The organism is Acinetobacter sp. YH12151 (assembly GCF_013418355.1).
GTDB classification, from domain to species: domain Bacteria; phylum Pseudomonadota; class Gammaproteobacteria; order Pseudomonadales; family Moraxellaceae; genus Acinetobacter; species Acinetobacter pseudolwoffii.
In genome coordinates this window covers 1-41336 of sequence record NZ_VPCG01000023.1, presented here as the reverse complement: position 1 = coordinate 41336, position 41336 = coordinate 1, and the positions used below count along the sequence as shown (strand labels likewise).

General features: G+C 38.0%; 35 protein-coding genes and 6 pseudogenes. 22 read left to right on the top strand and 19 right to left on the bottom strand.

Going from position 1 to position 41336, the window contains the following annotated elements; genetic code table 11:
• Nucleotides 1-130 precede the first annotated feature (130 nt).
• The 4 genes and pseudogenes from FTU82_RS16210 to FTU82_RS09935 all read left to right on the top strand — a co-directional run.
• Nucleotides 131-883 (top strand): annotated as a pseudogene (locus tag FTU82_RS16210) (IS3 family transposase); the annotation flags it as partial.
• Nucleotides 884-1797: 914 nt separating this feature from the next.
• The gene (locus FTU82_RS09945; protein WP_100355859.1) at nucleotides 1798-3687 is read left to right on the top strand and encodes a DEAD/DEAH box helicase family protein; all 1890 of its coding nucleotides are present in this window, start codon (nucleotides 1798-1800) and stop codon (nucleotides 3685-3687) included.
• Nucleotides 3688-4552: 865 nt separating this feature from the next.
• Nucleotides 4553-5167: an AAA family ATPase gene (locus FTU82_RS09940; protein WP_100355858.1), complete on the top strand. Its 615-nt coding sequence runs from the start codon at nucleotides 4553-4555 to the stop codon at nucleotides 5165-5167.
• The gene (locus FTU82_RS09935; RefSeq protein WP_100355857.1) at nucleotides 5167-5604 is read left to right on the top strand and encodes a hypothetical protein; all 438 of its coding nucleotides are present in this window, start codon (nucleotides 5167-5169) and stop codon (nucleotides 5602-5604) included. Before FTU82_RS09940 ends, FTU82_RS09935 begins: the two co-directional genes overlap by 1 nt.
• Before the next feature lie 711 nt (nucleotides 5605-6315).
• Here the strand turns inward: FTU82_RS09935 and FTU82_RS09930 are convergent.
• From FTU82_RS09930 to FTU82_RS09910, 5 genes are all read right to left on the bottom strand, one after another.
• A complete protein-coding gene (locus FTU82_RS09930) occupies nucleotides 6316-7581 on the bottom strand; it encodes a type II toxin-antitoxin system HipA family toxin (RefSeq protein WP_180101303.1) in 1266 nt (421 codons plus the stop codon).
• The gene (locus FTU82_RS09925) at nucleotides 7581-7886 is read right to left on the bottom strand and encodes a helix-turn-helix domain-containing protein (protein ID WP_000366814.1); all 306 of its coding nucleotides are present in this window, start codon (nucleotides 7884-7886) and stop codon (nucleotides 7581-7583) included. Before FTU82_RS09925 ends, FTU82_RS09930 begins: the two co-directional genes overlap by 1 nt.
• A gap of 920 nt (nucleotides 7887-8806) precedes the next feature.
• A complete protein-coding gene (locus FTU82_RS09920; RefSeq protein ID WP_004726728.1) occupies nucleotides 8807-9064 on the bottom strand; it encodes a hypothetical protein in 258 nt (85 codons plus the stop codon).
• Between the two features lie 349 nt (nucleotides 9065-9413).
• Complete coding sequence (locus FTU82_RS09915; protein ID WP_004658347.1) at nucleotides 9414-10010, bottom strand: putative adenosine monophosphate-protein transferase Fic; 597 nt, start codon at nucleotides 10008-10010, stop codon at nucleotides 9414-9416.
• Nucleotides 10011-10022: 12 nt separating this feature from the next.
• Complete coding sequence (locus FTU82_RS09910) at nucleotides 10023-10190, bottom strand: YhfG family protein (protein WP_002125865.1); 168 nt, start codon at nucleotides 10188-10190, stop codon at nucleotides 10023-10025.
• A gap of 274 nt (nucleotides 10191-10464) precedes the next feature.
• Between FTU82_RS09910 and FTU82_RS09905 the strand changes: the two genes are divergently transcribed.
• Genes FTU82_RS09905 through FTU82_RS16415 form a run of 4 tightly spaced genes read left to right on the top strand, consistent with a single transcriptional unit; the run spans nucleotide 10465 to nucleotide 16654 of the window.
• Nucleotides 10465-10929, top strand: a complete 465-nt coding sequence (locus FTU82_RS09905) for a hypothetical protein (protein WP_000911011.1) — start codon at nucleotides 10465-10467, stop codon at nucleotides 10927-10929.
• Nucleotides 10930-10941: 12 nt separating this feature from the next.
• The gene (locus FTU82_RS09900; RefSeq protein ID WP_002058482.1) at nucleotides 10942-13281 is read left to right on the top strand and encodes a hypothetical protein; all 2340 of its coding nucleotides are present in this window, start codon (nucleotides 10942-10944) and stop codon (nucleotides 13279-13281) included.
• Nucleotides 13282-13285: 4 nt separating this feature from the next.
• Nucleotides 13286-16486 (top strand): site-specific integrase, encoded by a 3201-nt coding sequence (locus FTU82_RS09895; protein ID WP_180101302.1) that lies wholly within the window; start codon nucleotides 13286-13288, stop codon nucleotides 16484-16486.
• A 60-nt stretch (nucleotides 16487-16546) separates the two neighbouring features.
• Nucleotides 16547-16654, top strand: coding sequence for a hypothetical protein (locus tag FTU82_RS16415; protein WP_372551473.1), 108 nt, complete (start codon nucleotides 16547-16549; stop codon nucleotides 16652-16654).
• Nucleotides 16655-16798: 144 nt separating this feature from the next.
• Here FTU82_RS16415 and FTU82_RS09890 read toward each other — a convergent pair whose 3' ends face one another.
• The 4 genes from FTU82_RS09890 to FTU82_RS09875 form a co-directional block, all read right to left on the bottom strand.
• Nucleotides 16799-17017 carry a hypothetical protein gene (locus FTU82_RS09890; RefSeq protein WP_000550047.1) on the bottom strand — a complete coding sequence of 73 codons (219 nt, stop codon included), beginning with the start codon at nucleotides 17015-17017 and terminating at the stop codon, nucleotides 16799-16801.
• A gap of 4 nt (nucleotides 17018-17021) precedes the next feature.
• A complete protein-coding gene (locus FTU82_RS09885; protein WP_001190354.1) occupies nucleotides 17022-18317 on the bottom strand; it encodes a Y-family DNA polymerase in 1296 nt (431 codons plus the stop codon).
• Nucleotides 18318-18331: 14 nt separating this feature from the next.
• Complete coding sequence (locus FTU82_RS09880) at nucleotides 18332-18958, bottom strand: LexA family transcriptional regulator (RefSeq protein ID WP_000038641.1); 627 nt, start codon at nucleotides 18956-18958, stop codon at nucleotides 18332-18334.
• Between the two features lie 111 nt (nucleotides 18959-19069).
• Complete coding sequence (locus FTU82_RS09875) at nucleotides 19070-19711, bottom strand: SOS response-associated peptidase (protein ID WP_005245165.1); 642 nt, start codon at nucleotides 19709-19711, stop codon at nucleotides 19070-19072.
• Between the two features lie 238 nt (nucleotides 19712-19949).
• Here FTU82_RS09875 and FTU82_RS09870 point away from each other — a divergent pair, with 238 nt between their 5' ends.
• From FTU82_RS09870 to FTU82_RS09850, 5 genes and pseudogenes are all read left to right on the top strand, one after another.
• Nucleotides 19950-20378 carry a transposase gene (locus FTU82_RS09870; protein ID WP_000364662.1) on the top strand — a complete coding sequence of 143 codons (429 nt, stop codon included), beginning with the start codon at nucleotides 19950-19952 and terminating at the stop codon, nucleotides 20376-20378.
• Complete coding sequence (gene tnpB / locus FTU82_RS09865) at nucleotides 20375-20710, top strand: IS66 family insertion sequence element accessory protein TnpB (protein WP_000618090.1); 336 nt, start codon at nucleotides 20375-20377, stop codon at nucleotides 20708-20710. The genes FTU82_RS09870 and tnpB overlap by 4 nt, the downstream gene beginning before the upstream one ends.
• A 74-nt stretch (nucleotides 20711-20784) precedes the next feature.
• On the top strand, nucleotides 20785-22431 hold the full coding sequence (locus FTU82_RS09860) for an IS66-like element ISAba17 family transposase (protein WP_159516813.1): 1647 nt from the start codon (nucleotides 20785-20787) through the stop codon (nucleotides 22429-22431).
• A gap of 96 nt (nucleotides 22432-22527) precedes the next feature.
• On the top strand, nucleotides 22528-24534 hold the full coding sequence (locus tag FTU82_RS09855; protein WP_100355854.1) for a triacylglycerol lipase: 2007 nt from the start codon (nucleotides 22528-22530) through the stop codon (nucleotides 24532-24534).
• Between the two features lie 252 nt (nucleotides 24535-24786).
• Nucleotides 24787-25137, top strand: a pseudogene (locus tag FTU82_RS09850) (DNA mismatch repair protein MutS); the annotation flags it as partial.
• A 96-nt stretch (nucleotides 25138-25233) separates the two neighbouring features.
• Here FTU82_RS09850 and FTU82_RS09845 read toward each other — a convergent pair.
• Both FTU82_RS09845 and FTU82_RS09840 read right to left on the bottom strand, forming a co-directional pair.
• Nucleotides 25234-26340, bottom strand: a complete 1107-nt coding sequence (locus FTU82_RS09845) for an ImmA/IrrE family metallo-endopeptidase (protein ID WP_002046586.1) — start codon at nucleotides 26338-26340, stop codon at nucleotides 25234-25236.
• Between the two features lie 12 nt (nucleotides 26341-26352).
• Nucleotides 26353-27063, bottom strand: coding sequence for a hypothetical protein (locus FTU82_RS09840; protein ID WP_001052588.1), 711 nt, complete (start codon nucleotides 27061-27063; stop codon nucleotides 26353-26355).
• An 858-nt stretch (nucleotides 27064-27921) separates the two neighbouring features.
• On the opposite strand from FTU82_RS09840, the gene FTU82_RS09830 reads away from it, so the two are divergent.
• Nucleotides 27922-28635: a phosphoribosyltransferase gene (locus FTU82_RS09830; RefSeq protein ID WP_001986287.1), complete on the top strand. Its 714-nt coding sequence runs from the start codon at nucleotides 27922-27924 to the stop codon at nucleotides 28633-28635.
• Between the two features lie 393 nt (nucleotides 28636-29028).
• A complete protein-coding gene (locus FTU82_RS09825) occupies nucleotides 29029-30228 on the top strand; it encodes an integrase arm-type DNA-binding domain-containing protein (protein WP_005245164.1) in 1200 nt (399 codons plus the stop codon).
• 41 nt (nucleotides 30229-30269) lie between these two features.
• Here FTU82_RS09825 and FTU82_RS09820 read toward each other — a convergent pair whose 3' ends face one another.
• Nucleotides 30270-30683, bottom strand: a complete 414-nt coding sequence (locus FTU82_RS09820; protein ID WP_179989169.1) for a Cd(II)/Pb(II)-responsive transcriptional regulator — start codon at nucleotides 30681-30683, stop codon at nucleotides 30270-30272.
• Between the two features lie 79 nt (nucleotides 30684-30762).
• Here FTU82_RS09820 and FTU82_RS09815 point away from each other — a divergent pair, with 79 nt between their 5' ends.
• The gene (locus FTU82_RS09815) at nucleotides 30763-31494 is read left to right on the top strand and encodes a transglutaminase family protein (RefSeq protein ID WP_005245162.1); all 732 of its coding nucleotides are present in this window, start codon (nucleotides 30763-30765) and stop codon (nucleotides 31492-31494) included.
• Nucleotides 31481-32368 (top strand): cation diffusion facilitator family transporter, encoded by an 888-nt coding sequence (locus tag FTU82_RS09810; protein ID WP_127800877.1) that lies wholly within the window; start codon nucleotides 31481-31483, stop codon nucleotides 32366-32368. The genes FTU82_RS09815 and FTU82_RS09810 overlap by 14 nt, the downstream gene beginning before the upstream one ends.
• 84 nt (nucleotides 32369-32452) lie before the next feature.
• Here FTU82_RS09810 and FTU82_RS09805 read toward each other — a convergent pair.
• Nucleotides 32453-32677: pseudogene (locus FTU82_RS09805) on the bottom strand (efflux RND transporter permease subunit); the annotation flags it as partial.
• Here FTU82_RS09805 and FTU82_RS09800 point away from each other — a divergent pair.
• Nucleotides 32677-32820 (top strand): annotated as a pseudogene (locus FTU82_RS09800) (antitoxin HicB); the annotation flags it as partial. The pseudogenes FTU82_RS09805 and FTU82_RS09800 overlap by 1 nt on opposite strands.
• A 252-nt stretch (nucleotides 32821-33072) precedes the next feature.
• On the opposite strand, the gene FTU82_RS09795 reads toward FTU82_RS09800, so the two are convergent.
• Entirely contained in the window at nucleotides 33073-33324 is a 252-nt protein-coding gene (locus FTU82_RS09795; RefSeq protein WP_004658363.1) for a hypothetical protein, read from the bottom strand.
• A gap of 194 nt (nucleotides 33325-33518) precedes the next feature.
• On the opposite strand from FTU82_RS09795, the gene FTU82_RS09790 reads away from it, so the two are divergent.
• Nucleotides 33519-33740 (top strand): helix-turn-helix transcriptional regulator, encoded by a 222-nt coding sequence (locus tag FTU82_RS09790; RefSeq protein WP_004658364.1) that lies wholly within the window; start codon nucleotides 33519-33521, stop codon nucleotides 33738-33740.
• Between the two features lie 172 nt (nucleotides 33741-33912).
• Here the strand turns inward: FTU82_RS09790 and FTU82_RS09785 are convergent.
• A protein-coding gene (locus FTU82_RS09785; protein ID WP_099046175.1) for an IS3-like element ISAba14 family transposase occupies nucleotides 33913-35057 on the bottom strand; the annotation gives its coding sequence in 2 pieces (ribosomal slippage) (nucleotides 33913-34793 and nucleotides 34793-35057; 1146 coding nt in all).
• 277 nt (nucleotides 35058-35334) lie between these two features.
• Between FTU82_RS09785 and FTU82_RS09780 the strand changes: the two genes are divergently transcribed.
• The gene (locus tag FTU82_RS09780) at nucleotides 35335-36123 is read left to right on the top strand and encodes an aminoglycoside adenylyltransferase domain-containing protein (RefSeq protein ID WP_038350081.1); all 789 of its coding nucleotides are present in this window, start codon (nucleotides 35335-35337) and stop codon (nucleotides 36121-36123) included.
• Between the two features lie 126 nt (nucleotides 36124-36249).
• On the opposite strand, the gene FTU82_RS09775 is transcribed toward FTU82_RS09780, so the two are convergent.
• The 3 genes and pseudogenes from FTU82_RS09775 to FTU82_RS09765 form a co-directional block, all read right to left on the bottom strand.
• Entirely contained in the window at nucleotides 36250-36708 is a 459-nt protein-coding gene (locus tag FTU82_RS09775) for a DUF523 domain-containing protein (RefSeq protein ID WP_077170035.1), read from the bottom strand.
• Between the two features lie 234 nt (nucleotides 36709-36942).
• A protein-coding gene (locus tag FTU82_RS09770) for an IS3 family transposase (RefSeq protein WP_180006168.1) occupies nucleotides 36943-38108 on the bottom strand; the annotation gives its coding sequence in 2 pieces (ribosomal slippage) (nucleotides 36943-37850 and nucleotides 37850-38108; 1167 coding nt in all).
• 64 nt (nucleotides 38109-38172) lie between these two features.
• Nucleotides 38173-39234: pseudogene (locus FTU82_RS09765) on the bottom strand (DUF4158 domain-containing protein); the annotation flags it as partial.
• A 161-nt stretch (nucleotides 39235-39395) separates the two neighbouring features.
• Here FTU82_RS09765 and FTU82_RS09760 point away from each other — a divergent pair.
• Nucleotides 39396-39953 (top strand): recombinase family protein, encoded by a 558-nt coding sequence (locus FTU82_RS09760; RefSeq protein ID WP_001217881.1) that lies wholly within the window; start codon nucleotides 39396-39398, stop codon nucleotides 39951-39953.
• A gap of 182 nt (nucleotides 39954-40135) precedes the next feature.
• A complete protein-coding gene (locus FTU82_RS09755; RefSeq protein ID WP_000027057.1) occupies nucleotides 40136-40996 on the top strand; it encodes a broad-spectrum class A beta-lactamase TEM-1 in 861 nt (286 codons plus the stop codon).
• Nucleotides 40997-41184: 188 nt separating this feature from the next.
• On the opposite strand, the pseudogene FTU82_RS09750 reads toward FTU82_RS09755, so the two are convergent.
• Nucleotides 41185-41336: pseudogene (locus tag FTU82_RS09750) on the bottom strand (IS4 family transposase); the annotation flags it as partial.

Sequence of the window (41336 nt, the reverse complement as noted above, 5' to 3'; positions counted from 1 at the left end):
ATAAAGGCATGCAATCAAATTGGCTCACGGCTTTTGGTTGTTGAGCTTTTTGAGTAGGTGATTGCTTATATTTTATCGTTTGTTTTTGCTGTTTTAATAGCTGTATCAATAGCCGTATTGGAAGGGACATATTAAAAAAGGCCGCGGTGTACTTCGCAAGCCAGTCCAAATGAGGTACGCCTTTATTCAGGACAATCAGCAAATATAGCCGATCCGTTGTTTATGTTCAACTCTGGATGTTCATCACAGTGATTATTACGCATGGTTAAAGGTTAAAGCAACCAACCAGTAAAACTGCCAAGAAACGGCAACAACTCTTTGGGTAATTCTGGCTAGAATCTGGCTATCGCAAGATTCACTGTGATTTGAAAGATGTTGGTGAGAGTTACGGGATCAATCAGGTCTATCGGTTGATGAAAGCTAATTGTCTTAAATCATAGCGGGGTTATCGTAAACCTAGATCTCATGCTGGTAATACCGCTGTCGTTGCTGCAAACACTTTAGACCGACAATTTATCCAATTCATCCCAACCAACTGTGGGTGACTGAAATCACTTATATCCGTACGCATGAAGGCTGGTTATATCTTGCGGTGGTGATTGATTTATTTTCGCGTCTTGTGGTTGGCTGGTCGATGAAATCCAGAATCACCACAGACCTGCTTTTAAATGCATTATTGATGGCTTTGTGGCGAAGAAACCCAAAGAACAAAGTCCTGATTCATTCTGACCAAGGCAGTCAATACACCAGCCATGGGTGGCAGACATTTCTCAAGCATCATAATCTTGAAAGCAGTATGAGTCGGCGTGGAAACTGCCATTATAATGCTGTTACCGAGAGTTTCTTTCAGTTGTTAAAGCGAGAGAGGATCAAGATGGATATATGTGTCTAGAATTTTGGTGGCTATTCAGTCCAATAGAATAAAGACATGTTTTTAAACTGTTACCTCTATTTCTACAAAATTAATAAATGATTTTTTATGTTCCTTAGAACATGAATATAAATGAGAAAGGGTAGAGTTTTATAGATGGTTAATGAGTTCTAAGGCTCGTCAGAGCTTTAGAAGGAATGTTAATTAATTTTTATAATTCTTCTTTTAAGATAAAAATTTTTAACTAATTGATTACTATTATATTTATATCTAACTCAAGACAAGCTTTTGTCTTAGGACTATGTTTTACTATTTTAAAAGAACTCTTTGAATTTATAACTGTTGATAACTGCCTAAGCTCTTACACAATTTATTGTATAATATAAAGGGCTGTGGGAAAAAAAGTGTAAAGTATTTCTTGTAAACAATTGTTTTTATAGTAAATGTATATTTAATTTTCATTTCTAAAAAAAGTGTAAAATAATTATCTAATCAATCAAATCTTATTAGCTCGAAACTTTGCGAGCGTATAGCTAAATGCGCTAGCATTTTGATATACCGAGTAATAGTTTGAGCAAACAAACGACTGAACCAGTTTACTATAGAATGAGAGTAACAGAGTGCGTTAGTTGATCTCAAGACAAAATGCTATGTCCAAGAGAAACCCTTACACTTTTCTATCTTAGATAAGGGGGGTATGCTTAAAAAAGTGTATAGTTTGATTTTACACTTTTTTATATTGAAATATTATCAATCAAATACTTAAAAAGAGTAAACAATGGACTTGTGTGAAATAAAGTGTTGACATTGATTTATAATTTTGATACTGTTAATCACATAGGATAGAGGATTATCCCTCACTACTTCATATCCTGACAACATATAAATGACACTAAAAATTAAGACCTATTTAGGTAATCCGATAAATGAATTTACAAGATTTAGTAATAAATAATGCAGTAAAAATAGAGCAAGATGCTCAAGCAAATACAATAACAATTATAGCTAGTGATAGCTCCGAAAAACTTTCAAATCTAATTAAGGATTTTCCAGACAACTGTTATGTAAATAAACAAATTACAGGTTGTGGTGGTACAACATTAGTTATCCGTAATGCAAAAAATTATGTAGTTCTCGTTCCTTACATTAACCTACTTAAATCCAAATTAGCAGACAACCAAGGAATTGTTGATTTAATTGGCGTGTATGGTGATACCGAGAGAGAAGAAATAACAGAATATTTAAAAGACACTTCAAGTTCTAGAAAAATTGTTTGTACTTTTGACTCATTACCAAAACTCCTAACAACACCAGGCTTCAATCCAAAAGCATTTAAATTACTGATTGATGAAGCACATACACTTGTGAATTTAGGTAGTTTCAAAGCAGCTACTTGTGAATATGTACTTCAAAACTATAACAAGTTTGGTTCGTACGTTTTCTTAACAGCGACACCAACAAAACGTGAATATTTTCCTTCAGCACTCGAACATTTACCACTATGTACAATCGAGTGGGGTGATGTTAGACCGGTTAAATTTAACCTTCAAAAAATTGAACATGGCGTAGGTGTAAACAATGCTTTGTTTGGATTGTGCTATGATTATTTGATGGGAACAATTGAAGGCAATGCTCATATCTTCTATAACTCAGTGACAGAAATTGCATCTATCCTAAGTAAGTTGAAAGCCTTAGTTGATAAGGAAACAGGTAAGAATCTGTTTAATCCTGACGATATTAGAGTTGTATGTTCAAAATCAAATTCAAACCAAAAAACATTTAATAGTAAGCTTGGCTTGAAATGGGCAAAGATCAGTGACATCACTTCAGCCCCTGCAAAGATCAATCTGTATACTTCAACTGCTTTTGAAGGTGCAGACATCTTCGATGAAGAAGGACAAACCTACATCATCATTAATGGACTCCGTGATGCTACAAAAGTAGATTTCCATGTACTTGTACCTCAAATTTGTGGTCGTATTCGAAACACAAAATATAATGAACACATTAATCTATTAGTTGGAAATCTACCTGAAGCTGCAAGTTGTACAAAAGAAGAATGGATGCAGGAAGTTCAGAAACGTATCCAAGACAGCGAAGACGTTTTGAATGATATCAAAGAAGGTAAAATGTCAGATGCAGGGCGTGAACAATTAAGAAAAGCTGCTGAAGATGACAAGTACACATTCAAAGATGAAAAAGGTGAACTGTATGTTTCAGACGTTGCATTGAAAGCTGAATTACAGGCATACGAAGCACTAGAAGCAACTTATGTGGTACGTGTTGTTGCAGGTGCTGAAGTTAATGAAGATGGATATTCTGCCTCATTTAGAGCTTTACTGACTGATGAAACAAAACATAAAGCATTCGCTCATAAACCTGAAGGTGTAGCTAAATTTTTATCAGGTCATAGCCAGTGCTTTTATGAAACGATGAAAGAATATTGTGAAGCAAGAGATGCAGATAATTCTAAAATTTATAAATTGGTTGATGCAAAGGATGACTATTTCAAAACTGCTTATGATGTTTTGACGCACGACACGATTAGAAAATTTGAATATAGAAAGTTACCAATTGAAAGAGCATTAAAGATTCAAGATGCACAGAAGGATAATGCAACTGAAATTCCGACTTTACTTAATTTGAAAAAGGATGAAGTTATTCTTCGTTCAGATATAAAAGTTCGTATTCAAGATGTTTATAATGAACTTAATATACCTGACAAAGCAAAAGCTACTGATATTGAAAAATGGTATAAAGTTAAAGATACTAGATTAAATACAAAGCCTGCTTTTAAAATAGTTAAAATGTTGTAATTAGAATAACTAAATACAAGTTTTTACATCATTTAATACCTCTAACAATACAGCTATTAAATGAACATCCAAGAGATTGTAGATTTAGTTCAATTAAGTCATGACATTGTTAAGATTTCCTCTATAGAAAGCATATTCATCACCTGCTGCAGTCCAATACGCTGTCAGGGTTTACCCTGGATCAGCCCTGTAATTTTCTAGGCTGAGTGCTACAGTTTCACTCTGGTGGATAAAGCTCAATGGAACTTGTCCTATTCCAATCGTCTGGCACAAAGCCAGACCACCAGGACTTTCATGCGATGGCCATGCTTATTACAGAATAGATAAGCGCAATGTGGTTTGATGTAGCCAAAGGCTCTCATCACCTATGCCATTGCAGTATCCATATCCGCATGCATGTCCATGGGCTGGAGAACGCTTGATTTCATCAATACAGATCATTTAATTATACTAGAGTAATATTTGATATTCAAAAGACTAAGCTATCTAGAGCATCTGCTGCAGTAGAATCCTAATGTGAGCAACAGTCTCTTGATTGCTGGCGGCGGTTCAGTTCTTCTTTTACTGGGGGCAAATGCAGCACTTTTAATAATGGAAACTATGGACGGTATTGAATAGCTAGAAAAAGCGGTGGTTCACCGGATGCTTACAGTTTGAAACGTACCATAAATTAATATTAAAACCAGATATATAAAAAGATATCAACCCGTATAGTTTAGTGCTTTAGAATCTGTATCACCCCCAGTTTAATGCGGCACATCACATCTATAACCTGTTACAAAATAAACAAATATTATTCTTGTAGACTTATATTAATCCTTTATACAATAGAGCTATTGTTACATCTATTTAGGTAGAAGAAGAAATGATAATTACCATTGCCAATCGTAAAGGTGGAGTAGGTAAGACAACACTGGCTACAAACCTTGCTGTAGCCTTGAGTAAGAAGGGGTCTATAGTCCTAGTTGATGCTGATGATCAACAGTCAGCTCTTAAATGGTCTAAGCGTAGAACTCAAAATCCTGTTTATACTGAATACCATACTGGTGATTTAAAGAAGATCCTTTTAGATCTTCAAAAGAAATATGACTATGTTTTATTAGACGTAGCTGGGCGTGACAGTGAAGAATTTAGATCTGCTCTTCAAGTCAGTGATAAGTTAATTGTTCCAACACAACCAAGCCAAGCCGATGTTGAAGTCCTTCCATTTGTATTGAAATTATTTAATACCTATCACAAGGTCAATGAAAAGCTTCAACCATATCTGGTTGTTAATAAAGCTCCATCAAATACAAGATCTACTGAAGTTGCAGATTCAATCGAACTGCTAGGAACACTTCCTAAATTCAAGTTATTAAACACCATTATCCGTGATCGTAAACAATTCCGTGATGCAACGATTCAAGGCTTGTCTGTAATGGAAATGGGTAGCTCTAAGGCTAGAGATGAATTTAATGATTTCTTGGTGGAGATCCTATAATGGTTAAAAATAAGAGTAAACCATCTTTAGGTTTTGGTGATGATCTTGAGGAAATTTTAGAGAATCCTGAAGCGACTGTAGATGATGCTAATGGTCAAGAAGTCGAATACACACGTAATTTAATGTACAAGATTATTCTCACTCCACACACCCAAGATGTGAAGAAACGCTTTCGTAAAGAGCACGGACGTTTAGCATCTGTACCTTTGTATTATGAGGAAGAGAAAGTTCTAAAAGAAGCAGCCGGATTCGTTGGTGAGTCTTTGAATGATTTTATTCGTGATGTAATTCTGAAAGAAGCAAAACGTGTTTTAGGTGCTGAAAAATATAACTTAACACTGGGTAAACCATTTAACCAAACTAAGGTTAAATTGAGTGAAGAGGAGCATCAAAAATTGAGTGAACAGCGCAAGGCTGAACGTAAGAAAAATAAATAATAAAAGTCCATCTCCTAACTTTATCTAACAATATATTAATTCATATAATATTTTCTAATTTCTTTGGTGTGTTCTGCCACTGAAAATTATTTGATTAGTGTACAAAATAGCTAACACAAACTAGCTGTAGTTTCGTAATAACACTAAATATAAAAAAAATGGAAGAATAATTTACTAAGTTATTGTTTTTAAGTTGATCCTTGTTTTATATGGGGGTGATAATAACTTCTGATTACTAGTTTTTACCTTAAATATACCGATTGAAAGATTCATTTAAAGGCTATGAATACATGAGTTTTACAGTTTGGCTAGGTCAGCATGAGTACTTTTCACAAGATTTAAGATCGACCATGAACGTGATTAAGTTATAGGGGATTGATGAAATAGTTTTTATGAATTTCTGGCTTTCTGGGCTGATTTTATCAAATTCATGTCTATGCAAAATTGCGACATATTTCTCGTGCTGGTAGTTATCCAGAGTTTGGTCTGCATCTATCCATAGTGCAGACCTTTTTTTGGTGACAGTTTTTTCTTAGTGATTTTCGATCTGGATGTAGTGATTTCACGTTTGCAGAATATATCTTAGCGGTGATCCATCTAATATTCGTGATTATAAAGAGAGCTAATTCACAGGTTCTACAGATTATGTAGCGACTAACTATATCAAAGTCTATTTGCAGTTGATGGTTGGCGCTTAGTTTATATTTACGCTTAGGTTTCAGTTAAAAAATCAATATTCTGTTGAATCCGTGATTGAATCATCTGTAGGGTAGATTCTCGAATTTGATGGGGATACAGGCGCTGCGCAATTTGACTAAATTGAAGTGCAATTTCACGCATGGTCAAGATGATCTCATCGACTTCTAGAGTAGTCAGATTAGCTTCTGAAGTACCGAGTTTATGTATGTCATTTCGGGAAATATTGAGCGCTTCTCCCATAATGTCCATTTGATGATAACCACCTGGACCCTCGCAGAAGGTCACATCATAGGCTGGAGCCAATTTCCATTGACCATTTTTCTCCATGAGAAATGAAAAGTTCTTAGTATGGTCATCCCGATTATTGAAAAGCACATTAAACACAGCACGTTTAAAAGCATGCAATCTTTCTCGTACATCTTGCGTACACATCAAGGTTGCCCGGAGAAAATTGCGATAGTCTAGGCTACCTGGAACTTTATAGTCTGCTCCTGTATATGCAGCCAAACTCTGCATTGGAATCCGCATACCATTTTGACGATCGAATCGTTTAGAAGCAAAAGCCGTTAAACCATTGGGCAAATTAAAGAAATGGGTATCTGGAGTCTCAATTGCACAAAGTCGCAAACATTCTGCATAGACGGCTTCAATGGCGCAGACTTCAGGATGCTCTTGCTGAGCAGGAAACTTAATCAGCCAGGCTTCATGTTGATCAGAATCTTGAGTCGAAAACTCTAAATTGACAGGATCTCGGTAAACCAACGCTTTTGGTCTGGCACCTTGAGGGGAGCCACCCATGACCAATAAATGCTGTAGAAATTCACCACCTTCACCTTTGAGTACTTCTTGAACTTCCTGGGCCAGTTGTTGTAAAGGGATATTTTCTGAGGTTTGCATGTCAGCAACACAAGGTTCAAAGGAGAGGGCACCCATTGCGTGACTACTAATATAGGTCAGACGCTCCAAAGGTCCAATTCGTGCTGAATTTAAGCCAATTTTTTTGAAATATCGATCCATCAACATCATGCCCCAACCATCTGGTAAAGCGTCATAGACTGGACCTGGGAGTCCCATTTGATGAGTAGGAAAACCTTGTCTGAATGGTAGACCTTTTAAAGGCAGCAAGTAAGAAGAGAGCTCAACACCTTGCTGTATTGTTTCTGGACTATATTCAAAAGCAATGGTGGGTCTACCTGTCGTGGCTGTTGAACTAATCAGCGTTCCCCATAACCATGATTCGCCCCAACCGTTGTAATAAACATTAAGTCTATTGAGCATTATCCCTTCCTCTTAATACGGTGGCGCTTACTTTGACTCTCATAGCGAAGAATGTCATTCACACTGTTAAGCTGAGGTTTAAATAGTTCCTGAAGTTCGTTTAATCGACCCAAGACCATTGCAATACGGACTAAATTTTCAACAGATACATTTCGTCCCGCTTCAAGATTCGAAACTGTATTCACGCCGACACCAGCGCGTGCTGCTACCTCAGCTTGAGACATCTCCAGAAAGAGTCGTTGCTTACGTAAACGCTCACCTAAAAGAGTCACAACTTCTTCTGGTTTAGTGAAATATAAATCCATTAAATTGGGTCTTAAGAATGAATAATTTAATTAAATCACAAAATAATGGAATTAATCTATAGCTATAGTGTGGCTAAGGAGGGCTTTGTTGCACAGCACATCAGAAGGGTAGGTATAGTCCTTGGGTATCGGTTACAGAAAATCATCAGGATGTACTTTGACTGATTGTTGATACGGAGATTTCAGTATTTTCATTTTTCCTAATAGGTCACATTACTTAGAAAGGGTTCTTCGAAAATTAGTTCATACTTTAAAAATCCTATAAATATTGAGGATATTTTCTTAATGCTTTCAATATAGCATGCGGCTATATGTAACTCGAACGGGCTTAATCTGCCTTTCAGTATAAATTTTTTGGGCGTGAGAGGGGAGAGGTGTGAGGGCAAGCAATTTATATCGTGGATACTTCTAAATTACTTATGTAATAGAAGGTGGTAAACATGGATTTAGAGGTAATAACACTAAATATAAAAAAATTGGAAGAATAATTTATTAAATTATTGTTTTTATGTGGTTATTGGTGATATTATGAATAATAATAACTTTTTTCTTGATGAATTTTACCTAAAAAAATTGATCAGATAATTTTCTTTAAATGTCATGCATACATAAATTTGACAGTTTGAAGGGATCGGTATGTGCATTTTTCTCAAGGTTAAAGATCGACCATAAATGTGATAAACGGCAGAGGATCATTGAAAAATGAATGGATTTAAACACTACATGTATGCACGAAAAAAAGTATCGCTGCGGTTCTGCTGACAGGCTGTATTGAGCATTGAATGCAAATGATGTAGTAATTGTCTACAGGCTATAGGACCAGCATGAAGAAGAATGAAATGTAGTTGCCAATTTATAACCTTGGTTGAAAAGCATAGCATTGTTATTCGGAGAAGTGAGGTAAGCCATCCTTCTCTTATTCATTTAAAATGATTCTTACTCAACTGATCTCGACTCATGGGCTGGTTCCAATTAGACGGATAATAACTTCCATCCCCTATCTTTTTCTTACCACATTTCTTGCATTTAATCCCTTCTTTGGAGATTTGATTCAGCATCACTGTTGTCGGTTGAATCAAATCAATGACATAGTTCGTTGGTTCAGGAAAAGCAGAAGAGGCTGCTTTATTGCAAAAGAGAACATTCGGATCAAATGGATTGGATTGCACAAAAGCCATGATACAGCCACAGAGTAATTCACCTGCATGTAATCTGTAACATCCATTCAGGTCATCAGACGAAGATTAATCTGAAATTTAAGCACTAAACGCCATAAATCTATGTATGGGCAGACTTTTTTGAGACATATGTTGATAAACATGCGGCAAGTTACATTGCTTAAAAGTCTATCTAAGTTAACGATCTATTCAATTCTGGATAAGTAATCTGAATATTACGATCCTAAATTACCCGAAGAGTATTAAGATTTCTAAGAATCGTGATTGTTGGTTTATTTGGGAAATTAATCAGTGGATTGAAGCAAAGATGATGGCTCATTAAGGATTGTGGGCTTCGACTACTTAAATTTTAGGTATTTTGAATAAAGCATATTTCAAAAATCTTAATTAATGGATTTAAATTACCATAAAAACCTTCAATATTGGCTTGAATCCATTGTTGTTGAGAGTCAATGCGAGACCAATCAATACCATAACCACAATGAGCAATCAGATGCTCAAAGAAAATCCGTTGTGTACGTCCATTACCTTCACGGAATGGGTGTATGACATTAAGCTCACAATACAAGTCGGCAAGTTGAGGAATCAGTTGTTGTGGTGCTAAGCCTTGAAAGTATTTTTTTTCTTGAAGCGGTTTGAGTAGTTTATTGGTTTCAATTTCAATACGGGAAAAATTACAAAAACGGGTGTCACCTTTGGAAATATCGATTTGTCTTAACTTTCCTGCCCAGTCGTATAAGTCGCCAAAGAGCTGCGCATGAATTGATTTTAAGTATTGTAAGTCGTAAGGTGGTTCAGCATATTCAATTAAGTTACTTGCCAATCCAGACAGTTCTAGTTCAGCTTGTTCTAAAATTTGTTCATCATGAATATTGAGTTTGTTCTTTAGGATATTTGTGCCAGGGTAACAATACAGGCTGTCACCCATTTCCCCATATTTATCCATACATGCACCTGACTAAGTTTCGGGTTGCGAATACTTCTTATATTTTTGCAAGATTTCAGCTTTACTTTGTTGAGTTGTTTGAGCTGTCGTTGTAATGCCTTCAAGCTTTAGGCTGGCTTGATAGTTTTGCGCACGTGTCGCTTGAATATATTTTTTTTTCTGTTCAGTGGTTCTGAGCATTTCGAAACTCCATTGATGCTACACGTGAAGTAAGTATAGCAGAGAATCTTTTTGATCAATGCTGCATACACAGCATTTCAAAATGTAATACAACGGTATTGTTTCATGTAATAACAGAAAACTAAAAAAAAGTGGAAGAATTTTTAAAATTTAGACCACCCATGATAAGTAAACCATATGTATTTGTTGATAATTGTAATTTTGAGAAAATTTAGTTGATAAATTAAATGAATTTTAATATACAAAGATATGCTCATTTTTTATATCGATAAAAATGTTAAAATTTGACTATTTAGTAAAAAATATAGAGATATTTATGGGGCAATTTATCATGCCCTTTTGCTTTGAGCGACAAAATGTTCAATTTAAGATAGTAAAAATTAACTCAGAACTACTGAAAATCAAAAAGATTAAACAGAGCCAGAAAGTAGTAGTACAAGCAAAGTTCAAAATAATCTATGTGAAAATTTGGCAAAAAATATTGCTATTAATGCAAACGGAGCCATGCTTACGTGTACATTCTAATTATGTTGCAATCTTACAGTTGATACATAATCTTGATGATTTTATCGAAAAATCACAGCAACACTTGTGCTTTGAGAGAAAAGCTCAGAAAGAGCTGGATGCTAAATTTTTTGCTAGATTTTTTAAGCTGACAAAGAGTTCAATAAAAGATCAACTTTTACCAAATTGTTCAGATCGTAATGAATTTAACCAATGCAATTTGATAAAAAATTAAGCGAAAGCGAATATGCCAAAGATTGAAACAGAAGAGCAATTCTTAGATTTAGCAGAAAAATTCCAAAAAGATTATTGTTTATTACGCAATCATGTTGTGAATACACAATTTGTCGATCTATCAGATGATTTACGTGAAAAAGCCCATGCTCTATATAAGGAAGCACAACAGATATATGGCTATATATCTAGTTCTAGACAATTAGGTAAATATTATTATCTAGCTTCTTTAAGTTATTTTGCATGCCCGACTACTAGTAATACTCAAGAGCTGTCGTCTGAACGTTATTTGATTCTACAAGCGAGTTTTTTAACATATCGGCAGTATCAAGAATTTGCAAAAATTGATAAAGCTGAGAATAAGCAAAAACATGTTTGTGATCTCTTTCGCTATGTATCACGATATGTTCTGGATTCTAATCATGCTGAATTATTTCAAGAATGCAGTGAGCTACTAAATCGCTATGTCATGTACGAACGTAACTTGAAAAAGGAGGATCGTAATCAACTTTTTAATATTAAAGATTTCAAACAAGTACAAGCCATAGAGTATTTATCGGCTCTATTAATAATTTTTAAAAGACTTGATGATCGTCGTGTTGTTCATCGTCAGCGTAAGTCAAAAAAAAGTAAAGTTTTGCAATGGCCGACGAAAAATGAACTCAAAAAATTTCGTGAAATTAAAACGGGTAAGCAAGTAGATATTGGACATAACGCAAAGATCAGTATTTATGATGCCGCTCTTCACAAAGATGAAGAGGGTGAAGTTGATCTATTAGATCCTGAAATGGAGTTTTATTCAGAAGATGAAAAGTCTAAAAATTTAAATTATATACTCAGCGATAATGCGACGCATCTAATGCGGCATCGCCAGCGCCGTCATGCTCCTTTTGTTACAAATCCACATTATTTGGCGCCAGATATACTGAAGCAAATTGTTTATGTGTTGAGAACCGAGTTATCCGGGCACTGGAGGGATGCTGCAATCGCTGCAGCATGTTTATTGTCACTTTTGACGGGATTATCACCCGTCGCACTGATGGATTTTAACGAGCTTATTCAAGATGGAATTTTGATCCAGAATGGTTCAAGTAGACGTCGCGAATATTTACTCAAATTAAATCTTAAAATTACAGAGCAGAAGATTAAGAGCTTAAATCATGTGCGGTGGAATGAAGTGATGACACATCAACTACATTTACCTTCTGCTTGGTTTGACTATATAGAACAAGCATCGAATCCACTAATTTCATCAACACACATTAATACGAAACTTAAGAATTGGCTTGATAATCGGTTTGTAGGTTCGATCACTGTAGAAAAACTGCAGGCTCAATTATATTTTCATATATATTATGAAACATATAATGAATATCTTGCTCATGTAATTGCTGGGCGGGATAGTCAGCATCACATGCCTGGTATCTATTATGGCGGGCTACCGAAAACTCAACTCAGTAGCACATATCTAGCCTTTTTAGAAAAAGCACTTACACCACATTCCACACATTTTACTGAAGACACGGCTGAACTAAAAATATTGCAACAACAATTCAAAGTACAATCTGCATTATCTATAGGAAGGATAGGGAGCCAACTGGCACTTGAACCCAATTTTGTGAAAGAGCAATTCCATATTTTACATAGACATTGTCACGAAAACATCCAAGAAGATAAGCACATTATTAATCAACTTAATGCATATGCGTGTTGGATGTGGCATATCAGTTTGTTGAGTTTGGCAAGTCGGCCTAAAAAAAACCTGTTGGGGAATTTGGATGATTATTGTGTTGAGCTCAAGCTTTTATATGTGAATGATAAAAAAAATAGTAAAGCAAGAAAAGATGGTCGTTTTATCCCTTTATCTGATTTTTTCATAAAAACACTGCAAAATTACACTGCCTTTTTAGAACAAATTATTGAAGCGTACGGTTCATTTTTTAGACAAGTCTTTGCAAAGAAGAAGATAACTGTAAATGATCTTTTTGGTAAGGTCATTTTTAGTAAAGATATCTTGCCGATAACTGTCAAAGAATGGCAGAGCAGGAAAATTAAGTTAATCCCTTTATCGAGAAAATGGGTGAATTCATATATGCAAGGAGTCTTTCCAAAGAATATGTATTCGAATTGGTTACGTCATTTTGACATGAACTTTTTGATGCATGAGCAGCAAGAGGGTAAACCAGCATTAGCTTTTCACTTAATTCAGGCCCTGTATGGTCATGACCAACGTGACCGAGAGGCTTTTCATCCGCATTCTTCACTTATCCCGAATGTCTATGTACAGCAAGCCCGCCAGCAATTGCAAGATAATGTCAAATCTTTATCGATTAAACACTTAGAGCGAAAATAGTTGTATGCAAAAAATCAAAGAACTAATAAAACTACAACTAGATGATCTATTTGTTGATATTCATAAAATGGTGAAAAAGTCGCTAGATAGACAGCCTTCTCCACCTGAAGTATTGACGAAAGAAATGCAGCAAAAACTTGATCAGCAGATCGCTGAAAAATGGCATGACATTAAAGATAGTGTTGATTGTTTGAGTCAAAAGTTGAGCCGAGACGAACAATCAAAACTGATGCAATTTACTGAAGATGAATTTAATAAAAGAAGGAAGCAATTCAACCAGAATGTAGATAAAAAATCATACAGAATTAAGCTAAATCCACATACTAAACGGATCGTACTGCCTAGAAAAATTGAGAGTACAGAGTCACGGTTAGAACAGGGGCATCTACATATCCATGTACTTAAGGAATTAAGGCAGTATTGGCAAGATTCATTTGAATATTGGAATGAACCAAAGTACTTATGGGGAAATTTATGCTTAAGTTTTATATATATTTCAGGCTGTGCAGATGAACAGCATTTGATTGCTATTCAGAAGCAATTGCAGGAGGCCATTGAGCTTGGTACAGATCTGAATTGTTTTCGGTTATACCATTCGGACTACAAAAAAATCACTAATCCATTGTTACTACATTATCGTGTTGAAAACTCTCAATATGGCAACGATGTAGAACAGGGAAAGTTGTACCAATGGAAACATGTTTTTTTTAACCCATATGCGCAGTTCATTTTGCAATATTTAAAAAAGTTGAAAGCTACTCAGAAAGAATTTTGTCTGCAACATTCAGTTGAAGATTGTATTTTAGAAAGCTTGAGTAAGATAGGCAGGAAAAAAAGTCTTGGGGATCTGCAATATCAAATTAAACGCCGTGGATTTCGTGCATTTAATGATGTGCAAATGGTACTCGAATTTAATCCAAACCTCAGCATAGATATATTTTTGAGTAATGTGCTTCAGCAAGAGATTAATACTGTTGCTTTAAGGCCATCCGAATTTAGATTGCTGTGGAATAATGATTACAATCAAGTCACAGAACCAGATAATCGCCCTATTCATTTTGAACAAGAGCAGTTACTTCCTGAAGTTCCGACTGTTCAAAGCAAATTACAAACGATTCCGTATGAGTTGATGTTGTTTGGTCAAAAGAAACGTAAAGGTCAAAAAGTTGAGCGTTTAGATAAAAAGAGGAATAAAGAAGAACGCACGCTACGTTTTTGGCAAGAAACTAGAAGGGTGTTAGAGGAGAAGATAGTTGATGCTAATACGGAGGAAAAGTCTTTAATTGATGCTCAACTACGCTTAATTCACTGGTTAATGCATTTAAAAAAACGAGGGCTTCAATTATCAACTATTGAAAGCTACTTAGGATCGTTTGGCAAAGAATTTATATTTGAGATTTGGCTCAATAAATTAGATTTAAAGCAACAATCCATAGATGACTATGAGGATTTATATCGGCAGCTATTGAAATACAGCAGTGAACGTGATGAAAAAGCAGTTCAACGAGATTCGGTGAAAGGAAAAACCTCTCGTAAGATGCACCAAAGCGCAGAATACCGTTTTGGTCGCCTAAAAGATTTTCATCAATTCTGTATAGAGAATTATGATGCTCCAGGGGTATTGGTGTTACAGAATTCAAGTTTTAAGCATTTACAAATTTGCAATGCACGGCTAGTGAGTCCTTTGCTATTTGGCAAATTATTGGAAAAACTAGAAAATTTAAGTCAAGAGCCAACGGCATCAGAGTGGGTCGATCATCTGAGTTGTTTAAAGCTGATGTATTTACTAAGTTATAGAACTGGACTTCGATTAAATGAAGTTCGTTGTCTTAAAATACAAGATATTATTTGCCCAGAGCTACTTTATAAAGAAAAAGAAAATACAGTTTTTAATAATATCACGCTTCATATCCAAGACAATTCATATCGCCGTCTGAAAACGCGAAGTGCGAATCGTCAAATACCATTGAAAATTGCATTGTCAGAACATGAGTTTTTAGTAGTACAACGTTACATACAACATCGTTATGAGCAATATTTGGTTAATCAGCAGGATGATCTACTTTTTAGTGTGAATCATCGTGTATTAACTGATCAATGTATCAGCAAAATTACAGTAGATTTGTTTAGTCAAATATTAGGTATGCATCATGGCTTTAGTTTTCATACATTACGCCACAGTGCTGCTAACTATCTAGCAATAACTTTGCTCGGTTCAAAAGAAATGATCAAGACCTACACAGATTGTCCTTGGGTAAAAGCAAAAAAGATGAGGGATTTATTGTTTGGTATGAAAGCACGTGCTCAAGAAGAGATTATTCAACATAAATGGCAGGTGCTCGCCTCTTGGATGGGGCATAGCAGTATTGAGCAAACGGCTTCAAATTACCTTCATGTTTTGGATTTATTAGCAGTCGATCGAATTTATAATTCGCCGTGTATCATTTCAAAAAAAGTATTAGAACAGTGTTTTAGTCCAGTGAAGTCAAGTACAGACTACATAAACCTAAATCGTTATACTCAGCAGCAGAAATGGTTTAATTCTTATCAGCAAACACAGCCAGTTACGATGGCTGGCCGACAAGAAAAGAAGTTTAGTATAGAGAAGAGTACTCTGACACCTTTTCAACGTTTGATAAGTTTTAGAGAAGGTCGTTTAAGCGAAGATACCCAAGCTCAAGAATGGATGCAACGATGTCAATGGATGAGCACTAAATGGATGGATCGCCAAAAATTTAATTTAAAAACGAATTATGTTTATAGTAAGAATTTAGAAGAGAGTTGGTTTGATGAACTTTACGAAAAGGCTAAAAAACTGACTCGTCCAGATGAAATAATTCCTCTCCTTGATTTTCATTATAAAGATGATAGGCAGCAAGATGCACTGAAAGAAAAGAACATGGTTAAGGCGCTTAAAATATTATTATTATTTGGAAAACTGCGTAAGAATTTTCTACATTTTCAATGCCGAATGAAAGGTGATGAGCAACAAATTGTTAATTTTATTACTGGTATAGAGCCAATGTTAGGAGATCATCTGTATTTAGAAAAACAAAACTACCCAGTTAATTTGGATGCTCCTGAGCGAACCGTTAAATTTAGTTTTCAAAGAGTTGTCGGCTCTAACAAAAAAAATGTTACTCCGCTGGTTATATTTAATTTAATGTTAAAAATGATGCAAAAAGATGAACTCTGGATCAAATAGCCTAAGCATGTTAAAGGGGAATTGTTTAGAAATTTCCCTGTTTATAAGTAAACTGCCTTTATGAAAAGCACCATGCTGACTTGGATTAATAAGCGGAATGTAGTATCACAGTTTGATCGCTGGATTTACGAAAATGGTGTGAAGATTAGCGGTATGGTAAATCGATGAGCTAAAGTGTTGTAGTCCAAACTCGATCTGACAATTACCCATTTTTTAGTGTGCCCGTCAGGTTAAATTTGAACTGAATTTTTCTCAGCCCAAATTCATTTCCAATCAAGTTATGTTTCAAGTGGCGTGCGAACACTGCACAATTTAATTCACGGTGCCTAAGACAGGTATCAACTTCGGACCAGCCATTCTAGCTTTGCTAATGATTTCCACCAGCTCATCATAAGTCAGTTCAAACTTATCCTCACTATCAAATACATAGACCATATTCTTGCCTTCATGTTCAGGTGGAGTAGGTGGTACAAATCGTTTCGGGATAAGAATTTGTGCGAGTTGTTCGTCAGTTAATTTAAATAAGTGCATGTTTTTATCCTACTCTTGGTAAGTCAGACCATTTGGTTAAATACGAAGGTGATCTAAGGTTTTGATTCATGTGCCATGTGGCTTCTTTATTGTTGGCAATGCCTAGCGTGACGAGATTCTTCCCAAACCGTTCACTGATGGCTTCGATGGCATCTGAAAGCCTTTCTCGCTCTTGCTTATGTGAATAGTCCGTGAATAGATCGGGCACAAACTTGGATTGATCTGTAATTTCGAGCAGCACGATTCCCGCCTTTTTATACTTAAAGCCTTTCTTAAATATCTGATCGATGCCTTTCATCGCGGCCTTGGTGATGAGCAGTAGATCATCCGTATGCTCATGCATTTGAACGACGATGTAAGGCGAGTAGCGCTCTGTATTATCAAAGCGACTGGTTTGGATATACACGCCGATCATCTTGCAGATTGAGCCATCTTCCCGCATTCGTTTCACGGCTCTGGCCACATAAAGCCGAACCGAAGCTTTAATGTCATCCATTTCATACACTGGGTTGCCATATGAACGGCTGCTGATGATTTGCTTCTTCGCTACAGTATCATCACTAAGGTCAATACAAGAAAGGCCCTGTAGCTCAAGCACCGTCTTTTCCATCACGATACTAAACTGCTTTTTGATTTCTTTAGGATTGGCATTGATCAGATCCAGCACAGATTGAACACCCATAGTATTGAGCTTCTTACAGTTCTGTCTGCCTACGCCCCAAACCTCAGACACATCAACCTGCGCGAGTAGCGTTTCTGTAGAGCATGGGTCCATATGGGCCAGATTACAGACCCCATTGAAGAACTTGTTTTTCTTGGCGAGATGATTGGCAATCTTGGCTTCGGTTTTAGAGCGACCAATTCCAATACAGCAGGGTAGGCCTAACCAACGCCAAGCCTTAGCCCTCATGTCTTGAGCATATACAGTCAGGTCAAATAGATGCTCGTAAGCTGTGAGCTTCAGAAAGCATTCATCAATGGAATAGACCTCTTGATCTCCTGGTGCAACATAGTCCCCAAGCAGCTCCATAAAGCGCTTGGACATTTCGCCATATAAGGAGAAATTACTGGATAGCACCTGAATGTTATGTTGTTTGATCAGCTCTTTAATTTGGAATACAGGAACACCCATCTTGATGCCTAAGTCTTTCGCTTCCTGGCTTCTGGCCACGGCACAGCCGTCATTGTTGCTGAGCACAATGGTTGGGCGATCATTCAAGGCAGGATTAAACACACGCTCACACGAGACGTAGCAATTATTCACGTCGACTAACGCGAATATTTCATTTTCACTTTGCATGGTTATTCTTCTTTTTATGAGCGGTGATAAATACGCTTTAAATTAAAAGTCACCACACCCCAGATTGATATGGTCTGACTATCATCAGGAATGATGTGATTGTAATTCGAATTTTCAGCCTTCAACCAAAGTTCTGGAAGCGGATAATCTTCATCTCCAAATATTTCTTTGATTTCAGACTTGGACATCTTATTGGTGATCATCAGCCGCTTAATGGTCGAGGCATTGTCATCAATCAGGGCAACCACGATATCGTAATGCTTGGCTTCAATACTGCGATCAATAATGATTGGATCATTAATCTCTAGGCCAGCATCGAGCATGGATTCACTGTCTACATAGGCAATAAAAGTAGAAATAGGGTTGTGAATCAGGAACTCATTCAGATCGAGTGCTTTGTCTTGCTCATCCTTGGTGCTGAAGGCCGGACCTGCAGGAATACGCTCTAAAGAGACGGGAATAGATACTTTGGATTTGGGTAGGACAGCAGTAAGCCCTAATTTTTCAACAAGCTCATTTTGAACAGCGATTTGTTCAAGCACGGTGTTGATGGTAGGACTTGGTTTACCCTCTGGACCCATGAGCTCTTGTAAAGATGACCATGCGTCGTCAGAGAAGTAAATAGGCAACTTCTTAGACATGAGATACTCCTACGCTACGAGGCGTGTTTGGAAGTAGAATTTGTTTAAATAGGATATTACTAACAGCGTTTAAAATTCAAATTTAAAAAGTTGTGGATAAACAAGGATGCGTCAGAATAAGACGTTTTGTTTCTGCTCATCGCGTGGAAATGTGACGAATTCATCGGGCATTTGAAAGAAATATTCATGCGCATGTTCATGATCGGCTGTTAGCCAGTCTTTTCTGTACTGTTCTGGAATAACGATGATGGATCGCTTCTCATCCTTCGGTGCATGGAATTGTTTCATAAAAGGGTGATGGTCCGAATTGATGGTCAACATTGAAAAGGAACGTACCTTATTGCCATTAATCACTGCATCATCATAGATCCCTGCAACAGTAAAAGGCTGATCATCTTTACGCTTGATGGTGTACCAGTGTGGCTTGTCATTGATGTATTTCGGCTCATAAAATTCTTGTACTGGGACTAGGCAGAACTTGCTGTACTTCCAAGCATGTCGAAAGCTAGGCTTATCTGCTACAGACTCAGTTCTGGCGTTATAAGTATGACTGCTGAACTTCAATTCTTTCGCCCAGCTCGGTAGTAATCCAAACTTTGCAATATCAAGCTCTAAGTGATCTGAGCCGTTCAGAATGATTGGAGCATGATAGGAAGGGAATACATGATCCTTAAGCTCAAGATCAAACTGGCTTGTATCGACACCTAAGAGTGTCAAATTTCTTTTATTTGGAAATAGGTAATTTGAGCACATAGCCTGATCACATAACTAAAGAATTTCTCTGAAATTGTATACGATGCTTTATGGAACACATGGGATTTATGGTGTCAGTTCAAGTAGGCTATATGAAAAAAGTCATGATGGGGCAAGTTACATTTTCAGTTAAAGTATGACTTATGGGATGCAAAACGTAAGCGTCCGCTGAACCCCACTTTTTCTAACTCATTAATACCGCGATAGTGTCCACTTAAATTTAAGTGGACACCTATTTATGGATTTAAAGACAGTTATAGACAGTGCACCAACGCTAAAAAAGCCCCGTCGAACCTTCACAGCTGAATTTAAACATCAACTTATTCAGCAATGCCAGCAGCCAGATACATCAGTGGCCAAGGTAGCAATGCAACATCAGATCAATGCCAATCTGCTACATAAATGGATTCGTCAGTCCAGATCAATGCCCCCTGCATTAAAAACCCCATCCATTCCACAGACTGACTTTCTTCCGGTCATTCTTCACCCGACTCCAGTCAAACAAGAAGCACCTCTACCACCTGTGCCAGAGAAGAAAGCTGTCGCTCATATCAGGATTCCATTACATGAGGCACCAAGTTCCGCAAGGGATCAGATGATCGAGATCGACTGGCCGGTGGAGTCAGTAACTGAATTACTGTTGCTGATCCAGGGTTTGACTCAATGATTCGTATTGATGAGATCTGGTTGTCTACCCAGCCGATGGACATGCGTGCAGGGATGGATACAGCCATGGCTCAGGTGCTGAGAGCCTTTGGCTACATCAAACCGCATTGCGCTTACCTGTTCTGTAATAAGCGTGGCCATCGTATGAAAGTGCTGGTGCATGATGGACTGGGTATCTGGCTGTGTGCCCGGCGGCTGGAACAGGGGAAATTCCACTGGGCTAAAGTTCACCAGGGTGAAAGTATGGCGATCAGCCCGGAGCAGTTACAGGCACTGATCCAGGGTTTGCCCTGGCAAAGAATCGGACTGCAGCAAGTGGTAACAATGCTCTAAACCAGGCTCATCCATTCTGCTATTCTCCAAACGTTCTATTTCCTCTGCATCATGACCTCAGGCATACTGCGGTCATGAATACGCTGCCTGATTTAAGCCAACTGACCCATGAACAACTGCTGGAATTTACCAGACAGTTGGCGATGCAGCATCAGTCTCTGGCACAATCTAAACAACAACTGGAACAATCAAATCAGCAATTAGATGCCAGAGTTCAACATCTTGAAGTCACCAATCAGCAATTAGATTCTAAAGTTCAACATCTTTCTATTCTCAATCAAAAATACGAGCATGAGCTTGCACTATTTAAACAGCATAAATTCGGCAGTAAAAACGAACATCTAACCGCAAAACAAATCCATCTCTGGGATGAAGCGGTTGAAGAAGATATTGCAGCGGTTGATCTGGAACTGGAACGACTGAATGCAGATAAAACCAATGCAGCTGCACAGAAAGCCCCAGTCAACAAACCTAAACGTCGGCTGTTGCCAGATCATCTACACACCCTCCGTATTGAGCATGAACCTGAATCAACACAATGCAGTTGTGGCTGTACCTTGCGTCGTATCGGTGAAGATGTCAGTGAAAAACTGAATTTCAGACCGGCACAGTTCTATAAGGAACAGCATGTGCGTGGTAAATGGGTCTGTGATCAGTGTGACACTCTGACTCAGCAAGCGATGCCAGCCTATGTGATTGATAAAGGCATTGCTTCACCTGAATTGCTTAGCCATGTGCTGGTGTCAAAGTATGCCGATCATTTGCCTTTGTACCGTCAACGTCAAATCTTTCTACGCGCAGGTGTTGATCTGTCTAGATCAACGTTATCTGACTGGATTGGCCGCTGTGGGGTGGAACTGGAACCTCTGGCCAATGCCTTAAAACAGGTGGTACTGCAACAGCAGGTGATCCATGCAGATGAAACACCGGTGACGGTCATGCAGATGGGTGAAAATGAGAAAAAGCCCAAAAAAGGTTATGTCTGGGCCTATGCCAGCACACAGTACAATCCAGTTCAGGCAGTGATCTATGACTTTCAAGATAGCCGTTCTGGCCAGCATGCTGAAGACTTCCTGAAAGGCTGGCAGGGTCATTTGGTCTGTGATGATGACAGTGGTTATAAAGCACGCTTTAGATCAGGTCAGGTCATTGAGGTGGGCTGCATGGCACATGCACGTCGTAAATTCCATGAACTACATGTGACCAAGAAAAGTCAGGTCGCTGAACAGGCATTAGTGCTGATTCAGAAATTATATGCGATAGAAGCAGAATTAAGAAAAAAGACGGATGGTACAGCGGAAGACCGCTGCGAATACCGACAACAGCATAGTCAACCGGTCATGCAACAACTATATGAATGGCTCAACCAACATCAGCTGACGGTGCCATCGAGTTCTCCAACCGCCCGGGCGATCAATTACAGCCTAAAACGTTGGACTGCTTTAAGCCGCTATCTGGATGATGGCAATCTACCCATTGACAATAATTGGATAGAGAACCAAATGCGTCCCTGGGCCTTGGGGCGTAAGAACTGGCTATTTGCAGGTTCGCTGCGCAGTGGTCAACGAGCTGCCAATATCATGACTTTAATCCAGTCAGCAAAGCTGAATGGCTTGGATCCGTATGCCTATTTAAGTGATGTGCTGAAAAGGTTGCCAACACATAAAGTGCCCCAAATAGAAGAATTACTACCTCACCGCTGGAAACCTGAACCCCGTTAAAACTTGGCGATGGCGTTCAGCGGATGCTTACATAAATCCGAGAATTATCGTATGATTTAAAAAATTCAAAAGAATAAACGGTAGTCGACGCTTTTTATGCCTAAATACATCCGTAGCACCTTGATGATGACCACTCTCGTTTCGCTTTTGAGTGGTTGCCAAGTGGTCAGTGTGAAAAATCAATCACTGAACGTTACGATTACCAATGAGCGTGAGAGTATTTTAACGCGGGATAAGCTCAGTGAAGCGAGTCTAAACGTGCTGTCTATGACGGGTAGAGAAGCCAAAATCTGTTCAGAGCAACCTGAAGAATGTGTCAGCGAACTCAAACAGATTCCACAAATTCAGGATGAACAGCTCCTCTCTACTGCCAGCGAGCTGTATCTCGCTAAAGCACTTTCCTTAGAAAAATCATCTGCCTGTAAAGTCAGTATTTTAGCCAAGACACAGTCTGAAGAAAAACAGGCACTGCAAAAACAAAACTACCAAAGCTGCCTAGATCAACAACTCGGCATGCTGGATAAAAGCATTCGCTACAGTTATGCCTACATGTTTAACACCAAACGTGGCCCCCAAGACCGTATTTTTGATAACCGACAAGTCCAACTCCGTGACTTTTATAATCAAGCTATCGCTAAACTCGTGAATAGTTATGGCCTACGCCATGGGCCATCTGAAGTCGGTAATCAAATCAAAGTGGGGCAAAGTATTTACCGTATTAATTATGACAATTACCCACTTTTAAAAAACCGTCAAGTTGAACAACTGATGTCAACTTACAATATGAACTTTTCAGGCCTGCGCTCTATCACACGTCGCGATGGTTTTGGTTCAGAGTTTCTGATTGTCCTCCCACCTGAGCACAATGACACCTCACCTGAAAAAGCCAAATATATTGTCGATCCACTACATTATCAGTATACCAATGGTCGTAATCCAAACATTCACAATGCCCGTTATTTAGCAGCGACTATTACCGCACAGCCACGCTCTGCATCCAATATCGATGAGATCTTAAACAACCCTGAGTTTGAAATCTCAGCTTATGATCCCTATAAGTTTGAATCTGCGAAAATTGCAGGCAAAAGCTACCCACTCGCTGCAAACTTTTCTGCACCTTATGGCTTATGGTTAGCACAAAACAATTTAGGTAAAGCCGCGTATTTATCACTGATTGATCGTGATGCACGCCTCACTATGCCACACCTATACATGCTTGAGCCGTACAATCCAAATAAAAAAGTGGTGGTCCTCGTCCACGGTTTAGCCAGCAGTCCAGAGGCATGGATTCGTTTGACGAATGATGTCATGGGCGACCCCGTGCTACGTGAGCACTATCAAGTCTGGCAAGTGTTCTACTCGACCAATATGCCAATTTTAGAAAGTCGTTTCCAAATCTATGCAATCATTCAACAAAGTTTTAATTTGGTCGACAGCAAAGCGCCTGCCAAAAAGGATGCCGTGCTCGTGGGACATAGTATGGGCGGCATTATTGCACGGCTTTTGGTGAGCGATGCTGACTTAACCCCTGCAGCAATGAAACTGCTACCCAATCGACGTGCGCAACAATTTAAAAATGACCCTCTATTTAAATCACGCCTCGATATTCAACCGATTCCAAACTTTAGTCGGGCCATTTTCTTGGCAGCGCCACATCGTGGGACAGAGTTTGCTGACCGCTGGTTTACCCTTGCGGCACGTAAAGTCATTCGTCTACCAGGTGCGTTTTTGGGAGCACTGACCGATGTTATACAAAGTAGTGACCCTGACCTACAAGCCTTCATTAAAGATGTCGATAATGGACTCATTCAAAATGGGCCAAGTGATCTCAGCAAAAACTCTAATTTTACTCGGTTAACTAAAAATGTCGTTCCATACAAGGGCATGAAATTCCACAGCATCATGGGGAATGCGACCAAAAGTGATGACCTCAATATCATTACAGACGATGTCGTGCCTTATACGAGTGCCCATCTAGATGGTGCATTGTCTGAGAAGATTATTAAAGGTGGACATTCTATTCAAGAAACGCCTGAAGCTGTTCTTGAGTTACGTCGTATCCTACGGTTGCACCTGACTGAACTCGGTCTGTATAAGCCTTAAATCTTAAAAAGCCTAAACAGATGTTTAGGCTTTTTTATTTTTGCTTTACACCTAATGCCTACAGCAATAATCACTTGGCTGTTTAACAACTGTTCGCTTTATAGATGATTTATTGTTTAGTCGTTTTCAATTTTGCTAAGATATTGCCATTCAGACAATAGCTGTTCATAGCACATAAATACATACGGTAAGCGGCGTCGCTCGGTCTATTTTTATATTGTGCATTTTCAAAGATTTAAGGATTTCACCTACATGAGCAATTCGGGAATCATAACTGATTTGTCCACCCTCACTCCCATGATGCAACAGTACATGGGCGTCAAAATGCAACATCCGCACTCTTTGATGTTCTATCGTATGGGTGACTTCTACGAGCTATTTTTTGAAGATGCACACAAGGCCGCTAAACTTCTCGGAATTACCCTAACCCATCGTGGCAAAGCCAATGGTGAACCTATCCCTATGGCAGGCGTTCCTTACCATGCAGCTGAAGGCTACCTTGCTCGCTTGGTGAAAAAAGGCGAAACCGTCGTCATTTGCGAGCAAATTGGTGAGGTTACAGGTAAGGCCCCTGTTGAACGTGGCGTTGTCCGGATTATTACTGCAAAACTACGTTGGGCGTGAAGTCATAAAAAAATTAATCAGGATTTTGCATAAATAGTGCGCCGTAAGGCGCATTATTTTTAAGGAAGGTTTGTATTACTCGACAATATATAACTTATGTTTTTTCTTCGGGGGCTCAACTTTAACTAAAGCATCAAATGTTAATTGATTAAAATCTTCTTCAGAGATTCCAATTTCATCAAGCATTTTATTTTTATCAAAAGATGGTTGTGAGGCTAAAACAGAGATAATTTTGGGCAACATCAAACTCTCATCTCGATGAGTTTCTTCAGGTTCATTAATGTTGTAGCCCAACGAATTGATCTTTATAGAGTTACTACGATTAACCCAATCACTAACTAATCCCAGCTTGTGAGCTTTATAGTTAATAGCCTTCAGGGATGTTCGCCAAATCTTTTTATACTCAATCATATTTTCTAGTGAAAAATAGCGTGGAGCAGTAGAAAGAAATGCATCTGTTGGCATTAAAAATTCAGATGAAAATTGATCCGCTTCAGTTTCGAGAACACGATTATCTTTCTCGACACGAATTTTTTTGTTATGCGTATGCATAACGATATGACCAAGTTCGTGTGCACAATCGAAGCGGGCTCTTTCGGCAGACTTAAATGTATTTAGAAATATGAAAGGGCTACCACTTTCATCATCAAAAAAAGATAGTGCATCAATTTCTCGAATTTCAGTCGGTAATCTAAAGACACGGATTCCCTTTAGCTCACACAACGAAACAATGTTATTAATAGGTTGATTACCTAAAGCCCATAAACCTCTCAACTCTGACGCTAGGTGATCGGCATACTTAGATTCACCCAAAAACTCAGTAATATCTAAATCAGGACGGTGAAAAGTAGGTAACTTTACTTTCTGATTTAAGTACTTGTTAATATTTATTGCTAAAAGAGTATATGCCTCATTAGCTTTTCTATGCTGTGCTTTAATACGAGCAACCGATCTATAGAAGATTTGGTCTGTTTCATGTGGTTGTGTGTCATTACCTGCAAAGAATGACTTGGGTAAATTTAATACACGGCATATATCATCTTGATCATTTTCATTGATTTCTTTATCCACGTCTAAAAGTTGCTTTACCTTAGAGATAGAGCAACTCAATTTTTCTGCGAAATCGGTATTGCTAAGTCCTCGTAATTCTTTAGCAATACGTAAACGATCTTTATTAAACACATTAACCTCAGATTAAACTACAAGCTGAATATCAAAATCATCTGGTTTAATTTCATTAGATGGTTCCAATACTGGCTTAGGATCAGTTTTTACAGGAACTGTATTATCTATTTCAAATGCAATTCTGCAAGTATGGTCACTTGGTAAAATTGAAATTTTTTTCGCTTTTAAGTCCTGTACGAAGCTAGTTGGGTATGCAAATTCAAAAGGAATATTTGGGATATCAATGTCTTTATAGGCTGGATGTGATGCTGAAGGAAAGTATAAAATCCATGTTCTCAATTTTGTCTCATCATCATAAGCAGACTGATTCTCCTTAATATTATTTAATGTCATTAATCCTTTTTCACAGTGTGCTGATACAACTTGATCAGCTAACCCCAATGCAATATTCCCGCTCATAAAGATAATTTGTATTTTCTTTACTGTATTCTCAATTCTTGGCTGGCTGTCATTGTGGAATATCCAAGCAGGATCAGATTGTCGAAGCAGTAAAGCAATCTGTTCTCCAATTTTTCCCCATCGTGCAATAAAGCGTGCACGGTTATAGTGAGTATTTGTTCTATAGTCAGCATCACCGATCATAATTGCGTTTCTGACTAACTCGAGATCAGGTAATCCTAACTGTTTAGCTTTTTTGATAGCATTTTCACCTTTGAAAAAATCACATGGCGTGGGTTCAGAAGGTTGGATTGATTCTTCATCAAGGAGATTTAAATTCATCTTAAAAGTTATCCTAAAGTAGCGAATGTCTTTTTTATAACATCTTTTGATGTTTTAAAAAAGACATTTTTTATAAATGTGTGCTATCTTCACTTACAACTTGATAATAAGAATTTTGGAGAAGAGACGTTGAGTAACTTATTCATTAATCATAAAAATTGTCCTGAATGCGGTGGCCGTATCAAAGGCTATTATTACTACTGTGGGCAGTGTGGTAGTCAAAATGTTGTAAACTGGAAGCACACGGGGATATTTTTGTTGATTGCTGGAAAGGTTTTTCTGGTTGCTATGCTTTTTTTGCTAAAAAATTTTGTTCAAATCCATTTTTTTCACAAGTTTCATTGTGCTAATTTTTTAAATAATTCATAGAGGTTGATAGTAAAATGAAAGTTAAAGATTTAATTAAATAATTAGAAGAGTTTGATCTGGAATTAGATGTTTTAATTGCTAATGAAGAGAACAAAATCATTGGCATAAAAACCCTAGCCCGATTCTTTGAAATAAGCTATGTTTCTTTTGTTCATCCAGAGACACAAAGAAATGATATGGAAAGAAATGTTGAATTTACCTTTTTAGGAATGTCGACTAAAGACTCTAGAGTTATTGTTTTTATTGACGTTGTTCCATAATTTTCAAGTAGTCAAAATGAGTATACAATATTCATGTGATGCAAGAAGATACAACTGGATAGGATGGGCCCATAAGTATTTGAAGCTGCCTCGTGTATGATCATGGGGACTGTCCAAACAAACGGCTTTTGAGAGTGCTGCCTGATACGAAAAATAATATCCAAGAGATGCTAGCGGTAAATTTAGTGTAAAATTTAATGCTAGCCATCATTAAAACTTATTTAAAAATATGAAGTTATATCGCACAGATTGGAATATGTTTCCTAAAACGGTTATTGACCGTGGTCTTGGAGATGCAACCTCTCATTACATGTATGAAGCTGCTAAAGCAGGGGATGTTGAAAGTGCGTATATTTTAGCTAAAGATTTAGTTTCGGATGAGGCGATTGCTGAACTAGAAAGAATTATCGATGGTCGGGAAACTATTATAGTACCTGTACATGCTGAGGAAGCAGTCGGTCGTAATATGATTCCTTTAGCTACTTCAGCAGTTATAGCAAAGAAACTTGGGCTTGAAGTTGATACGAATATAGTTCAAGCTATAAAAGTATCAAGAACTGGCGGTGATGGGTGGCATAGATTAGCCAACCCACCAGCATTTGATGGGACAATAAACAATGATAAATGTGTTATTATTGTTGATGATACCCAGACCCAAGGTGGTACTTTTGCAGCATTAAAAGGTCATATTGAAACAACTGGGACGAATAAAGTTATTGGAGCATATGCACTGACGGGTAAACAATACTCATCACAATTAGCTCTAAGTAAAGAAACTCTTCAGCAATTGAGGGATGTATATGGTAATCTTGAAGCATGGTGGAAATCGATTTACGGGTACGATTTCGAAAGGCTCACAGAGTGGGAAGCAAAGTATATCCTCAACTCTCGTAAAACAGCTGACGAAGTCCGAGATAGAATCATTGCGTCAAAACAAACGTGATGCTTATGCACTTATGATGAAAATGAATTAATTATTATTTAATTAAGTTAAAAGACTGCTATATAGCGGTCTTTTTTGTTTTTGAGCTCTACAAATTTTAATGAGTACATATAGTTACTTTTATAAAAATGATAATAAAGGGTAGAGGAGGTCATCTAAGAATTTAAAGCACAAGACTTATTTAACATTGATGACAGAAAAAGTGAGTTGTTGGGAACTTAAAGAAGAGGTGGTACTTATAATGGTTACTAAAATACAAATACTTAAAATATTAAATATATAAAACAATATATTACAAATATATATGATGCGTAGTGTACGCATCATACATAAAGCGTTCTATTTTGATATAATTGATCCAATCAACCCATTGTTAGGTTTCATTTAAATTCCATGAGTCTTACTGAAATTAAAGTTCGCCAAGCTCATTGTAAGGAAAAAACCAGTTTTTTATCCGATGAAGATGGGCTTAGCCTGAAGATTGAGCCGAGTGGAAGAAAATCTTGGTGCTATCGCTATACAGATCCACAAACTAAAAAACGTCGACGCATTCAGTTAGGTCGTTATCCTGATTTATCGCTGAAAAAGGCACGACAAGTCAGAGATGACTTTAAAGACAATGATTTCTGTTTTGAACAAGATACTGCCTCTAATGTCATCACCTTTGGTAAGGTCGGGGAGGAGTGGTTACAGTTCAAACTGAAAAATGCCTTCAACGATCTACCCCGCTGTGGTGTACTACAGTTAGCAGAAAGATGCTTACAGCAAGATATTTATCCAGACCTTCAGGATCTACCTTTTCAAAACATCAAGCGTTATGACCTGGTTTCAGTAATCAAAAAAATAGAGGGACGCCAAGTAAAAGAACCTGTCAAGAAAGCTTGTAGTTATTTGAACCAAATTTATGACTACGCTGTAGCGATGGGTTATTGTGAATTCAACATCGCGCATGGTTTAAATAAAATCGCCATTAACAGTAAAATCAAGAAAAATTATCCGTATTTGAAAGCGGAGGATATATCTGATTTTAAGTATAAATTACAAAAATTGGATGCCCATCCGATTATTAAAAAAGCACTGCTGTTCAAATTACATACTGGCGTGCGAGGGGCTGAATTGTTATTGGCTGAGCCTCATCATTTTGATTTAAATGAAAAAGTCTGGAAAATACCTGCCTTGCATATTAAACAGTTTCGACGAAAAGTCATATTAGGCCATGAGATTCCCGACTTCTTAGTTCCACTTTCAGATCAGGCTTTAGATATTTTAAAAGACGTCATGCAATGGTCATACGGTGAAAAGTACATTTTTGCTAGCCCACGGAAACATAATCAACCGATTCATTTTAATACATTAAATATGGCTATACGTAAGATGGGCTATGGAAAACATCAATTATCCTCTCATGGACTACGTTCCACTTTTAGTACCATTTTGAATGACTCAGGTTTGTTCCAGGATAACTGGATTGAGGCACAACTTTCACATATTGATAAGAACCGTACCCGTGCCAGCTATAATCACGCTGACTATTTAGCCCAGCGGACTGAAATGATGCAGTGGTGGGGTGATTATTTAAGTACTGCTAAGTGAAAATCGTACTTTTATACATAGACTTAAAACATTATGGGGTTTCAAATGGATAGTAAACAATATACTTGCCGTGTTACATGGTCAGCAGAATATAATGAGTATGTTGGGTTGTTCGAACCACAAGCACTAGCCATTTGTTGTAATTCAGCTTTAAGCGCCCTTAATTCTTTCATGCGTTTATTCACTAGTGCAAGTTGCTGATCAATTAATGCATTAACGCTAGAGCAGCTTTCTTCTGGCTTATTTTTTAATTCGATAAGACGTTTAATATCATTGAGTGATATATCTAGGCTGCGACAATGCTTTACGAATTCCAATTGTTTAAGTGCTTTGCTATCATACAGCCTGAAATTACCTTCTGAACGATTTGGATTTAACAGAAATCCTTCTCTTTCATAATATCTAATCGTTTGTATTGAACAGCCCGATTTTTTTGACAATTCGCCTATTTTCATCAATTTCCCCCAGACATTTGACTCTATAGTTACTATAGAGTCTATAGTATAAGTATGCAACGAAAAGGATATATAAAAAATGACTGAGAAATATTTAAACAATACGAATATCGTTAATTTTGAACACAAAGATATCCAATCCTTGATCGATCAACGTAGGTGGAAAAACTTGGATAACTTCAACAAAATTGGTGCCGCTTATCAGTTTGTAAAAGATGAGATTTTCTTTGGTTATAATGAAAGCGATGATATTGCAGCAAGCGATGTGCTAGCAGATGGTTATGGACAATGTAATACTAAGGGTAATCTGTTAATGGCACTATTGCGTGGACTAGGCATTCAATGCCGATTTCATGGGTTTACCATAGACCAGCAACTACAAAAAGGTGCTATCCCAAGCTATGTATTTTGGTTAGCACCTAAATACATCATTCATAGTTGGGTAGAAGTTTACTTTGAAGGGCGTTGGATAAACTTAGAGGGCTTTATATTGGATGAGCAATACTTAAGCTCTCTACAGGAGAAATTTGACCAAGTAAAAGATGATTTTTGTGGTTATGGTGTTGCAACAAAGTGCTTTTCATCACCAGATACAGATTGGCGTGGAGAAAATACCTATATTCAAAAAGAAGGTATTCATGATGACTTTGGGCTTTATGATTCCCCTGATGAGTTCTATCTCGAAAAAGGGACTAACTTGTCGGGGTTCAAACGCTGGATATATCAACGCTTGATACGTCACTTGATTAATATGAATGTATCAAAACTAAGAAATAGAAAAGTACTAGAGGTACAAAATGCACAACCATAATCATAGTCATCAACATGGTAAAGATGACCGTATTGGTTGGGCATTTTTCCTTAATGTGACATTCACTATTATCGAATTTATAGGTGGTTGGCTCACTAACAGTACGGCGATAATGGCAGATGCAGTTCACGATCTTGGTGATAGTCTTTCAATAGGTTTTGCGTGGATTTTAAGTCGTTTTTCAGATAAAGAAGCATCAGATAAGTTTAGTTATGGTTATCGTAGACTTACTCTCTTTGGCGCATTGATAAACAGTATTGTTTTAATCATTGGCTCAATTTGGATTTTATTTGAAGCAATTCCAAAGCTGTCCAATCCTGAAATGCCTGTAGTCGAGGGGATGTTAGGGCTAGCGATACTCGGCGTTGCCGTTAACGGATATGCTGTATTAAAATTAAAAGCGGGTGAAACATTAAATGAGAAAGTGCTGACATGGCACCTTCTTGAAGATGTACTTGGATGGGTTGCCGTTCTTATAGTCTCTATCGTACTGTTGTTCGCTGAACTGCCGATATTAGATCCCCTTTTATCAATAGGGTTCACGCTGTTCATCTTGTTTAATGTTTTCAAAAACCTGAAATCAACACTCGTTTTATTTCTTCAAGCTGCACCCGATAAAGAGACTCAAAAGCGTATTAAACTATCACTAATGGAATTTCCTGAAGTTAATGGTATCCACCACATGCACTTTTGGTCACTAGATGGTGAAAGTCACGTTTTAACAGCGCACCTTGAGCTGAGTGACAACTTTGACGTTAAAGAATTAATTAGGCTTAAACAAGAAGTTGCAGCTAAATTATCTTCCTATCATTTATCGCATACAACGATAGAGTTTGAGTTTTTAAATGAAAATTGTCGGGATGAAGCGCAGTAAGCTTTATCAATAAAATGTTGGGCATACAATATTAAAAGCAGCTTAATTAGGCATAACCTAGTAATTAAGCTGCTTTTTTTGATTTTAAATTTCGTCGGATTGCTGTTTGCTACTCTCAGAGCCATGCGCCCATTGATATAAAATAGGCAATACAAACAAAGTTAAAATTGTAGAAGATACAATACCGCCGATAACAACTGTTGCTAGTGGTCGTTGTACTTCTGCACCAATTCCAGTGTTTAACGCCATTGGAATAAAACCTAAACTTGCGACCAGTGCCGTCATTAAAATAGGTCTTAAACGAATGATGTGCTGAGTTTCCATCATTGTCTTGGCTTGATGCGGATCAGTCTAAAGCATTCTCAGGAATAGAGGAGCTCGTTGCTGATGTTGTCGCTGATATGATTAGCAATAATGAAAAAGTTCCTACACCACTCTCCGGGAAAATATAGTAGGCAGTTTGTTGTCCTTGTTCTCAGTGGTTCAACAAAAACTAGCCCTCGAAGCCGCAGAACGTGGCGTGGACATAAATTGTTTAGTATCAGTAAAAAGAGCGATGTAATTTTAGTACGAGTGAGTGATAGAGCAGGAACCTATGCTTCATATATTCAGTAAATGGTATGTTTTTGAATTAATAGGTATTTTTAAATAAAGCTTTCTTTGATTTAGTGCTTTTTATTTAATAAATTAATTTTAAAAACAACTTAGGCTAATTGATAAACACTATCTGGAAAGATTAAAAGAAAATATTTTTTAATTTCTGCTAATTCATTTAAGGCAGGTTCCCTTTCAAGCAGTTGAAATGTCCAAATAAGTACAGCCTGATGATTATCATAGCAAGTATTTACTCCAAGAAAATTAGCCATTCCATAACTTCTATTGATGTTCATTTCTTTAATTAATTGATTTCCTAAGTCACGAGCTTGCTGGCTGATCAATAACTCATTTGGTAACACGGCGGTCATCTCCACAAAATAATCTAATGCAGGTTCAATCCTTATATTTAAAAAGTTATAATTTAGTTGAAATGGATAAAATATACTTTCTATAAGTTGTAATAACCTGCTGTAGGTTAATTTTAGCAAAGTATTACTCAGTCAACAACTTCAAATAACCCACAGCAAGTTATTTTTTGTAAATTAATTTAAATATGATTACTTGTAAGTTATCTAGCCTCATGGGCGATAGAAAAATTTTAAAATTAAGTGAAGTGGTGCATGCAACAGGTATCAATCGCAACACGCTCACAAGTATGTATTATGACCGTGCTGTACGTATTGAATTACCAGTCGCCGATAAGTTGTGTAAGTACTTTAACTGTACGATGAATGATTTGTTTGAGTTTAAGGAAGAAGTTGAAGAAAAAGATTAACTTAATACTTCGTTTGATAAGTTTTTCGAAGAAAAAGACTAGCCAATACTTAGTTTGATAAGTTTTTCTCTGCAGATCTAATATTGAATTTTATAAAATATCATTACAAACAGAGGTGGTTCCACTTGTTTGAACAACTAAAAGCGTATTTATAAGTGATATTCCGCTCTAGTTAAGCCACCTTGTTTTGTTGGGGTAGCTGATCATAGTAAAACTCATTTGGTGTCATTTTGTCTAGACTCGAATGAGGTCGTTTCAGATTATAAAACTCAAAATATGCACTCAATTGCTTTTTCGCATCTGTGACACTGCTATAAGCTTTGAGATACACCTCTTCATATTTAACGCTCCGCCATAATCGTTCAACCATCACATTATCTACCCATCGACCTTTACCATCCATACTGATTTGAATGCCATTTGATTTCAATACATCAATAAATGCATCACTGGTGAACTGACTGCCTTGGTCTGTATTCAATATTTCAGGTGATCCATATTTTTCAATCGCTTCATTTAAAGCCGAAATACAAAAATCCACCTCCATACTAATCGATACCCTATGCGCAAGTACCTTGCGGCTATGCCAATCAATCACAGCACATAAATAAACAAAGCCTTTTGCCATAGGGATATACGTTATATCAGTAGACCACACTTGATTACTGCGCTGAATAGCCAATCCTTTGAGCAGATATGGATATTTACGGTGAGCTTGATTAGCCTGGCTTAAATTTGGTTTGCAATATAACGCCTGAATACCCATTTTCTTCATTAAAGTACGTGTATGACGTCGTCCTATATGATGCCCTTGACGATTCAACAAATCACGCATCATACGACTGCCTGCAAAAGGATATTGCATATGTAATTCATCAATACATCGCATCAGCTTCAGATCTGATGAGCTAACAGGTTTTGGGCGATAATAATAACAACCACGAGAGACTTTCAGTAACTTAGCTTGTTTAGATACTGAAATCTGAAGTGAGTGATCGATTAACTTTTGTGGTTGAAGCGGCCCAGTTTCTTCAACACACCTTCTAAAAAATCAATTTCTAATGCCTGCTCACCGATTTTTGCATGTAACTTTTTAAGATCAATGGGAGGTTCTGATGGAGCTTTTGATTGATCGAAAGCTTGTGAGGAAGCTGAGATCAATTGATTTTTCCAGTCAATAATTTGGTTTTGATGAACATCAAACTCAGAACTCAATTCAGCAAGTGTTTTTTCTGCTTTGATCGCAGCAAGTGCTACCTTAGCCTTAAAGTCGTTTGAATGATTTCTTCTTGGTCTACGTGCCATAAAATACTCCATATATTGATGTTTATAACATCATTTGAGGAGCAGAGTATCACTTATAGGAGTTGTTCAAATTTCCGGATCCATCTCTAAGTGAGGAGGAAATGACTCTTACTATTCAGATGTTGTTTCAAGCTTTTTTTGATTGATAGAGTTTTATGTATTAAACTCTATATTGAAAGTAAATATATTGTAAAAATAGTATGTTATTTACTAATTGATTAAATTATTTACACTTATTCTGTATAATGCTCTATGAATTCATTACTTATTTTTTTAAATTAAAAATCATATGCAAAGCTTAAATGATGAAGAGTGTCGCCAAGTTGAAAGTGTAAAACAGCTTTTACAAAAAAATTTTAAAGATAAGCTTTATGCTATTTATTTATATGGTTCGTATGTTGATGGTGGTTTAAAACATAAAAGTGATCTTGATATTTTAGTTATTATTGAACGTGAAATTACCGATCAGGAAAGAAAACAATTAGCGCAGAATTTTCTAAATATATCTGTTCCGATTGGTCATGCTACAGCGCGTGCCTTAGAAATTACGATATTAGAAAAAGGGAGTATTACCAATAAAAATCATCCATATACATATCAGCTACAATATGGCGAGTGGTTGAGAGAAGAATTACTCAAAGGTGAATTACTTTATAGTCAATCTGATCCAGATATTAGTATTTTACTTAAAACTGCCCAATTACATAACATTACTATCTTTGGACCTGATATTTGCGATTGGTTAAATCCAATTAGCTATGAACAATTAATATTTGCCATGCAAAAAACTTATCCACAAATTATTGCTCATTGGAAAGACGATCAGGATGAATGTAATCAAATTTTAGCGCTATGCCGTATAGCTTATACATTAGATCATAAAACAATAGTTGCCAAGGATGTTGCTGCGACATGGTTTTTAGAATTCTTAAGTCAGATAGATCAAGACATTTTGCAACTCATAATAGATGAATATATTGGGCAAGGTCATGAGCAATGTTGGTTAGTTTTACATGATCAGCTTGCTAAAATTGTTAAAGAATTACAGCATAAAATTGAACCACTACTTTTTAACTGATGTGGAAGTAATGGATATGCTTCTTAGATTATTACCTCACTATATCTCTAAATACCGAAGAGACTTGATATTGCAAAGGGGGGCGTGGTTGGAGTTGCATGAAGATTTTAAATAAAAGCGGAGGAACTAGGGTAAAAGTTGCCAAAAAGTTTCTTCTGAAATGACTTTTATATTATGACGTTTAAGCAAAGCGGAGGTAACTCCATTGCCATAGATCTTATTCCCATTAAATTGACCATCGTAAATCATTGAACTACCACATGAAGGGCTATTTTCTTTAAGCACTACCAGAGTAGCTTTTAATAATTGAACTTTTTTTAAAGTTCTATATGCCCCTTCAATATAGATTGAAGTCACATCCTTTCCTGATTTTTCAATTACACAGGCTTTTCCATCTAAGACATCATCGCCATTACCTCCCGAAATCTCGGCAGGTTCGCGTGGTGTTGATAAACCGCCAAGAATCTCTGGACATACCATAGTAGCTTTTCCATCTTTGACTAATTTTTCGATTTTTTCGTTTAAGCTATGCGTCCCGTTATAACGTACCTTTAAGCCAGCCAGACAAGAACTTACTAAAATCATATTTCCTCTATGAAAAAGATATGTATCGATTTGCTATTTAGCCAGTACCTATTATTTTTTAAAATTAATAGGTTAGTGCTATGGATAAAACAAGAATTTAAATATGATCAATGCAAAGTGAGTTATTTTTTTTCTAACCCACAAAGCTTATAGATTAGTTTGATCCTTTTTGTTTAGAAAATTTATCAACAGTGATGTGTGCTGAATTAGCAGGAGACTTTCACTTGGGAGATTCTAGGCAGCTAACCGATAAAAGTCTTCTGCCATTTGATTTGGTGTCTTAAAATCCAAGCCTTTTTGAATTCTTCCCTGATTATAAAATAACTCTATATATTTTGTAATATCCGCTTTGGCTTCTTCCCTTGTTTTGTAGTTGCGATGATGGACTAGTTCATTTTTGAGTATGCCCCAGAAACTCTCTATCGGTGCATTATCAAAGCAGTCGCCTTTTTTGCTCATTGAACCCTGAAAATCAAATTTCTCAAGTAAGTTTCGATATTCATTACTGCAATATTGGCTGCCTCTATCTGAATGTACAATGAGATCTTTAGCAGGTTTCTGATTGCGAATAGCCATATTCAATGCATCACAAACAAGCTTGGCTGTCATGCGCTCATTTAAGCTATAGCCAACAACCTGTTTCGTGTAAAGATCTTTGACAGCTGCCAAGTACAACCAGCCCTCAGCCGTCCAAATGTAGGTAATGTCACTCGACCACGCAAGATTAGGCTTCGTCATTGAAAACTGTTGCTTGAGTAAATTGTCATAAATAGAACGGTTGTGATCACTGTTCGTGGTTCTTTTGAAACGCTTATGGCGCTTACAATACAACTGATTTGATTTTTTTATTTGGCGCACAGCATACGTACTTATTTTGATACCTTGCGCTTGTAAATGCTTGGTTAATCGAACATAGCCATAGCTTTGTTTGGTTTCTTCATGGGCTATTTTGACCAAAATTGTCTGCTGATTTCGCTGAATTGATCTTTTACTCATGCCTCGCTTTAGCCAATCATAAAAGCGAGAAACGGATACACGAAGTAATCGAGCCATTAAAATAATCGGAAATAAGTGGCTTTGCGATTTCATATAGGCGTACCTCACTGACTTTCTTTGGCAAAGTACGCTGCTGCCTTTTTTAAAAATTCACGTTCCATTTCAGCTGTTTTGAGCTGTTGTTTAAGCTTCTTATTTTCTTCGAGTAAGGCGTTTAGATCGGGCGAATACTGTTTTGTGCCTGCTAAAGTTCCAGCCTTTGCTTTGTTATTCCAGTTCGAAAGGGTTTGCATTGAAATGCCAAGTTGTCTAGCGGATTCCGATACATTACCTTGGTTCTCTTCAATGGCTTTTATGGCTTCAGCTTTAAATTCTGCGGTGTAAGTCTTCTGTTTCTTGCTCATGGTAAACTCCTAATGAGTATGTATAGTTTACCAAGTTAAACCCTCCTGTTTTTTAAGCACACATCACCTCAGCACGAATCGATTCGTCCGGTGTTTCTTCTTTCAGCAAGTACGAACATGCGCTGGCGAGCGCCAATGCAGATTTATCCAGATCCTTCAGCGAGCGGAGCCGTTTTTTCTGCCCAATCTTTCTGGCGTCACGGATGATAACGGCCAGCATGGCGTCCAGAACGTCCAGTGCATCATCCAGCGCCAGCGTTTCCCATGCAAGGACAAAGGCAACCAGAACCGCCATCCTTTTCTGCGGTGACATCCTGGCAATATTGAACACCGAAGTCATACCAGCATAACGTGCGAGATTTTTCAGGCGCACAGCCGGGAGTGTACTCAGGTTTTCAGCATGCAGGCCAAAATCGTTCAGAGTTTTCCAGCGTTCAATTGCTTCATTAAACGCCGGACCACTGATGGTCACAGGGCCTTTTTTCAGTGATTCCAGTAAAGACAGGCGGCTGCAATCAGTTGGCCCCAGCAGCATCTCCAGCTGTGAACGCTGTTCGGCTGACGGTATCAGTGCCAGTTTGTTCCACAGGCGCAACGTCGCCTTTTCCCTTACCTCTGAAATCAACCGGGTCAGCGTGGTGGCTCCGGGGAGAATAATACGATGTTGCATAAGCCACCCTGTCGCCAGGTCGAAAAGCAGGCCAGGACGTTCGTTGCTTATCCAGCTCCGGGTATATAAAAGACGGGTAAGGCGAAATGTCCAGGGCCAGGCAAATTCACGATACTGATAGTGCTGACGTATCAGCGCTGCATGCTCACGGCGGGTATTTTCCCTCTGACCGTATTCTGCAAGAACGGTGATATCACGAATCCCGAGCTGTCTGGCGGTAAAATGCCGGACGCCGGAAGGAATATGATTCATGTCAGTAAGAAAAGTGCCCAGAAAACGCACACACCCGATTTGCAGGGCAATACCAAGTCGATTGTGATCACCCCGGCTTTTCCCGATAAATTCTTTATCCGCTTCATCAAGATGAAAATAACGCGCCAGCTGAAGTTCATCGGGTTCGCCAGTGAACCTGCCATAACTCTCAACCTGCTCAGTGGTCAAAAAATCAACGGGCATATCGGCCTCCCTGCCTGACGGCTTTTTTAACACAACTGCAACCGTTCGAAATATTATAAATTATCAGACATAGTAAAACGGCTTCGTTTGAGTGTCCATTAAATCGTCATTTTGGCATAATAGACACATCGTGTCTGATATTCGATTTAAGGTACATTTTTATGCGAATTTTTGGTTATGCGCGGGTCTCAACCAGCCAGCAGTCCCTCGATATTCAGATCAGAGCGCTCAAAGATGCAGGGGTAAAAGCTAACCGCATCTTTACCGACAAGGCATCCGGCAGTTCAACAGATCGGGAAGGGCTGGATTTGCTGAGGATGAAGGTGGAGGAAGGTGATGTCATTCTGGTGAAGAAGCTCGACCGTCTTGGCCGCGACACCGCCGACATGATCCAACTGATAAAAGAGTTTGATGCTCAGGGTGTAGCGGTTCGGTTTATTGACGACGGGATCAGTACCGACGGTGATATGGGGCAAATGGTGGTCACCATCCTGTCGGCTGTGGCACAGGCTGAACGCCGGAGGATCCTAGAGCGCACGAATGAGGGCCGACAGGAAGCAAAGCTGAAAGGAATCAAATTTGGCCGCAGGCGTACCGTGGACAGGAACGTCGTGCTGACGCTTCATCAGAAGGGCACTGGTGCAACGGAAATTGCTCATCAGCTCAGTATTGCCCGCTCCACGGTTTATAAAATTCTTGAAGACGAAAGGGCCTCGTGATACGCCTATTTTTATAGGTTAATGTCATGATAATAATGGTTTCTTAGACGTCAGGTGGCACTTTTCGGGGAAATGTGCGCGGAACCCCTATTTGTTTATTTTTCTAAATACATTCAAATATGTATCCGCTCATGAGACAATAACCCTGATAAATGCTTCAATAATATTGAAAAAGGAAGAGTATGAGTATTCAACATTTCCGTGTCGCCCTTATTCCCTTTTTTGCGGCATTTTGCCTTCCTGTTTTTGCTCACCCAGAAACGCTGGTGAAAGTAAAAGATGCTGAAGATCAGTTGGGTGCACGAGTGGGTTACATCGAACTGGATCTCAACAGCGGTAAGATCCTTGAGAGTTTTCGCCCCGAAGAACGTTTTCCAATGATGAGCACTTTTAAAGTTCTGCTATGTGGCGCGGTATTATCCCGTGTTGACGCCGGGCAAGAGCAACTCGGTCGCCGCATACACTATTCTCAGAATGACTTGGTTGAGTACTCACCAGTCACAGAAAAGCATCTTACGGATGGCATGACAGTAAGAGAATTATGCAGTGCTGCCATAACCATGAGTGATAACACTGCGGCCAACTTACTTCTGACAACGATCGGAGGACCGAAGGAGCTAACCGCTTTTTTGCACAACATGGGGGATCATGTAACTCGCCTTGATCGTTGGGAACCGGAGCTGAATGAAGCCATACCAAACGACGAGCGTGACACCACGATGCCTGCAGCAATGGCAACAACGTTGCGCAAACTATTAACTGGCGAACTACTTACTCTAGCTTCCCGGCAACAATTAATAGACTGGATGGAGGCGGATAAAGTTGCAGGACCACTTCTGCGCTCGGCCCTTCCGGCTGGCTGGTTTATTGCTGATAAATCTGGAGCCGGTGAGCGTGGGTCTCGCGGTATCATTGCAGCACTGGGGCCAGATGGTAAGCCCTCCCGTATCGTAGTTATCTACACGACGGGGAGTCAGGCAACTATGGATGAACGAAATAGACAGATCGCTGAGATAGGTGCCTCACTGATTAAGCATTGGTAACTGTCAGACCAAGTTTACTCATATATACTTTAGATTGATTTAAAACTTCATTTTTAATTTAAAAGGATCTAGGTGAAGATCCTTTTTGATAATCTCATGACCAAAATCCCTTAACGTGAGTTTTCGTTCCACTGAGCGTCAGACCCCGTATAGTGTTTTGCAGTTTAGAGCTCTGTACACGACAAATTTCACAGAACCCTTATCCTATCAGGGTTCTGCCTTCTTAAAATTGCCAAAATTTCCTTAAACTCTTCTTTTTTCCCAAAACCAATTAAACGCTGAATCGCCATTTGAACATAGTCTAAACCATAGCGAAATAAACTCATTGAGAGTCGTCCAT

What these genes read in the sequence shown, in the direction of transcription:
- FTU82_RS09945 (WP_100355859.1), top strand. Translation starts at nt 1,798, where the DNA reads ATGAATTTACAAGATTTAGTAATAAATAATGCAGTAAAAATAGAGCAA.
- FTU82_RS09940 (WP_100355858.1), top strand. Translation starts at nt 4,553, where the DNA reads ATGATAATTACCATTGCCAATCGTAAAGGTGGAGTAGGTAAGACAACA.
- FTU82_RS09935 (WP_100355857.1), top strand. Translation starts at nt 5,167, where the DNA reads ATGGTTAAAAATAAGAGTAAACCATCTTTAGGTTTTGGTGATGATCTT.
- FTU82_RS09930 (WP_180101303.1), bottom strand. Translation starts at nt 7,581, where the DNA reads ATGCTCAATAGACTTAATGTTTATTACAACGGTTGGGGCGAATCATGG.
- FTU82_RS09925 (WP_000366814.1), bottom strand. Translation starts at nt 7,886, where the DNA reads ATGGATTTATATTTCACTAAACCAGAAGAAGTTGTGACTCTTTTAGGT.
- FTU82_RS09920 (WP_004726728.1), bottom strand. Translation starts at nt 9,064, where the DNA reads ATGGCTTTTGTGCAATCCAATCCATTTGATCCGAATGTTCTCTTTTGC.
- FTU82_RS09915 (WP_004658347.1), bottom strand. Translation starts at nt 10,010, where the DNA reads ATGGATAAATATGGGGAAATGGGTGACAGCCTGTATTGTTACCCTGGC.
- FTU82_RS09910 (WP_002125865.1), bottom strand. Translation starts at nt 10,190, where the DNA reads ATGCTCAGAACCACTGAACAGAAAAAAAAATATATTCAAGCGACACGT.
- FTU82_RS09905 (WP_000911011.1), top strand. Translation starts at nt 10,465, where the DNA reads ATGTTAAAATTTGACTATTTAGTAAAAAATATAGAGATATTTATGGGG.
- FTU82_RS09900 (WP_002058482.1), top strand. Translation starts at nt 10,942, where the DNA reads ATGCCAAAGATTGAAACAGAAGAGCAATTCTTAGATTTAGCAGAAAAA.
- FTU82_RS09895 (WP_180101302.1), top strand. Translation starts at nt 13,286, where the DNA reads ATGCAAAAAATCAAAGAACTAATAAAACTACAACTAGATGATCTATTT.
- FTU82_RS16415 (WP_372551473.1), top strand. Translation starts at nt 16,547, where the DNA reads ATGAAAAGCACCATGCTGACTTGGATTAATAAGCGGAATGTAGTATCA.
- FTU82_RS09890 (WP_000550047.1), bottom strand. Translation starts at nt 17,017, where the DNA reads ATGCACTTATTTAAATTAACTGACGAACAACTCGCACAAATTCTTATC.
- FTU82_RS09885 (WP_001190354.1), bottom strand. Translation starts at nt 18,317, where the DNA reads ATGCAAAGTGAAAATGAAATATTCGCGTTAGTCGACGTGAATAATTGC.
- FTU82_RS09880 (WP_000038641.1), bottom strand. Translation starts at nt 18,958, where the DNA reads ATGTCTAAGAAGTTGCCTATTTACTTCTCTGACGACGCATGGTCATCT.
- FTU82_RS09875 (WP_005245165.1), bottom strand. Translation starts at nt 19,711, where the DNA reads ATGTGCTCAAATTACCTATTTCCAAATAAAAGAAATTTGACACTCTTA.
- FTU82_RS09870 (WP_000364662.1), top strand. Translation starts at nt 19,950, where the DNA reads ATGGATTTAAAGACAGTTATAGACAGTGCACCAACGCTAAAAAAGCCC.
- tnpB (WP_000618090.1), top strand. Translation starts at nt 20,375, where the DNA reads ATGATTCGTATTGATGAGATCTGGTTGTCTACCCAGCCGATGGACATG.
- FTU82_RS09860 (WP_159516813.1), top strand. Translation starts at nt 20,785, where the DNA reads ATGAATACGCTGCCTGATTTAAGCCAACTGACCCATGAACAACTGCTG.
- FTU82_RS09855 (WP_100355854.1), top strand. Translation starts at nt 22,528, where the DNA reads ATGCCTAAATACATCCGTAGCACCTTGATGATGACCACTCTCGTTTCG.
- FTU82_RS09840 (WP_001052588.1), bottom strand. Translation starts at nt 27,063, where the DNA reads ATGAATTTAAATCTCCTTGATGAAGAATCAATCCAACCTTCTGAACCC.
- FTU82_RS09830 (WP_001986287.1), top strand. Translation starts at nt 27,922, where the DNA reads ATGAAGTTATATCGCACAGATTGGAATATGTTTCCTAAAACGGTTATT.
- FTU82_RS09825 (WP_005245164.1), top strand. Translation starts at nt 29,029, where the DNA reads ATGAGTCTTACTGAAATTAAAGTTCGCCAAGCTCATTGTAAGGAAAAA.
- FTU82_RS09820 (WP_179989169.1), bottom strand. Translation starts at nt 30,683, where the DNA reads ATGAAAATAGGCGAATTGTCAAAAAAATCGGGCTGTTCAATACAAACG.
- FTU82_RS09815 (WP_005245162.1), top strand. Translation starts at nt 30,763, where the DNA reads ATGACTGAGAAATATTTAAACAATACGAATATCGTTAATTTTGAACAC.
- FTU82_RS09810 (WP_127800877.1), top strand. Translation starts at nt 31,481, where the DNA reads ATGCACAACCATAATCATAGTCATCAACATGGTAAAGATGACCGTATT.
- FTU82_RS09790 (WP_004658364.1), top strand. Translation starts at nt 33,519, where the DNA reads ATGATTACTTGTAAGTTATCTAGCCTCATGGGCGATAGAAAAATTTTA.
- FTU82_RS09780 (WP_038350081.1), top strand. Translation starts at nt 35,335, where the DNA reads ATGCAAAGCTTAAATGATGAAGAGTGTCGCCAAGTTGAAAGTGTAAAA.
- FTU82_RS09775 (WP_077170035.1), bottom strand. Translation starts at nt 36,708, where the DNA reads ATGATTTTAGTAAGTTCTTGTCTGGCTGGCTTAAAGGTACGTTATAAC.
- FTU82_RS09760 (WP_001217881.1), top strand. Translation starts at nt 39,396, where the DNA reads ATGCGAATTTTTGGTTATGCGCGGGTCTCAACCAGCCAGCAGTCCCTC.
- FTU82_RS09755 (WP_000027057.1), top strand. Translation starts at nt 40,136, where the DNA reads ATGAGTATTCAACATTTCCGTGTCGCCCTTATTCCCTTTTTTGCGGCA.